The sequence below is a fragment of the Streptomyces sp. NPDC020898 genome (assembly GCF_044333925.1).
In the GTDB taxonomy this organism is placed as follows: domain Bacteria; phylum Actinomycetota; class Actinomycetes; order Streptomycetales; family Streptomycetaceae; genus Streptomyces.
The window spans coordinates 288350-344160 of the sequence record NZ_JBIRRV010000001.1 but is presented as its reverse complement, the minus strand read 5'-3'; the positions used below and the strand labels follow the sequence as shown (position 1 = coordinate 344160).

Annotated in this window: 55 protein-coding genes and 2 riboswitches; of the genes, 36 read left to right on the top strand and 19 right to left on the bottom strand. The window is 70.5% G+C overall.

Annotation, left to right across the window (positions count from 1 at the left end; all coding sequences use genetic code 11):
• The first annotated feature begins 29 nt into the window (after positions 1-29).
• Positions 30-1292: an Ig-like domain-containing protein gene (locus ACH4TV_RS01560; protein WP_398393081.1), complete on the top strand. Its 1263-nt coding sequence runs from the start codon at positions 30-32 to the stop codon at positions 1290-1292.
• An 89-nt stretch (positions 1293-1381) separates the two neighbouring features.
• Here ACH4TV_RS01560 and ACH4TV_RS01555 read toward each other — a convergent pair whose 3' ends face one another.
• Entirely contained in the window at positions 1382-1783 is a 402-nt protein-coding gene (locus ACH4TV_RS01555; protein WP_398393079.1) for a hypothetical protein, read from the bottom strand.
• Between the two features lie 223 nt (positions 1784-2006).
• On the opposite strand from ACH4TV_RS01555, the gene ACH4TV_RS01550 reads away from it, so the two are divergent.
• The 6 genes from ACH4TV_RS01550 (at position 2007) to ACH4TV_RS01525 (ending at position 9183) form a co-directional block, all read left to right on the top strand.
• A complete protein-coding gene (locus ACH4TV_RS01550; protein ID WP_189151079.1) occupies positions 2007-2627 on the top strand; it encodes a heme-copper oxidase subunit III in 621 nt (206 codons plus the stop codon).
• Between the two features lie 83 nt (positions 2628-2710).
• Positions 2711-3523: a c-type cytochrome gene (locus ACH4TV_RS01545; RefSeq protein WP_398393077.1), complete on the top strand. Its 813-nt coding sequence runs from the start codon at positions 2711-2713 to the stop codon at positions 3521-3523.
• The gene (locus ACH4TV_RS01540; protein WP_398393075.1) at positions 3520-4593 is read left to right on the top strand and encodes a Rieske 2Fe-2S domain-containing protein; all 1074 of its coding nucleotides are present in this window, start codon (positions 3520-3522) and stop codon (positions 4591-4593) included. Before ACH4TV_RS01545 ends, ACH4TV_RS01540 begins: the two co-directional genes overlap by 4 nt.
• Positions 4590-6230 carry a cytochrome bc complex cytochrome b subunit gene (locus ACH4TV_RS01535; protein WP_398393073.1) on the top strand — a complete coding sequence of 547 codons (1641 nt, stop codon included), beginning with the start codon at positions 4590-4592 and terminating at the stop codon, positions 6228-6230. Before ACH4TV_RS01540 ends, ACH4TV_RS01535 begins: the two co-directional genes overlap by 4 nt.
• A gap of 142 nt (positions 6231-6372) precedes the next feature.
• Positions 6373-7440, top strand: a complete 1068-nt coding sequence (gene trpD / locus ACH4TV_RS01530; protein ID WP_398393071.1) for an anthranilate phosphoribosyltransferase — start codon at positions 6373-6375, stop codon at positions 7438-7440.
• Positions 7441-7517: 77 nt separating this feature from the next.
• Positions 7518-7635: riboswitch (SAM riboswitch) on the top strand.
• Between the two features lie 171 nt (positions 7636-7806).
• On the top strand, positions 7807-9183 hold the full coding sequence (locus tag ACH4TV_RS01525) for an aminotransferase class V-fold PLP-dependent enzyme (RefSeq protein WP_398393070.1): 1377 nt from the start codon (positions 7807-7809) through the stop codon (positions 9181-9183).
• A gap of 192 nt (positions 9184-9375) precedes the next feature.
• Here ACH4TV_RS01525 and ACH4TV_RS01520 read toward each other — a convergent pair whose 3' ends face one another.
• Positions 9376-9657 carry an Lrp/AsnC family transcriptional regulator gene (locus ACH4TV_RS01520; protein WP_398393068.1) on the bottom strand — a complete coding sequence of 94 codons (282 nt, stop codon included), beginning with the start codon at positions 9655-9657 and terminating at the stop codon, positions 9376-9378.
• A complete protein-coding gene (locus tag ACH4TV_RS01515) occupies positions 9654-10397 on the bottom strand; it encodes a rhomboid family intramembrane serine protease (protein WP_398393066.1) in 744 nt (247 codons plus the stop codon). The genes ACH4TV_RS01520 and ACH4TV_RS01515 overlap by 4 nt, the downstream gene beginning before the upstream one ends.
• Before the next feature lie 159 nt (positions 10398-10556).
• On the opposite strand from ACH4TV_RS01515, the gene ACH4TV_RS01510 reads away from it, so the two are divergent.
• From ACH4TV_RS01510 to ACH4TV_RS01490, 5 genes are all read left to right on the top strand, one after another.
• Positions 10557-10796, top strand: a complete 240-nt coding sequence (locus tag ACH4TV_RS01510; protein WP_398393064.1) for a hypothetical protein — start codon at positions 10557-10559, stop codon at positions 10794-10796.
• Positions 10797-10835: 39 nt separating this feature from the next.
• Positions 10836-12185 (top strand): NYN domain-containing protein, encoded by a 1350-nt coding sequence (locus ACH4TV_RS01505; protein WP_398393062.1) that lies wholly within the window; start codon positions 10836-10838, stop codon positions 12183-12185.
• Positions 12186-12408: 223 nt separating this feature from the next.
• The gene (locus tag ACH4TV_RS01500; protein ID WP_398393060.1) at positions 12409-13446 is read left to right on the top strand and encodes an NlpC/P60 family protein; all 1038 of its coding nucleotides are present in this window, start codon (positions 12409-12411) and stop codon (positions 13444-13446) included.
• Between the two features lie 219 nt (positions 13447-13665).
• Complete coding sequence (locus ACH4TV_RS01495) at positions 13666-14685, top strand: NlpC/P60 family protein (protein WP_398393058.1); 1020 nt, start codon at positions 13666-13668, stop codon at positions 14683-14685.
• Between the two features lie 33 nt (positions 14686-14718).
• On the top strand, positions 14719-15933 hold the full coding sequence (locus ACH4TV_RS01490) for a hypothetical protein (protein WP_398393056.1): 1215 nt from the start codon (positions 14719-14721) through the stop codon (positions 15931-15933).
• Here ACH4TV_RS01490 and ACH4TV_RS01485 read toward each other — a convergent pair.
• The gene (locus ACH4TV_RS01485; RefSeq protein WP_398395303.1) at positions 15890-17161 is read right to left on the bottom strand and encodes a glycosyltransferase 87 family protein; all 1272 of its coding nucleotides are present in this window, start codon (positions 17159-17161) and stop codon (positions 15890-15892) included. The genes ACH4TV_RS01490 and ACH4TV_RS01485 overlap by 44 nt on opposite strands.
• Before the next feature lie 216 nt (positions 17162-17377).
• Between ACH4TV_RS01485 and ACH4TV_RS01480 the strand changes: the two genes are divergently transcribed.
• Both ACH4TV_RS01480 and ACH4TV_RS01475 read left to right on the top strand, forming a co-directional pair.
• Entirely contained in the window at positions 17378-18520 is a 1143-nt protein-coding gene (locus ACH4TV_RS01480; RefSeq protein ID WP_398393054.1) for a glycosyltransferase family 4 protein, read from the top strand.
• 161 nt (positions 18521-18681) lie between these two features.
• Positions 18682-20268 carry a GMC oxidoreductase gene (locus ACH4TV_RS01475; protein WP_398395301.1) on the top strand — a complete coding sequence of 529 codons (1587 nt, stop codon included), beginning with the start codon at positions 18682-18684 and terminating at the stop codon, positions 20266-20268.
• 29 nt (positions 20269-20297) lie between these two features.
• Here ACH4TV_RS01475 and ACH4TV_RS01470 read toward each other — a convergent pair whose 3' ends face one another.
• Entirely contained in the window at positions 20298-22094 is a 1797-nt protein-coding gene (locus ACH4TV_RS01470; RefSeq protein ID WP_398393052.1) for an AMP-dependent synthetase/ligase, read from the bottom strand.
• A 360-nt stretch (positions 22095-22454) separates the two neighbouring features.
• Between ACH4TV_RS01470 and ACH4TV_RS01465 the strand changes: the two genes are divergently transcribed.
• The 6 genes from ACH4TV_RS01465 to ACH4TV_RS01440 all read left to right on the top strand — a co-directional run bounded on the left by ACH4TV_RS01465 (position 22455) and on the right by ACH4TV_RS01440 (position 27869).
• On the top strand, positions 22455-23210 hold the full coding sequence (locus ACH4TV_RS01465) for a metallophosphoesterase (RefSeq protein ID WP_398395299.1): 756 nt from the start codon (positions 22455-22457) through the stop codon (positions 23208-23210).
• Positions 23211-23326: 116 nt separating this feature from the next.
• Positions 23327-23767, top strand: a complete 441-nt coding sequence (locus ACH4TV_RS01460; RefSeq protein WP_398393050.1) for an SRPBCC family protein — start codon at positions 23327-23329, stop codon at positions 23765-23767.
• Between the two features lie 277 nt (positions 23768-24044).
• Entirely contained in the window at positions 24045-25238 is a 1194-nt protein-coding gene (locus tag ACH4TV_RS01455) for an ArsA family ATPase (protein ID WP_398393048.1), read from the top strand.
• Between the two features lie 57 nt (positions 25239-25295).
• Positions 25296-25799, top strand: coding sequence for a DUF5304 domain-containing protein (locus tag ACH4TV_RS01450; protein ID WP_398393046.1), 504 nt, complete (start codon positions 25296-25298; stop codon positions 25797-25799).
• A 137-nt stretch (positions 25800-25936) separates the two neighbouring features.
• On the top strand, positions 25937-26890 hold the full coding sequence (locus tag ACH4TV_RS01445; RefSeq protein WP_398393044.1) for an ROK family glucokinase: 954 nt from the start codon (positions 25937-25939) through the stop codon (positions 26888-26890).
• Between the two features lie 223 nt (positions 26891-27113).
• Positions 27114-27869, top strand: coding sequence for an endonuclease/exonuclease/phosphatase family protein (locus tag ACH4TV_RS01440; RefSeq protein ID WP_398393042.1), 756 nt, complete (start codon positions 27114-27116; stop codon positions 27867-27869).
• A 36-nt stretch (positions 27870-27905) separates the two neighbouring features.
• Here ACH4TV_RS01440 and ACH4TV_RS01435 read toward each other — a convergent pair whose 3' ends face one another.
• Both ACH4TV_RS01435 and ACH4TV_RS01430 read right to left on the bottom strand, forming a co-directional pair.
• Positions 27906-28502 carry a hypothetical protein gene (locus tag ACH4TV_RS01435; protein ID WP_398393040.1) on the bottom strand — a complete coding sequence of 199 codons (597 nt, stop codon included), beginning with the start codon at positions 28500-28502 and terminating at the stop codon, positions 27906-27908.
• A complete protein-coding gene (locus ACH4TV_RS01430) occupies positions 28495-29343 on the bottom strand; it encodes an alpha/beta hydrolase (RefSeq protein ID WP_398395297.1) in 849 nt (282 codons plus the stop codon). The genes ACH4TV_RS01435 and ACH4TV_RS01430 overlap by 8 nt, the downstream gene beginning before the upstream one ends.
• 190 nt (positions 29344-29533) lie before the next feature.
• On the opposite strand from ACH4TV_RS01430, the gene ACH4TV_RS01425 reads away from it, so the two are divergent.
• From ACH4TV_RS01425 to ACH4TV_RS01410, 4 genes are all read left to right on the top strand, one after another.
• Complete coding sequence (locus ACH4TV_RS01425; protein ID WP_398393038.1) at positions 29534-30274, top strand: lysophospholipid acyltransferase family protein; 741 nt, start codon at positions 29534-29536, stop codon at positions 30272-30274.
• 38 nt (positions 30275-30312) lie between these two features.
• Positions 30313-31587, top strand: a complete 1275-nt coding sequence (macS, locus tag ACH4TV_RS01420) for a MacS family sensor histidine kinase (RefSeq protein ID WP_398393036.1) — start codon at positions 30313-30315, stop codon at positions 31585-31587.
• Positions 31588-31667: 80 nt separating this feature from the next.
• On the top strand, positions 31668-32315 hold the full coding sequence (locus tag ACH4TV_RS01415) for a response regulator (protein WP_398395295.1): 648 nt from the start codon (positions 31668-31670) through the stop codon (positions 32313-32315).
• Positions 32316-32449: 134 nt separating this feature from the next.
• On the top strand, positions 32450-33478 hold the full coding sequence (locus ACH4TV_RS01410) for a 6-phosphofructokinase (RefSeq protein WP_398393034.1): 1029 nt from the start codon (positions 32450-32452) through the stop codon (positions 33476-33478).
• Positions 33479-33524: 46 nt separating this feature from the next.
• On the opposite strand, the gene ACH4TV_RS01405 is transcribed toward ACH4TV_RS01410, so the two are convergent.
• Together ACH4TV_RS01405 and ACH4TV_RS01400 are read right to left on the bottom strand one after the other, a co-directional pair.
• On the bottom strand, positions 33525-35390 hold the full coding sequence (locus ACH4TV_RS01405) for an anthranilate synthase family protein (protein WP_398393032.1): 1866 nt from the start codon (positions 35388-35390) through the stop codon (positions 33525-33527).
• 101 nt (positions 35391-35491) lie between these two features.
• On the bottom strand, positions 35492-35554 hold the full coding sequence (locus ACH4TV_RS01400; protein ID WP_152776879.1) for a trp operon leader peptide: 63 nt from the start codon (positions 35552-35554) through the stop codon (positions 35492-35494).
• Positions 35555-35702: 148 nt separating this feature from the next.
• Here ACH4TV_RS01400 and ACH4TV_RS01395 point away from each other — a divergent pair, with 148 nt between their 5' ends.
• Both ACH4TV_RS01395 and ACH4TV_RS01390 read left to right on the top strand, forming a co-directional pair.
• A complete protein-coding gene (locus ACH4TV_RS01395; protein WP_398393030.1) occupies positions 35703-37055 on the top strand; it encodes a class II 3-deoxy-7-phosphoheptulonate synthase in 1353 nt (450 codons plus the stop codon).
• Positions 37056-37229: 174 nt separating this feature from the next.
• Positions 37230-37466, top strand: a complete 237-nt coding sequence (locus ACH4TV_RS01390) for a bacterioferritin-associated ferredoxin (RefSeq protein ID WP_398393028.1) — start codon at positions 37230-37232, stop codon at positions 37464-37466.
• Here the strand turns inward: ACH4TV_RS01390 and bfr are convergent.
• Complete coding sequence (gene bfr, locus ACH4TV_RS01385; protein WP_398393026.1) at positions 37463-37942, bottom strand: bacterioferritin; 480 nt, start codon at positions 37940-37942, stop codon at positions 37463-37465. The two genes, ACH4TV_RS01390 and bfr, sit on opposite strands and share 4 nt — an antisense overlap.
• Positions 37943-38127: 185 nt before the next feature.
• On the opposite strand from bfr, the gene ACH4TV_RS01380 reads away from it, so the two are divergent.
• On the top strand, positions 38128-38775 hold the full coding sequence (locus tag ACH4TV_RS01380) for a sulfite oxidase-like oxidoreductase (RefSeq protein ID WP_398393024.1): 648 nt from the start codon (positions 38128-38130) through the stop codon (positions 38773-38775).
• Positions 38776-38785: 10 nt separating this feature from the next.
• Here the strand turns inward: ACH4TV_RS01380 and ACH4TV_RS01375 are convergent, their stop codons facing one another.
• The 6 genes from ACH4TV_RS01375 to thiO form a co-directional block, all read right to left on the bottom strand.
• A complete protein-coding gene (locus ACH4TV_RS01375; protein ID WP_398393022.1) occupies positions 38786-39271 on the bottom strand; it encodes a DUF4396 domain-containing protein in 486 nt (161 codons plus the stop codon).
• A gap of 76 nt (positions 39272-39347) precedes the next feature.
• On the bottom strand, positions 39348-40217 hold the full coding sequence (locus tag ACH4TV_RS01370) for a deoxyribonuclease IV (RefSeq protein WP_398393020.1): 870 nt from the start codon (positions 40215-40217) through the stop codon (positions 39348-39350).
• 90 nt (positions 40218-40307) lie between these two features.
• On the bottom strand, positions 40308-42281 hold the full coding sequence (gene pknB / locus ACH4TV_RS01365) for a Stk1 family PASTA domain-containing Ser/Thr kinase (protein ID WP_398393018.1): 1974 nt from the start codon (positions 42279-42281) through the stop codon (positions 40308-40310).
• A gap of 209 nt (positions 42282-42490) precedes the next feature.
• Entirely contained in the window at positions 42491-43285 is a 795-nt protein-coding gene (locus tag ACH4TV_RS01360) for a thiazole synthase (RefSeq protein ID WP_398393017.1), read from the bottom strand.
• A 3-nt stretch (positions 43286-43288) separates the two neighbouring features.
• Positions 43289-43489, bottom strand: a complete 201-nt coding sequence (thiS, locus tag ACH4TV_RS01355) for a sulfur carrier protein ThiS (protein ID WP_398395293.1) — start codon at positions 43487-43489, stop codon at positions 43289-43291.
• 8 nt (positions 43490-43497) lie between these two features.
• Complete coding sequence (gene thiO / locus ACH4TV_RS01350; protein ID WP_398393015.1) at positions 43498-44679, bottom strand: glycine oxidase ThiO; 1182 nt, start codon at positions 44677-44679, stop codon at positions 43498-43500.
• Positions 44677-44787: riboswitch (TPP riboswitch) on the bottom strand. It overlaps the preceding gene by 3 nt.
• Before the next feature lie 51 nt (positions 44788-44838).
• Between thiO and ACH4TV_RS01345 the strand changes: the two genes are divergently transcribed.
• The 6 genes from ACH4TV_RS01345 (at position 44839) to ACH4TV_RS01320 (ending at position 49871) form a co-directional block, all read left to right on the top strand.
• Entirely contained in the window at positions 44839-45183 is a 345-nt protein-coding gene (locus ACH4TV_RS01345; protein ID WP_398393013.1) for a hypothetical protein, read from the top strand.
• Between the two features lie 53 nt (positions 45184-45236).
• On the top strand, positions 45237-46475 hold the full coding sequence (locus ACH4TV_RS01340; RefSeq protein WP_398393011.1) for an NAD(P)/FAD-dependent oxidoreductase: 1239 nt from the start codon (positions 45237-45239) through the stop codon (positions 46473-46475).
• Between the two features lie 86 nt (positions 46476-46561).
• A complete protein-coding gene (locus tag ACH4TV_RS01335) occupies positions 46562-46933 on the top strand; it encodes an Rv2175c family DNA-binding protein (RefSeq protein WP_398393009.1) in 372 nt (123 codons plus the stop codon).
• 102 nt (positions 46934-47035) lie between these two features.
• Complete coding sequence (thiE, locus tag ACH4TV_RS01330; RefSeq protein WP_398393007.1) at positions 47036-47725, top strand: thiamine phosphate synthase; 690 nt, start codon at positions 47036-47038, stop codon at positions 47723-47725.
• An 89-nt stretch (positions 47726-47814) separates the two neighbouring features.
• Complete coding sequence (metF, locus tag ACH4TV_RS01325; protein WP_398393005.1) at positions 47815-48738, top strand: methylenetetrahydrofolate reductase [NAD(P)H]; 924 nt, start codon at positions 47815-47817, stop codon at positions 48736-48738.
• A gap of 56 nt (positions 48739-48794) precedes the next feature.
• Positions 48795-49871 carry a hypothetical protein gene (locus ACH4TV_RS01320; protein WP_398393003.1) on the top strand — a complete coding sequence of 359 codons (1077 nt, stop codon included), beginning with the start codon at positions 48795-48797 and terminating at the stop codon, positions 49869-49871.
• 56 nt (positions 49872-49927) lie between these two features.
• Here the strand turns inward: ACH4TV_RS01320 and ACH4TV_RS01315 are convergent, their stop codons facing one another.
• The 3 genes from ACH4TV_RS01315 to ACH4TV_RS01305 form a co-directional block, all read right to left on the bottom strand.
• Positions 49928-51436, bottom strand: coding sequence for a phytoene desaturase family protein (locus tag ACH4TV_RS01315; RefSeq protein ID WP_398393001.1), 1509 nt, complete (start codon positions 51434-51436; stop codon positions 49928-49930).
• An 82-nt stretch (positions 51437-51518) separates the two neighbouring features.
• Entirely contained in the window at positions 51519-52073 is a 555-nt protein-coding gene (locus ACH4TV_RS01310) for a DUF4126 domain-containing protein (RefSeq protein WP_398392999.1), read from the bottom strand.
• 483 nt (positions 52074-52556) lie between these two features.
• Positions 52557-53186, bottom strand: a complete 630-nt coding sequence (locus tag ACH4TV_RS01305) for a TetR/AcrR family transcriptional regulator (protein WP_398392997.1) — start codon at positions 53184-53186, stop codon at positions 52557-52559.
• A 172-nt stretch (positions 53187-53358) separates the two neighbouring features.
• On the opposite strand from ACH4TV_RS01305, the gene ACH4TV_RS01300 reads away from it, so the two are divergent.
• The 3 genes from ACH4TV_RS01300 to ACH4TV_RS01290 all read left to right on the top strand — a co-directional run bounded on the left by ACH4TV_RS01300 (position 53359) and on the right by ACH4TV_RS01290 (position 55582).
• The gene (locus ACH4TV_RS01300; RefSeq protein WP_398392995.1) at positions 53359-53934 is read left to right on the top strand and encodes an SAV_6107 family HEPN domain-containing protein; all 576 of its coding nucleotides are present in this window, start codon (positions 53359-53361) and stop codon (positions 53932-53934) included.
• A 134-nt stretch (positions 53935-54068) separates the two neighbouring features.
• Positions 54069-54896, top strand: coding sequence for a methyltransferase (locus ACH4TV_RS01295; protein WP_398392993.1), 828 nt, complete (start codon positions 54069-54071; stop codon positions 54894-54896).
• A gap of 275 nt (positions 54897-55171) precedes the next feature.
• Entirely contained in the window at positions 55172-55582 is a 411-nt protein-coding gene (locus ACH4TV_RS01290; protein ID WP_398392991.1) for a DUF3040 domain-containing protein, read from the top strand.
• Positions 55583-55811: the final 229 nt, after the last annotated feature.

Below are 55811 nucleotides of genomic sequence, written 5' to 3'. Positions count from 1 at the left end.
AGGACGACGCGCGTTCATAGCGTGAGGCCATGAGGCACTCACCGCGTAACCGCACGGTCGTCAGCTGCACCCTCCTGGTGGCCGCCCTGGGCGCGTCCGCCACCGCCTGCGGCTCCGACGGCCACCCCCTCTCGGCGAAGCCGTACGACGCCGCTGAGCAGATCTCCTTCAGCGGCTCTGTCGGCGACGGGAAGAAGGCCGACCCGGACAAGCCCCTGGAGGTCACCTCCGAGGACTCGGACGGCCGCATCACGGACGTCACGGCCGTCGACGCGGCCGGACGCTACGTGGCCGGCGAACTCTCCGCCGACGGCAGCCGCTGGCACAGCACCTCACCCCTGGCCGCAGGCGCCCACTACACGGTCCGGGTGAGCACGGAGGACGAGGACGGCGCCCCCGGCCGCGAGACCCGCACCTTCGACACCAGCAGGCCGACCACCAAGAAGCGCCTGAACGTCACCTTCGGCCCGAAGACGGGCACCTACGGCGTGGGCCAGCCGGTGACGGCCGAACTCAGCGAACCCGTACGGGGAAAGGCACAGCGCGCGATAGTCGAGCGCGCCCTCAAGGTGGACTCGGCCCCCACCGTCGAGGGCGCGTGGCACTGGGTGGACGACAAGGAACTCCACTACCGCCCCAAGGAGTACTGGCCCACCCGGGCCACGATCCAGGTGCGCAGCAACCTGCCCGGCATCAAGGTCGGCGACCGCCTCTGGGGCGGCACGGCCAAGCCCCTGAAGTTCACGACGGGCGACCGCGTCATAGCCGTCACGGACGCGTCGTCCCACGTGATGACCGTCTACAAGAACGACAAGGTGATCAACACCATCCCGGTCACCACGGGCAAGGCCGGCTTCGAGACCCGCAACGGCGTCAAGGTCGTCCTCGGCAAGGAGTACTTCGTACGGATGCGCGGCACCAGCATCGGCATAGCCGAGGGCAGCGCCGAGTCGTACGACCTGCCCGTCTACTACGCCACCCGGGTCACCTGGAGCGGCGAGTACGTGCACGCCGCCCCCTGGTCCGTGGGCTCCCAGGGCTCCGCCAACGTCAGCCACGGCTGCACCGGAATGAGCACCGGCAACGCCGAGTGGTTCTTCGACAACGTCCGCGAGGGCGACGTCGTCAAGGTCGTCAACTCCTACGGCGACACCATGGAGACCTTCGGCAACGGCTTCGGCGACTGGAACCTGGACTGGACCAAGTGGCAGGGCGGCAGCGCCCTCACCACTATTTCTCCGGACGGCTCAAGCCCGGCCGACCGGGTGCGCCTGACTCCGGAGAGCGTGTGAACGAGGGGCGCGCCAATAGGGGCGCGGGGAACTGCGCGACAAGCCACAGCGCACCCGCACCCGCCTGACGAACCGCAGCCCCAACCCCGCTAGGCGCTCAAAGCCCTCTTCGACCGCAACAGAGAAGCCAACGCCGACGCGAACTCCACCGGATCCACCGGCAAGGTCACCGCCCCGTCCGCCCGACTCCACGTCGCCAGCCACGCGTCCTGCGGCCGCCCGATCAGCAACAGCACCGGCGGACACTCGAACACCTCGTCCTTGATCTGCCGGCACATCCCCATGCCCCCCATGGGCACGGCCTCGCCGTCCAGGACACAGACATCGATCCCGCCCTTGTCCAGCTCCTTCAGGACAGCGGCGGGAGTGGCGCACTCCAGGAACTCGACGATGGGAACGTCGGGAGCGGGCCTGCGCCCGGTCGCCAACCGCACCTGCTCGCGGGTGTTGGAGTCGTCGCTGTAGACCAGCACCGTGGCGGTCGGCTGCATTGTGCCCTCCGAGACATCAGCGTCGTACGGACAGACGGACCAGGTCCGTTGGGCCGGATGCTACTCCCTCGGACACTCCGTCTGAACACCTCGTCAACACCGGCTGGATCACGGCCGGAACACCGTTTCGACGGCCGTCCGATGGGCCATACGGGCTGGACACACCCCACCAACACTCCGAACGGCACCCCCCGGGGTGAGGGCGGGATAAGCGACCGACATAATGTCGGTCGTGGCGACAGCAACGACAGTAGAAACCGGGCACGCGCACCCGTCGGTCAACCGGCCGAACCTCACCAGCGTCGGAACCATCATCTGGCTGAGTTCCGAGCTGATGTTCTTCGCGGCCCTCTTCGCGATGTACTTCACCCTGCGATCGGTGACCGGTCCGGATCACTGGAAGGAAATGGCGTCAAGCCTGAACTTCCCGTTCTCCGCGGCGAACACCACGATCCTGGTGCTCTCATCCCTCACCTGCCAGCTCGGCGTGTTCGCCGCCGAGCGCGGTGACGTGAAGAAGCTCCGGATGTGGTTCATCGTCACCTTTGTCATGGGTGCGATCTTCATCGGCGGTCAGGTCTTCGAGTACACCGAGCTGGTCAAGCACGAGGGCCTCTCGCTCTCGTCCGACCCGTACGGCTCGGTGTTCTACCTGACCACCGGCTTCCACGGGCTGCACGTGACGGGCGGTCTCATCGCCTTCCTGTTCGTCCTCGGCAGGACGTACGCGGCGCGAAGGTTCACTCATGAGCAGGCGACCGCCGCGATCGTCGTGTCCTACTACTGGCACTTCGTCGACGTCGTCTGGATCGGGCTCTTCGCCACGATCTACATGATCAAGTAGCCGGGCCTGCCCGATCCTCACATCGGGTCCGCCCGATACCTCCAGAAGACTCGACGCTGAAGATCCTGACACCGGGGTAATCCGTGAAAAAGCTCTCCGCACGACGACGCCATCCGCTGGCGGCGGTCGTCGTCCTACTCATCGCGCTGGCGGCCGTCGGGGGGCTGTACGCCACACTCGCACCCGCGAGCAAGGCAGAGGCCGATGAAACCGCCCAGTCCCTCACGATCACGGAGGGGCAGCGGCTGTACTCCGTGGGCTGCGCCAGCTGCCACGGCACCGGCGGTCAGGGCACCTCCGACGGTCCGAGCCTCGTGGGCGTGGGCGCCGCGGCCGTCGACTTCCAGGTGGCGACCGGCCGGATGCCGGCCGCGACCTCCCAGGGCGCGCAGATCCCGAAGAAGAAGAACATCTACTCGCAGGCCGAGATCGACCAGCTCGCGGCGTTCATCGCGTCGCTGGGCGCCGGTCCGTCCGTGCCGACCGAGGAGCAGTACGGCCCCGACGGTGCGGACATCGCCAAGGGTGGCGAGCTCTTCCGCACCAACTGCGCCCAGTGCCACAACTTCACCGGCAAGGGCGGTGCGCTCACGCACGGCAAGTTCGCCCCGGACCTTGAGGGTGTCGACCCGAAGCACATCTACGAGGCCATGCAGACCGGCCCGCAGAACATGCCGTCCTTCCCCGACACGACGCTGTCGGAGAAGAACAAGAAGGACATCATCGCGTACCTCGACGCGGTCAACAGTGAGGACACCGTAGAGCCCGGCGGCCTCGGTCTGGGCGGTCTCGGACCGGTCAGCGAGGGGCTGTTCAGCTGGGTCTTCGGCCTCGGTGCGCTGATCGCGGTCGCCGTTTGGGTCGCCGCTCGGACCGCAAAGGCCAAGAAGTCATGAGTAGCCAAGACATTCCAGAAGAGAACCTGCCCGCTGCGCAGGGTGCGGCTCACCACGAGCACACGCACGGGGCCGTGGACGTCGCGGACGAGAAGCACCCGTTCGCGGACCCGGGACTGCCGCCCCACGAGCACCGCGTCCAGGACATCGACGAGCAGGCCGCCAAGCGGTCCGAGCGTGCGGTCGCCTTCATGTTCACGCTGTCGATGCTGGCCACCGTCGCCTTCATCGTCTCGTACGTGGCGATCCCGCACGACAGGGCCGTCTACGTCTTCCCGCTCGGGCACCTCAACGCGCTGAACTTCGCGCTGGGCATGAGCCTCGGGGTGGCGCTCTTCGCGATCGGCGCGGGTGCGGTCCACTGGGCCCGCACCCTGATGTCCGACGAGGAGATGATCGCCGAGCGGCACGAGATCGCGGCCCCGCCCGAGGTCAAGGCGCAGGTTCTGGCCGACTTCAAGCAGGGTGCCAAGGAGTCCGCGCTCGGTCGGCGCAAGCTGATCCGCAACACGATGTTCGGTGCGCTGGCCCTGTTCCCGCTCTCCGGCGTCATGCTGCTGCGCGACCTCGGTCCGCTGCCGGGCACCAGCCTCCGCCACACGATGTGGCGCAAGGGCCTGCTGCTCGTCAACATGAACACGAACGAGCCGCTGCGTCCCTCGGACGTCGTGGTCGGTTCGCTCACCTTCGCCAAGCCCGAGGGCCTGGAGGAGGCGGACCACGAGTTCCAGACCGAGATCGCCAAGGCCGCCCTGATGATCGTCCGTATCCAGCCGGACAACATCAAGGACAAGCGCGAACTCGAGTGGTCCCACGAGGGCATCGTGGCGTACTCGAAGATCTGCACCCACGTCGGTTGCCCGATCTCCCTGTACGAGCAGCAGACGCACCACGTGCTCTGCCCCTGCCACCAGTCCACCTTCGACCTCTCCGACGGCGCCCGGGTGATCTTCGGCCCCGCCGGTCACGCCCTGCCGCAGCTGCGCATCGGCGTGAACGACGAGGGCTACCTTGAGGCGCTCGGCGACTTCTCCGAGCCCGTCGGTCCTGCCTTCTGGGAGCGCGGATGAGTACTACGGCAAACACAGACGCGCGTTCGTCGCGCGAGAAGGCACCCGCCGGTGAGCGTGTCGCCGACTGGGCCGACGGCCGGCTGGGGATCTACTCCCTGGCCAAGGCCAACATGCGCAAGATCTTCCCCGACCACTGGTCGTTCATGCTCGGCGAAGTCTGCATGTACAGCTTCATCATCATCATCCTCACGGGTGTGTATCTGACGCTGTTCTTCCACCCGTCGATGAACGAGGTGGTGTACCACGGCAGCTACGTCCCGCTGCAGGGTCAGCTGATGTCCGAGGCGTTCAACTCGACCATGCACATCTCCTTCGATGTGCGCGGTGGTCTGCTGATCCGGCAGATCCACCACTGGGCGGCGCTGATCTTCCTCGCCGGCATGTTCGTGCACATGATGCGTGTGTTCTTCACGGGCGCTTTCCGTAAGCCGCGTGAGGTCAACTGGGTGTTCGGATTCCTGCTGTTCGTCCTGGGCATGTTCACCGGGTTCACCGGCTACTCGCTCCCGGACGACCTGCTCTCCGGCACCGGTGTGCGCTTCATGGAGGGCGCGGTCCTGTCCGTGCCGGTCGTGGGCACGTACCTGTCGTTCTTCCTGTTCGGCGGAGAGTTCCCGGGCGGCGACTTCGTGGCCCGGTTCTACTCGGTCCACGTACTGCTGCTGCCGGGCATCATGCTCGGCCTGATGGTGGCGCACCTGATCCTGGTCTTCTACCACAAGCACACGCAGTTCGCGGGCCCCGGAAAGACGAACAACAACGTCGTCGGCATGCCGCTGCTGCCGGTCTACATGGCCAAGGCCGGAGGCTTCTTCTTCCTGGTCTTCGGTGTCATCGCGGCCATCTCGGCCATCGCCTCGATCAACCCGATCTGGACGATGGGCCCCTACCGCCCGGACCAGGTGTCCACCGGCGCCCAGCCCGACTGGTACATGGGCTTCTCCGAGGGTCTGATCCGTGTCATGCCGGGCTGGGAGATCAACGCCTGGGGTCACACGCTCGTCCTGGGTGTGTTCATCCCGCTGATCATCTTCCCGCTGGTCCTGGTCGCGATCGCGGTCTACCCGTTCATCGAGTCCTGGGTCACCGGCGACAAGCGCGAGCACCACATCCTGGACCGCCCGCGCAACGTGCCGACGCGTACGGCCTTCGGTGTCGCGTGGATCACCTGGTACATGGTGCTGCTGATCGGTGGTGGGAACGACCTCTGGGCCACCCACTTCCACCTGTCGATCAACGCGATCACCTGGTTCGTACGGATCGCGTTCTTCGTCGCCCCGGTCATCGCGTTCGTCGTCACCAAGCGGATCTGTCTCGGCCTCCAGCGCCGCGACAAGGACAAGGTGCTGCACGGCCGCGAGTCGGGCATCATCAAGCGCCTGCCGCACGGTGAGTTCATCGAGGTGCACGAGCCGCTCAGCCAGGAGGCCCTGCACACCCTCACGGCGCACGAGCAGTACGTGCCTGCCGCGATCGGTGCGACGGTCGACGAGAACGGTGTCGAGCGCAAGGTGAAGGGCCCGGAGAAGCTGCGGGCCAAGCTCAGCAAGTCGTACTACGGCGAGGACAGCCAGATCGCCAAGCCCACCGCCGAGGAGTACAAGGAGATCACGAGCGGCCACGGCCACCACTGATCCCTGCGCTCGCCACGCGCGGTAGAAGGGCCCCGTCCGAAGACCGGACGGGGCCCTTCGCCGTACCCCCGGGCTGGATAGGGTGTTCCCATTCCCACTAGGAGTCCCGCGAGTCTCGCCGGGACTGATGCAGGAGCGGCTTATGAGCAGCGCTGTGAACCCCGCCGGAGGCGACACCGCGGCGGTCCGTTCCTGGCCCCGCGTGCTGAACGGCCTGCTCGACGGCCATGACCTGAGCGCGGCCGACACCGCCTGGGCGATGAACCTGATCATGCGCGGCGAGGCGACCGACGCACAGATCGCCGGGTTCGTGGTGGCGCTGCGGGCCAAGGGCGAGACCGTCGAGGAGATCTCCGGGTTCGTCCAGGCGATGTACGAACACGCGAACGTGATCGAGGTGCCGGGGCCGACCGTCGACATCGTCGGCACCGGCGGCGACGGCGCCAACACCGTGAACATCTCCACCATGTCGGCGATCGTCATCGCCGGCACCGGTGCCAAGGTCGTCAAGCACGGCAACCGGGCGGCCTCCTCGGCCTCCGGGGCGTCGGACGTGCTGGGGCAGCTCGGCGTCAATCTGGAGTTGACGCCGAAGCGGGTGGCCGAGGTCGCGGAGGAGGCCGGGATCACCTTCTGCTTCGCGGCCAAGTTCCATCCGGCGATGCGCCATGTGGGCGCCGCGCGCGGCCAGTTGGGCATCCGGACGGTCTTCAACATCCTGGGCCCGCTGACCAACCCGGCCAAGGTCAAGGCGCAGGCGGTCGGGGTCGCCGACCCCCGGATGGCGCCCATCGTCGCCGGGGTGTTCGCCGAGCGCGGCAACTCCTCCCTGGTGTTCCGGGGCGACGACGGCCTCGACGAACTGACGGTCACCGCCACGTCCCGGGTGTGGGTCGTGCGGGACGGCAAGGTGACGGAGGAGGCCTTCGACCCGCGCGACGTCGGCATCGAGCTGGTCCCCGTGGAGGCGCTGCGCGGCGGTGACGCCTCGCACAACGCGGCGGTCGCCCGGCGGCTGCTGGACGGCGAGACAGGGCCCGTACGGGACGCCGTGCTGCTCAACTCGGCGGCGGCGCTGGTGGCGCTGGACCCGGGGCCGGGTTCGCTGGCCGAGCAGATCGGCGCCGGCATGGAGAAGGCCGCGGAGTCCGTCGACTCCGGGGCGGCGAAGAAGACGCTGGAGCGGTGGGCGGCGGCCAGCAACGCGTAGCGGTTTCCTGTGGTGGGCGTTCCGCGATCCGGACACGGGTTGCGGGGCGTCGATCACTTCCCGTACGTTCTGTACCAGGTCATGAGTGACAGTCATGAGGCCCCGGCCGACTGTCCGGCAACCCTCCGTCCGTGGCGGGGTGCCCCGGGATGAAGACCAGGCCGTAGGCAGCAAGGCTTACGGCAAGCGCGGGCCCCTCTCGACACCAGGGGTCCTGGTCGTTCGAGGGAGCCTTCCGTGAGCAAGCGAATGCGATAGGGCGTAGAGCCCCGCTTCCGCGCACCCATTTCACCTTTTCCTGTGCTGAGCCGCGTCCTTCGCGTCCGCTCGCGCAGTGATTCCTCTTGTCTCTCACGGGAGTTCGCCATGTCTGTCTCCACTGTTGCCGCCGACCAGGCTGTTTGTGCCCCCTTGTCCGTTCTGGGGCGTGATGTCACCGTGCCGCTCGTCACGGGTGGCGAGGTCACCTACGCGGCGCTCGACTACGCGGCCAGCGCACCGGCGCTCCAGCGGGTCTGGGATGACGTGGCGGCGTACGCGCCCTACTACGGCAGCGTCCACCGCGGTGCCGGCTACCTCTCCCAGTTGTCGACGGACCTCTTCGAGAACGCCCGCAGGACGGTCACGGAGTTCCTGGACTGCCGCGCCGACGACCAGCTGGTCTTCACCCGGTCCACCACCGACTCGCTGAACCTGCTCGCCGCCGCGCTCCCCGCCGGCTGCCAGGTCTTCGTCTTCGAGACCGAGCACCACGCCTCGCTGCTGCCCTGGCAGGACGCGCAGGTCACCTACCTCGACGCCCCGCGCACCCCGCAGCAGGCCGTGGCCACCCTGGAGGAGGCCCTCGCCGCCCGTTCCGCATCCGTTCAGGAGGGCCAGGGCCCGGCCCTCGTCTGCGTCACCGGTGCCTCGAACGTCACCGGTGAGCTGTGGCCGGTACGGGAGCTGGCCGCCGTCGCCCACGCGCACGGCGCCCGGATCGTCCTGGACGCCGCCCAGCTCGCCCCGCACCACCCGGTCTCCGTCCAGGACCTGGACGTCGACTGGGTCGCCTTCTCCGGCCACAAGCTGTACGCGCCCTTCGGCTCCGGTGTCCTCGCCGGCCGCGCCGACTGGCTGCGCGCGGCCGACCCCTACCTCGCGGGTGGCGGCGCCAGCCGCAAGGTCACGCGGCGCACGGACGGGGGCGTGGACGTGGAGTGGCACGACAGTGCCGCCCGGCACGAAGCAGGGTCGCCGAACGTCATCGGTGCCTACTCGATCGCCGCGGCCTGCAAGGCCCTCACGGAGGCCGGCTTCGAGTCGCTGGTGGCTCGGGAGCAGCACCTGATCGACACCGTGCGGGCGGGGCTGGCCGAGGTGCCCGAGGTCAGGGTTCTCTCGCTGTTCGGCGACGACGCTCCGCGCGTCGGCGTGATCTCGTTCGTCGTCGAGGGGTGGAACAGCTCGCACTTCGCGGCGGCGCTCTCCGCGGAGTACGGGATCGGGGTGCGGGACGGGCTGTTCTGCGCCCACCCGCTTCTGCGCACGCTGCTGGGCACGGATCCGCAGACGCAGGGGGAGTGCGGTGCGCCCGAGGCCGCCCCTGGGGAGAAGTCCCTCAACGCCATCCGGGTGAGCTTCGGGGCGGGCACCCCCGACGAGCACGTCGAGCGGTTCGTGGGTGCGGTGAAGGAGCTTGTGCGGGACGGCGCTCGGTGGCAGTACCGGACCGAGGACGGGCGGTGCGTGCCGGCGGTTTGATCGCCCCCGCCGCCCTTACCCGTCCCATCCCTGGGGGCTGCGCCCCCAGACCCCCGCTGTCGGCCCTGAACGGGCCTTGTCCTCAAACGCCGGACGGGCTGAGATGCCGGGGCCTGGGCTGAAGGTGCGGCGGGGCGGGCGGGAAAGAAGCTTGAGCGGCTCGTCCGCACACGCCGGCCCGGGTCGGGAACGTCAGCTGTCCAGGCCGATCGCGAACGCTGCTTCCAGGTCGTGCTGGGAGTACGTCCGGAACGCCACGTGGGTGTCTGTCGCCTCCACGCCGGGGATCTTGCTGATGCTGCCGGGGATGATCTCCGCCAGGTCCTCGTGGGCCTTGGCGCGGACCATCGCGATCAGGTCGTACGTGCCGGTGACGGAGAAGACCTCGCTCACGCTGTCCAGGGCGGCGATCGACTCCGCGATCTCCGGAATCCGGTCCACGCTGGTCTTGATGAGCACGATCGCGGTGATCACGGCTGGTTCTCTCCCTCGGTGGCCGTCGCTGGGGCGGACCTCACTCTAGTGGTACGCCGATGTCGCACCCACGCGTAGACGAAGCCGAGGCCGAAGCCGATCACGTGGGCCAGATACGCCACCCCGGGGCCGGATGATGCCCTCCCGGCCGCCACCCACTGCAACGCCGCCCAGAACGGCAGGGTCAGCCAGGCGGGGAAGCGCAGCGGGAGGAAGAAGAGGAACGGGAAGAGGCTTGTGACGCGGGCGCCGGGGAACAGGTACAGGAACGCGCCCAGGATCGCCGAGATCGCACCGGACGCCCCCACCAGCGTCTGCTGCGAGCCGGCGTAGGCGGCGGCGTACCCCAGCAGGGCGAGGTAGCCGCAGCCCAGGTAGAAAAGGGCGAACTCCAGGTGGCCGAGGCGTTCCTCGGTCATCGCGCCGAAGACGTAGAGGAAGAGCATGTTGCCCAGCAGGTGGACCCAGCTGCCGTGCACGAAGAGGGCCGTGGCCGGGGTGAGCGCGGCTCGCGGGGCGCCGGTGAACAGGTCGGCGGGGACCACGCCCCAGCGGCGGAAGTAGGCGCGCTGGGCGGCGAGCAGGGCGTCCCCGGTGCCGTACCCGGGGTTGAGGCCCGAGGCCGGGCCGATGACGAACAGCAGGCAGCAGACGGCGATCAGGCCGTATGTCACCGGCGCCGACTGGGCGCGGACCGATCTGTGGACCGCCGTACGCCACTTTCCGAACTCGCCGATCATGGATACAGAGCATGACGTAACGGGACCGAACAGCACAGAGCGCCTCGCCGCTGTGGGTGGACGGGCGGTGGGTACCCGCCAGGCCTTAGGGTTACGAGCCACACGCTCCAGGGAAACTGGCGCATCACGGACACTAGAAGGAAAGGCAACACAACCACGATGACGGTTCCCCTGCCGACCGAGACGACCCGGTGGCGCTGCGCCCTCTGCGGCAACCTCACGCGGTTCGATGTGACCCGCTCCTCCAAGGTGGTGGAGTACGTGCACCTCGATCTGGCCGGTGACCCGAAGGTGGAGGAGCGCGAGGTGGTCAGTGAGACCATCGACTCCGTGCGCTGCCGCTGGTGCAACGCCGTGGATCAGGTGGAACTCGTGGACAGGCCGGGCGCCGGCTCCTGACGGGAGCGGGCCCCGCACAGGAATGGGCTGGGGTGAGGGATGGTGGAGACCACAGGCGGAGGGCCGGGCGACGGCGCCGCCGAGGTGCTCGACCGCCCGCTGCCCGACGGCGTGCGCAGGCGCGTCGTGCAGATCGTCTCTGACGGGTTCGGTGGACTGACCGTCGCCGAACTGCCCGCCCAGCTGCGGCAGTACGCGCGGTTCGCGCCCAATCGGCGGGCCAAGTTCGCCGGCAACGCCATGGCCGCCGCGCTGGAGACCGACACGCTGTTCCGGCAGCGTATCGGCGAGCGGCTGAGGGAGGCGCAGGCGGAGCTGGCAGGTGCCCTCGACGCCGGTTCGCCGCCGCCGGCGGCCGATCCGCTGGACGTGGCCGCCGCTGCCTATGTGCTGCGGCCCACCGGCTGGGTCAAGCTCGTCACCGCGGCCGGCGAGGAGGCCCAGCGGGCCGACGCCGAGCGCGCCGACGAGGAGAGCCGGGCGGAACTGGAGCGGCTGCGCGAGGAACTGTCCGCGGCCCGCGACCACACCCGTACCGAGACCGAGCGGCTGCGTACGGAGCTGGAGTCGGCCAAGAAGGAAGCCGAATCGCTTCACCGCAAGCTGCGCGCCGCCCACAGCGACGTCAAGCGCGGCGAGGCGGCCCTGCGCAAGGTGCACGCCGAGATGGACACCGTGCGGACCGAGGGGCACACACAGGTCTCCGCGGCCGAGAGCGAGGCACGGCGGCTCAAGGGGCGGCTGAGCGAGGTCGAGGCCGCCCTGGAGGCCAGCAGACGCGCCGCCCGGGAGGGGCGCAGCGTCGAGGACATGCGCGTACGGCTGCTGCTGGACACCGTGCTCGACGCGGCGCAGGGGCTTCGGCGCGAGCTGGCGCTGCCGCCGGTGTCGGTGCGGCCCGCCGAGACCGTGGACGCGGTCGAACCGGGACGGATGACGCCGAAGGACATCGCCGCCCGGGCGCTGTCCGAGAACGATCCGGCGATTCTCGACCAGTTGCTCGCGCTGCCGCAGGCGCATCTGGTCGTCGACGGCTACAACGTGACCAAGACCGGCTATCCGCAGATGCCGTTGGAGAAGCAGCGGCTCAGGCTGCTGGGGCAGCTGTCGCAGCTCGCCGCGCAGTCCGGCGCCGAGGTGACGTGTGTCTTCGACGGGGCCGAGCTGGCCGCTCCGGTGCTGCTGGCGCCGCCGCGCGGGGTCCGGGTGCTGTTCTCCAAGGCTGGTGTCACCGCCGACGAGTTGATCCGTCAACTGGTGCGCGCGGAGCCGCCCGGGCGGCCGGTCATCGTGGTGTCGACGGACCGCGAGGTGGCCGACGGGATCGCCAAGGCGGGTGCGCGTCCGGTGGCTTCGGTGGTGCTGCTGAAGCGGTTCTCGCGCGGCTGACAACATACGCACCGAATGACCGAATTGACGCAAGTGTCACGCAACGTAGTGTCAAACGGGCGTTACCGGACGTGAGTTGTGTGAAAAAAATGCACGTGTGACAAACATTTTTCATGCGAGGATTTGAAGTGATCACAAGAAGGTCACTAGGGTCGTGCCTCGAACCTCCGCTCGGGTGATCGCTCAATGGGAGCGACGGCGGGAGAAGAAGGAGTTCGCCTCCGTGGCGTCCCATCGTCGACCGAAGCAGCCGAGCCGCACCCGCGTGACCGTGCTCACCACCGCCGCCGCAGCCGCCGTGGCCCTCAGCGCCAACGCAGCCAACGCCGCGCCGAGTGAGAAGCCGAGCATGGACGAGGTCAAGGCGAAGGTCGACAAGCTCTACGAGCAGACCGAGCAGGCCAGCGAGAAGCTCAACGGGGCCGAGGAGAAGCAGGACCGGCTGGAGAAGGAGATCTCCACCCTCCAGGACAACGTCGCCCGCGGCCAGGCAGACCTCAACGAGCTGCGCGACAGCCTCGGACTCGCCGCCGCCGCCCAGTACCGCACCGGCAGCATCGACCCCTCCGTGCAGCTCTTCCTCTCCGCCGACCCGGACGACTACCTCGACAAGGCGTCCACGATGGACCAGTTGAGCAGTCAGCAGGTCGAGACGCTCAAGAAGGTCTCGGAGAAGCAGCGTGCGCTCGCCCAGCAGCGCTCCGAGGCCACGGAGAAGCTCGAGGACCTCGCGGACACCCGCAGCGAGCTGGCCAAGAAGAAGAAGGAAGTCCAGAGCAAGCTCGCCGAGGCGCGCAAGCTCCTCAACTCGATGACGGCCGCGCAGAAGGCGGCCATCGCCGCCGAGGACGCCCGCGCCAGCCGGGCCAGTGCGCGCGCCGCCCTCGACGACGGTGGCGGGGCGGCCGTCACGGGCCGCGCCGGGTCCGCGTACGCCGCCGCGCAGAGCGTGATCGGCTCGCCGTACGTCTACGGCGCCGACGGTGCCAGCACCTTCGACTGCTCGGGGCTCACCTCATGGGCGTACGCCCAGGTCGGTGTGCACATCCCCCGGACCTCGCAGGAACAGGCCAACGCCGGTACGCGCATCTACTCGCAGAGCGATCTCCAGGTCGGTGACCTGGTGATCTTCTACAGCGACCAGCACCACGTCGGCTTCTACGCCGGCAACGGCCAGGTCCTGCACGCGCCGCGCACCGGCACGGTCGTGCGGTACGAGTCGATCGACAACATGCCGTTCCAGTTCGGCGTACGGATCTGATCGTCGTACTCCTTCCGGGTCTCCTCAAGATCAGGACACGTTGACGCCCGAACGGGCGAATCGTGACTCCCTCTGCTGACCCCACGCCCCGCCGGTGACCTGCGTCATAGGCGGGGCGTCACTGTGTGTGGCCGCCGAGGTCTTTGGCTCGCGTGTAATCGCGGGGCTACTGTCTGCCGCGTTCGTCTGCGTCTGCCAGTGGAAGGAGCGCGGCTTCTCGTGGGGTTCCATCGCCGTCTTGCAGCGTCCGGGTTCGACCGCGGCGCGAGCGCCGCGCTCTGCGTACTGTCCGCCGCCGCCGCGGCCCTCGGCGGCGCCGTGCCGTCGGCGACCGCCGCGCCGCACGACGACACCCGGGCCGAGGTGGACCGGCTCTACGAGGAGGCCGAGAAGGCCACCGAGTCCTACAACCGGGCCGACGAGCGCGCCGACGCGCTGCGCGAGCAGGTGACCACCGCGCAGGACCGGATCGCCCGGCAGCAGCAGCACATCAACACCATGCGGGAGGCGCTCGGTTCGCTCGCGGGCGCCCAGTACCGGGCCGGCGGCATGGACCCCTCGCTCGCGCTGCTGTTCTCCGACGACCCGGACGAGTACCTGGAGAAGGCCGCCGCGCTGGACCGGATCACCGCCCACCAGGCCGGTGAGCTCAAGGACCTCCAGTCGGCCATGCGCGAACTCGCCCAGGAGCGCACGGAGGCGACCGACAAGCTCACCCGGCTCGACCAGAGCCGCAAGGCGGTCGCCGAGCACAAGCGGACCGTCGAGCGGAAGCTGGCGAAGGCACGGGCGCTGCTCAACGCCCTGCCGTCCGCCGACCGCGCCGCCTACGACCGCTCCTCCCGGTCTGGCCGCACCGACCTGCCCGACCTCGGCGACGCCGCCGCGCCGAACGCCCGTGCGGCAGCCGCCGTCGCCGCGGCCCGGGGAGCGCTGGGCAGCCCGTACGTCTGGGGCTCCAGCGGGCCCTCCGGCTTCGACTGTTCGGGCCTGATGCAGTGGTCGTACGCGCAGGCCGGGGTCTCCCTGCCGCGCACCTCGCAGGCCCAGCGGTACGCCGGGCAGCAGGTTCCGCTGGCCCAGGCCCAGCCCGGTGACCTGGTCACCTATCGGTCCGATGCCAGTCACGTCGGGATGTACGTGGGCAACGGCCAGGTGATCCACGCCCCCTATCCGGGCGCGCCGGTGCGGTACGACCCGGTGGGCATGATGCCGGTGTCGTCGGTCACCAGGGTCTGACCGTCCAGACAATCGGCCCGTACGATCGTCGGCGTGGCTGGTCGAAGGCGTGCTTGGCGGGTGGGGCGGGTCCGGGTCGTGGCGCTCTGGCTGCTGCCCGTCACGCTCGGCTCCCTCGTTGCGTGCGGCGGCGGCCGGCCGGAGACCGACACCGCCTCCGCCGACGTACGCCAGCTGCTCGACCGGCGGGCCGCGGCAGTTCTCGCCGGGGACGAGCCGGCGTACGCGCTCACCGGTGCGCGGGCGGAGTTCACGAGGCTGCGCGCGCTCCCGCTCGCGGCCTGGTCGTACCGGCTGACCGCCCTGCGCCGTACCGGCGGCGACGGGGCCACCGCAGACGTGGAGCTGAGTTACCGCGTCGAGGGCATCGACAAGGCCCCTGTGAAAGCCGGTCGCACCCTCCGCCTGACCGAGCGGGACGACGGGAAGTGGTACGTCGACGCCGACAAGCCCGCGCGCAGGACCGGCCAGCAGCTGTGGGACCAGGGGACCGTGCAGGCCGTACGCGGGGCGCACAGCCTCGTTCTCGGGGTCGGGCAGCCGACGGAGTCCCTGCGCCGGTACGCGGGCCTCGCCGACCGGGCCGTGCCGGCGGTGACCCAGGCCTGGGGTGGGACGTGGACCAAGCGGGTCGTGGTCCTCGTACCGAAGTCGCTGGACGGGATGGCGGGGCTGCTCGGGTCGCCGGCCTCCGCGTACCGGGGGATCGCGGCGGTCACGACCGGGGAGACGGGCGGCTCGGCGAAGGCGCCGGCGGACCGGATCATCGTCAACCCCGAGGCGTACGCCGTCCTCGGGAACTTCGGCAAGCAGGTCGTGCTCACCCACGAGACCACTCATGTGGCGACCCGTACGGCCACCTCGGCGGCCACGCCCCTGTGGCTGTCCGAGGGGTACGCGGACTGGGTCGGCTACCGGTCGACGGGGCGTACGGCGGTCGAGGCGGCGTCCGAACTGGCCCGTGCCGTGGCCTCGGGCGACGTGCCCGACGCGCTCCCGGAGGACGCCGACTTCGGCTTCGACGGGGACGCGGGGAAGCTGGCCCGGGCGTACGAGGGCGGCTGGCTGGCGTGCCGGCTGATCGCGGACCGCTGGGGCGAGGTGCGGCTCGGCGAGTTCTACCGGGCTGTGGGCGCGCACGGGACGCGGGCGGGGGCGGTCGAGGGCGCGATGGCGGGCGTGCTGGGGACGACGCCGGGGGAGTTCACCGTGTTGTGGCGGGACTATCTCCGGGCTCAACTCGGCTGAGGGGCATGGGGGCCGAGGAGGAACCCAGGGGCTCCTTCGCGGTCTCCTTCGCGCCGGCCGACCGGTCGGTGATCGGCGGGAGCGGGGCCCGGCGCGGTGGGACCGTCGTGCGCCACAGCTCCAGGGCGGCCGTCACAGCGGCGATGACCAGGAGGCCGTTGCGGATGAACAGGAGGGTCATGCCGTAGGCGTCGCTGGCGACCACGTGTCCGAAGCCGATAGGGAACTCCAGGACCGTCACCAGGCAGGCGATCACGACCAGGGCGGCCGGCAGGGTCATGCCGGTGGCGCGGAAGCACAGGCAGACGGCGGCCAGGCCGACCAGCCACACCATGTACTGCGGGCTGATCACCCGGCTGGTCACCGTGAACAGCAGCACCGCCACGAAGGCCGCGTCCGCGAGCGTGTGCGGAAGGAAGCGGGTGGCGCACAGCCGCCACATCAGCAGCCAGCCGAAGACGACGGCGGTCAGCAGCAGCGCCACCGTGCTCACCGTGTCCACGTACGGGCCCAGGAACTCGATGGAGCCGTAGTTCAGCGCGACCTGGCCCTCCCAGCCGTAGTGCCGGGCGACATGGAAGACGAGGGCACCCACCGACTCCACCTCGGTGCCCCGGTCGCCCTGGAAGGTCAGGAAGGCGAAGGCACCGGGCATGGCCAGCGCGAACACCGCCGCCACCGCGGCCGCCGTGACGGCCGCGGAGGCCCACGCCCGCCGCCGTACGGCCCCCACCAGCAGCAGGGCCGGCCACACCTTCAGCAGCGCCCCGAAGGCCGCCAGGGCACCCATGAGGCGCGGATGCCGGGCGCCCGCGAGCAGCGCGGCCACCGCCACGGCGGTCACCATCACGTCGTACCGGGCGTACACGGTCGGGCCCAGCAGCGGTACGCCCACCACCCACACCCAGGCGCCGCGCAGGGTCCGGCCGGGGCGCACGCCCGTGTAGAGCAGAAGGGCCAGGACGACCAGGTCGGCGAGGCAGGCCAGGACGAAGAACGCCGTCGCGTAGTCGAGGAAGGGCAGGACGGCCGGGGAGAGGATCGCGAGGGCGGCGGCCGGCGGGTACTGCCAGGTGACGTCGTCCAGCGGGAAGGTGCCGTCGCGCAGCACCTCGTACCAGCCGTGATAGATCGCCGAGACGTCGCTCGTGACGTCCGGGCCGGGGAACACGAACACCTTGAGGACGAACAGCATCAGGAACAGCCGGGTCAGGCCCCAGGTTCCCATCAGTGCCACGGGGAGCCGCAGTCGCTCCCTGCTCGTGATGTCCAACTGAACCCCTGTTCGTGCTGCCGCGCAGCCGTGCCGGTCCGCGACCGAGGACCTGTCAACCGATGAGCGGCCATGATCTCCCGATCGGCTGTGCGAATGTTATCAACCGGGCCGGTACACCTGTGAGGGTTCCGGGCGGGTGTGGGAAGCGGTTCGGTAAGGTCTGCGGCGATGCACAAGACCCTGATCGTGACGAACGACTTCCCGCCGAGGCCGGGCGGTATCCAGGCGTTCCTGCACAACATGGCGTTGCGGCTCGACCCCGCGCAGGTCGTCGTCTACGCGTCCACCTGGAAGCAGGGCCACGAGGGTGCCCGGGCCACGGCCGCCTTCGACGCCGAGCAGCCCTTCACCGTCGTACGGGACCGTACGACGATGCTGCTGCCGACGCCCGCGGTCACCGGGCGGGCCGTCGCTCTGCTGCGTGAACACGGCTGTACGTCGGTGTGGTTCGGGGCGGCGGCGCCGCTCGGGCTGATGGCGCCGGCCCTGCGGAAGGCGGGCGCCGAGCGGCTGGTGGCGACGACCCACGGGCACGAGGCCGGGTGGGCGCAGCTGCCCGCGGCGCGCCAACTGCTGCGCAGGATCGGCGAGTCGACGGACACGATCACCTACCTCGGCGAGTACACGCGGTCGCGGATCGCCGCCGCGCTGACCCCCCAGGCGGCCCGGCGGATGGCCCAGCTCCCGCCCGGGGTCGACGAGAAGACCTTCCATCCGGGGTCGGGGGGTGACGCGGTCCGCGCCCGGCTCGGGCTCACCGACCGGCCCGTCGTCGTGTGTGTCTCGCGGCTCGTCCCGCGCAAGGGACAGGACACGCTGATCCTGGCGATGCCCCGCATTCTCGCCGTCGAGCCGGAGACGGTGCTGCTGATCGTCGGCGGCGGGCCCTACGCGCGGGAGCTGCGCAAGCTCGCGCACGAGACCGGCGTCGCCGACTCGGTCCGCTTCACGGGGCCGGTGCCCTGGGCCGAACTGCCCGCCCACTACGGCGCCGGTGACGTCTTCGCGATGCCGTGCCGGACGCGCCGGGGCGGCCTCGATGTCGAGGGGCTCGGGATCGTGTACCTGGAGGCGTCCGCGACCGGGCTGCCGGTGGTCGCCGGTGACTCCGGGGGCGCGCCGGACGCCGTCCTGGACGGTGAGACCGGCTGGGTGGTGCGCGGTCGCTCCGTGGAGGAGGCCGCCGACCGGATCACCGTCCTGCTCGGCGACGCCGAACTGCGCGCCCGGATGGGGGAGCGGGGGCGGGCCTGGGTCGAGGAGAAGTGGCGCTGGGACCTGCTGGCGGAGGAGCTGAAGGCGCTGCTGTGACGCAGGTGCCGAGAGCGGCGAGAGTGCCCAACAGGTAGGCAGGCATAGGTACGCACCTACTAGGCGGAAGCCGAATTTCCGCCGATGCTGCGCTCATGACAGAAAAGGTGATACACCGTCAGCTGATGCAGCATCAGCTGACGAGACGTCAAATACTGGGCATGGCCGCCTTCCAGACGGCCGCCGCCCTCGGATTCACCCGCGTCGGCCTCCAGTCCGCCCAGGCGGTCGAACCCGCCGCCGTCGAATCCGCCCCCGCGATCGTCATCGGTTCCGGATACGGCGGCGCGGTCGCCGCCCTCCGCCTCGGCCAGGCCGGCATCCGCACCCTCGTCATCGAGATGGGCCGCCTCTGGAACACGGCGGGCCCCGACGGCAAGATCTTCTGCTCCACCGCCGCCCCCGACAAGCGCTCCATGTGGTTCAAGAACCGCACCGAGGCGCCCCTCGCCAGCTTCCTGTGGCTGGACGTCGTCAACAAGGACATCACCCCGTATCCCGGCGCCCTGGACCGCGTGCACTACGACAACATGTCCGTGTTTCTCGGGCGCGGGGTCGGCGGCGGCTCGCTGGTCAACGGCAGCATGGCCGTCACCCCGCTCCAGTCGTACTTCGCCGAGCAGTTCCCCGGCGTCAACGCCGCGGAGATGTACGGCACTTACTTCCCGCGGGCGCGCGCGATGCTCGGCGTCAACAGCGTCGACCCCGCCTGGTTCGAGTCCACGGAGTGGTACCGCTTCTCCCGGATCTCCCGCAAGCACGCCCAGAACACCGGCCTGCGGACCACCTTCGTACCGAGCGTCTACGACTTCACCTACATGCAGCGAGAGGCGGCCGGCACGGCGACCAAGTCGGCGCTCGGGCAGGAGGTCATCTACGGCAACAACCACGGCAAGAAGAGCCTCGACAAGACGTACCTCGCCTCGGCGCTCGGCACCGGAAACGTCACCATCACCACCATGGAGCGCGTCAGGGCGATCACCCGGGCCGCCGACGGGACGTACGTCCTGACCGCCGACCGGATCGACGACACCGGCGCGGTTGTCCAGACCAAGCAGTACGGGTGCACCTATCTGTTCCTCGGCGGCGGCAGCGTCGGGACCACCGAACTCCTCGTGCGGGCCCGGGAGACGGGCGCACTGCCCGCGCTCGACGCCACCGTGGGGGCCGGGTGGGGGACCAACGGCAACGTGATGCTCGGGCGCGCCAACCACCTGTGGGACACGGTCGGGGCGAATCAGTCGACGATGCCGGTGATGGGCATCGACGACTGGGCCAACGCCGACAACCCCGTCTTCGCCGAGATCGCCCCGCTGCCGACGGGGCTGGAGCACTGGGTGAGCCTCTATCTGGCGATCACCAAGAACCCGCAGCGGGCCTCGTTCACCTACGACGCGGCGACCGACTCGGCGCGGCTCGGCTGGAGCGCGGCCCAGAGCGCGGTGTCCGTCGCCATGGCGAAGAAGCTGTTCGACCGGATCAACGCGGCCAACTCCACCATGTACCGGTACGACCTGTTCGGCTCCGGCAACAAGATCTTCGCCGACGACTTCACCTACCACCCGCTGGGCGGCTGCGTGTTGGGGAAGGCGACCGACAACTACGGGCGCGTGAAGGGGTATTCCAAGCTGTACATCACCGACGGCTCTCTGGTGCCCGGCTCGATCGGGGTGAACCCGTTCGTGACGATCACCGCACTCGCGGAACGGACGATGGCGCGGGTCCTCGCCGAGGACACCGCGCCATGACTCCGTAACTCCGGTACTGAGAACCGGTACTAACTCTGGTAGATCGCCTCGATCTCGTCCGCGTAGTCCTTCGCCACCACATTGCGCTTGAGCTTCAGGGACGGCGTCAGGTGGCCCGACTCCTCGGTGAACTGGGAGGCCAGAATGCGGAACTTCCGCACCGATTCCGCCTTCGACACCGCGGCGTTGCCGTCGTCGACCGCGCCCTGGATCGCCGCGAGCAGATCCGGGTCCTGGGCGAGCGACGCCGCGGTGGACCCGGCCGGCTTGCCGTGCTCGTCGGCCCAACGGCCCAGGAACTCCTCGTCGACGGTGACCAGCGCGCCCACGAACGGCCGCCCGTCGCCCACCACCATGCACTCCCCGACCAGCGCGTGCGCGCGGATACGGTCCTCGATCACGGCCGGGGCGACGTTCTTGCCGCCCGCGGTGACGATGATCTCCTTCTTGCGGCCGGTGATACGGAGGTAGCCGTCCTCGTCGAGGGTGCCGATGTCGCCGGTGTGGAACCAGCCGTCGGCCAGCGCCTCCTCGGTCGCGTCGGGGTTGTTCCAGTACTCCTTGAACAGGTGCTCGCCGTGCAGCAGCACCTCGCCGTCGTCGGCGATGCGCACCACCGAACCGGGCAGCGGCTGCCCGACCGTGCCGATCTTCTGCCGGTCCCAGGGGTTGAACGTGGTGGCGGCACAGGTCTCGGTGAGGCCGTAGCCCTCCAGCACCGTGAAGCCGATCCCGCGGAAGAAGTGCCCGAGCCGCTCACCGAGCGGGGCGCCGCCGGAGATGGCGTACTCGCCCTTGCCGCCGAGGACGTTGCGCAGCTTGCTGTAGACGACCCGGTCGAAGACCTTGTGTTTGATCTTCAGGCCGACCGACGGACCGGACGGCTCGTCCAGCGCGCGGCTGTACGCGATCGCCGTGTCCGCCGCCTTGTCGAAGATCTTGCCCTTGCCGTCCGCCTGCGCCTTGGCGCGCGCCGAGTTGTAGACCTTCTCGAAGACGCGCGGCACACCGAGGATCAACGTCGGCCGGAAGGAGGCCAGTTCGTCGGTGAGGTTCTTGATGTCCGGGACGGTGCCCAGCTTGATCGGCGCCATCATCGGCGCGACCTGCACAAGGCGCCCGAAGACATGTGCGAGCGGGAGGAAGAGGAGGACGGAACACTCGCCGGTCCGGAACAGCGGCCGCAGCCGCTCGACGATGTTCCCGCACTCGGCGAAGAAGCTGCGGTGCGTGAGCACACAGCCCTTGGGCCGGCCCGTGGTACCGCTCGTGTACACGATGGTCGCCGGGTCGTCGGCCTTCGCCTGCGAGCTGCGCTCCTCGACGGTGGCGTCGGTGACGTCCTTGCCGGCCCGGCCCAGCTCCTCCACCGCGCCGGCCTCGATCTGCCAGACGTGCCGGAGCTCGGGCAGCCGGTCGCGCACCGACTCGACGGCGGCGGTGTGCCCGTCCAGCTCCACGACGATCGCGGTGGCCCCCGAGTCACTGAGGATCCACTGCACCTGCTCGGCGGAGCTGGTCTCGTACACCGGTACGGTCACCGCGCCCGCGCACCAGATCGCGAAGTCGAGCAGGGTCCACTCGTACCGCGTACGGGACATCAGGGCGACCCGGTCGCCCGGCGCGACACCGGAGGCGATGAGGCCCTTCGCGGCGGCGTGCACCTCGGCGAGGAAGGTCGTGGCCGTCACGTCCTGCCAGGCGCCGTCCACCTTGCGGGCGATGACGGCGACGTCCGGATGCTGCGCGGCGTTTCGGCGGACGATGTCGGTCAGATTTCCGTCCGCGGGGACCTCGTACAAAGCCGGAAGGCTGAACTCGCGCAAGACTGCTGCTCCTCATAGGGCGCCGGCGCCACGACGTTGTGCGATGCGACGGTGCGGTCCATGGCTCGGGCAAGTACTCACGGATCTCCTAGTTGAAATCCTGAGTACGACTGGACTGCCCGGACGTTACCCGTCGGTATGGCCACTATGACAGGGGGGTCCGGTGAGATGTTCGCCGCGTCACACGGGTTGGGGTCTTTTGCGCACAGTAGTCCACTGTTTTCTTCACTGGCCAGTAACCGTCACCGGCCCCCCTGTCCTGTTCACCCATGCCGCACACGCCTACCCTTGATCGCCATGGCACCCACACTGCGGGGCGAATCGCGGGGAAACCCCCAGGAGAAGTCAACGCGCGTTCACGTGGTCAGCGACGTGCACGGCAACGCGCGTGACCTGGCCAGGGCCGGAGAGGGCGCGGACGCGCTGATCTGCCTGGGCGACCTGGTCCTCTTCCTCGACTACGCCGACCACTCGCGCGGCATCTTCCCCGACCTCTTCGGCACCGAGAACGCCCACCGCATCGTGGCGCTGCGCACGGCCCGCCGGTTCGAGGAGGCGCGCGAGTTCGGGGCCCGGCTGTGGGCGGGCATCGGCATGGACCGGGCGACGGCCATCGAGAAGGCGGTGCGCAAGCAGTACGCCGAACTGTTCGCCGCGTTCCCGACACCGACGTACGCCACCTACGGCAACGTCGACATACCGACACTCTGGCCCGAGTACGCCGGCCCGGGCACCCATGTCCTGGACGGACAGCGGGCGGAGATAGGGGGCCGGGTCTTCGGCTTCGTCGGCGGGGGGTTGAGGACACCCATGCGTACGCCGTACGAGATCAGCGACGAGGAGTACGCGGCGAAGATCGAGGCCGTCGGCGAGGTCGACGTCCTGTGCACGCACATCCCGCCGGAAGTCCCGGAACTGGTGTACGACACGGTCGCGCGCCGCTTCGAACGCGGCAGCCGTGCACTGCTGGACGCGATCCGCCGGACGCGCCCCCGGTACGCCCTGTTCGGTCATGTCCACCAGCCGCTGGCCCGGCGGATGCGGATCGGTGGCACGGAGTGCGTGAACGTGGGGCACTTCGCGGGCAACGGGACGCCGTGGGCGCTCGAATGGTGAGGCCATGAGGCCGGGTCCTGGTGGCAACGGCCTGCCCGGCGCGGGGTAGCCTTCACGCTGCACACACGTGCGCACTCACCCTCCCTCACCGGACCGCACCTGGAGGAGCCACGGCGATGGCGGAATTCACCAGTTCGAGCATCACGATCGAGGCGGCACCGACCGAGGTGATGGCGGTCATCTCCGACTTCGCCCGTTACCCGGACTGGACCGGCGAGGTGAAGGAGGCGGAGGTCCTCGCGACCGACGCCCAGGGCCGCGCCGAGCAGGTCCGCCTGGTCATGGACGCGGGCGCGATCAAGGACGACCAGACCCTCGGCTACACCTGGACCGGCGACCACGAGGTCTCCTGGACCCTGGTCAAGTCGCAGATGCTGCGTGCGCTGGACGGCTCGTACATCCTGAAGCCGGCGGGCGACGGCGCGACCGAGGTGACGTACCAGCTGACGGTGGACGTCAAGATCCCGATGCTGGGCATGATCAAGCGCAAGGCGGAGAAGGTCATCATCGACCGAGCGCTGGCGGGCTTGAAGAAGAGGGTGGAGGAACCCAAGTAGTTCTCCCTCGGAACCTGAAACGCCGGACGGGCTGAAGCACTTCAGCCCGTCCGGCGTTCTTCGAGGACGGGCGCGTTCGGCCCAAGCTTCTTTCCCACCCGCCCCCGCCGCTTCTTCAGCCCAGGCCCAGGCACCCCAGCCCCGTCGGCGTTTGAGGACAAGGCCCGTTCAGGGCCGTAAGGGGGGTCTGGGGGCGCAGCCCCCAGGAAGGGATGGGCCGGGTAGGGGCGGCGGGGGCGAAATCGATCCGACGTTCGCACCGGTACCGTTCACACCCATGCGCACCATCCTCCTCACCGGCCCAGGCGGCTCGGGCCGCACCACCCTCGCCGCGGCCACCGCACTGGCCGCGGCGCGCGACGGCACCTCCACCCTCGTCCTCAGCACCGACCGCACCGACACCCTCGGCGCGGCCCTCGGCACCCCCACCGGCCCCGACCCCGTACACGTACCGGGCGCCCCCCACCTCACCGCCTGGCGCCCCGACGCCACCGAGCGCTTCCGCGCCGACCTCACCGCCTTCCAGGACCGCGCGGCCAACGTCTTCGACTTCCTCGGTGCCTCCCGTCTCGACCCCGAGGAACTCACCCCCCTGCCCGGCGCCGAGGAACTCGCCCTCCTGCGGGGCCTGCGCGACGCCGCGCTCTCCGAGGCGTACGACCTCCTGGTCGTCGACCTCCCGCCCACCGCGCAGGCGCTCGCCCTCCTCGCGCTCCCCGACGAACTCCGCCGCTATCTGCGCCGCCTCCTCCCGGCCGAACGCCAGGCCGCCCGCGCCCTGCGCCCCGTACTCGGCCGCCTCGCCGGCGTCCCGATGCCCGCGGAGTGGCTGTACGAGGCCGCCGCCCGCTGGGACGTCGAGCTGGCCGCCGTCGCCGCGGTCGTCGAGGACCAGAACACCGTCGTACGCCTGGTCGCCGAACCCGGTCCGGCCGGTACCGACGCCGTACGCACCGCCGCCATCGGACTCGCTCTGCGCGGCCTGCGCGCGGACGCGCTGATCGCCAACCGTGTCCTGCCGGAACCCTCCATCGACCCCTGGCTCGCCTCCGTCACCGCCCAGCAGCGCAAGGCCCTGGACGAATGGCACGAGTGGACGGAGTCGCAGGCGACGTACACCCTGCACCAGGTCCCGCACCTCGGACACGACCCGCGCGGCACCGACGACCTCGCCGCCCTGCGCGCCCCCGCCGTCAACCGGAGCCCCGCCACCGTCGAGTGGCCCGTCACCGACCATCTCGCCGACGACGGCGTGCTCCTCTGGCACATCCCGCTGCCCGGCGCGATACGCGACGAGCTCGACCTGATCCGGCGCGGCGACGAACTCGTCCTCACCGTGGGGCCGTTCCGCCGTATCGTCCCGCTGCCCTCGGCGCTGCGCCGCTGCACGGTGGCCGGCGCCGCCCTGCGCGACGGCGAGCTGAGGGTCCGTTTCGCGCCGGACCCGGATCTGTGGCCGCAGACCCGATGAAGCAGGTACGTCCATTCGGGTACCGTCGGAGAGACGAACCGTAGTCAGGAGTCCGCCATGAGCGAAGAGCGCTCCACGTCCGACGCCGCTCAGGGGGACGCGGCCGCCGAGGCCCCGTTCGAGGCGCCCACACCCGACGCCGACGCGTGGGCGAAGGCCTGCGCCGAGGACCTCGACGCGGAGAAGGCCCGCCGCCGGGCACAGTACGGCCCGCCGCCCGGCTCGGCCGCCGAGGAACTGCGCAAGCTCGTCGACGCCGTCTCGGACAAGCTGTCGTCCCTCCAGTCGCCGCTGCTCGGCGCGGTCACCCAGGGCGCCGCCCAGCAGGTGGTGCAGCAGGTCGTCCAGCAGGCCAAGGCCGCCGTCGAACCGGTGATCGAACGCAATCCGGACGTCTTCGACCACCTGGCAGCCGCGGGCAACGAACTGCTCGCCGCCTACCGCTCGGCCGTCGAGAACCAGGAACGCCGCTGGGCCACCAGGGAGACCGACCGGGGCAAGGACCGGGGCGAGGACCGGGGCGAGGGCACCGGCTCGGGCGAGCGTATCGACCTGGACTGACAGCGCCCTGAGTCCATGCCCGAGGCCCCCCGGCGGGTGCCCGCCGGGCCGGTTTCACCCTGCGGACGACGGGAATCCCGCGACAGGGGCTCGGGTACGGTTGGCCGTAGCGGGGCTCCACCGAAACTGAGGGATTCATGGGACTCACCATCGGCGTCGATATCGGCGGCACGAAGATCGCGGCCGGCGTGGTCGACGAGGAAGGCAGCATCCTCTCGACCCACAAGGTGCCGACCCCGGGCACCGCCGAGGGCATCGTGGACGCCATCGCCGCCGCCGTCGAGGGCGCCCGCGCCGGGCACGAGATCGTGGGTGTCGGCATCGGCGCGGCCGGATACGTGGACCGTCAGCGTTCCACGGTCTACTTCGCGCCCAACATCGACTGGCGCCAGGAACCGCTGAAGGACAAGGTCGAGGGACGCGTGGGCCTGCCGGTCGTCGTCGAGAACGACGCGAACGCGGCGGCGTGGGGCGAGTACAAGTTCGGCGCCGGCAAGGGCCACCGCAACGTCATCTGCATCACCCTGGGCACCGGCCTCGGCGGCGGCATCATCATCGGCAACAAGCTGCGCCGCGGGCACTTCGGCGTGGCCGCCGAGTTCGGGCACATCCGGATGGTCCCTGACGGGCTCCAGTGCGGCTGCGGCAGCCAGGGCTGCTGGGAGCAGTACGCGTCGGGGCGTGCCCTGGTCCGGTACGCGAAACAGCGCGCCAACGCGACCCCCGAGAACGCCGAGGTGCTCCTCTCCCTCGGTGACGGCACCCCCGACGGCATCGAGGGCAAGCACATCTCGATGGCCGCGAGACAGGGCGACGCGGTCGCCGTCGACTCGTACCGTGAACTGGCCCGCTGGGCCGGCGCCGGCCTCGCCGACCTGGCCTCCCTCTTCGACCCCTCCGCCTTCATCGTCGGCGGCGGCCTCTCGGACGAGGGCGAACTGGTCCTCGACCCCATCCGCAAGTCCTACAAACGCTGGCTCGTAGGCGGCAACTGGCGCCCCGTCGCCGACGTCATCGCCGCCCAACTGGGCAACAAGGCAGGCATGGTGGGCGCAGCAGACCTGGCCAGGGAACCCGACCCCATCATGTGAACCACTCGCTGACTGCAACAAGCCCGCCGTACCTCGGAAAGAGGAACGGCGGGTTTTTCAACACCGGTGGGGGCAGTGAACGTAGGGGCGCGGGGCTGTATCTATCTGCGGCTCCGCCGCGGGGCGCGACAAGCTACAGACGGCCGTCACCGCGGCCAACAACCGCACTCCCCACGGCGAGTTCCCGGCCAACCCCTCACCCCGCCTCCGTAGATTGACCAACATGGCGACAAACCCCCCGCTCCCCAACCCCCGCACAGACCCCGACGGTTCCGCCGTCATCAGAGTCCTCAGCTACAACATCCGCTCCATGCGCGACGACACCGACGCCCTCGCCCGCATCATCACCGCCTGCGCCCCCGACCTCGTCCTCATCCAGGAAGCCCCCCGCTTCTTCCGCTGGCGCAAGAAGCTCGCCCGCCTGGCAGCCGCCTCCGGCCAGGTACTCCTCTCCGGCGGCGCCCCCGCCGCCGGCCCCGCGCTCCTCTGTTCCCTCCGCGCGACAGTCGAACGCACCGAGGACGTCCTGCTCCCGCTCAGCCCCGGCCACCACCGCCGCGGCTTCTCCACGGCAGTGGTCCGCTTCGGGGGCGCCCGGCTCGGCGTACTGAGCTGTCACCTCAGCCTCCAGAAGGACGAGCGGTACGAGCAGTCGGGCCTGCTCCTCGACCGGCTCGCCGCGCTGGACGTACCGCACGCGGTCGCGGGCGGCGACCTCAACGAACGCCCGGCCGGCCGCACCTTCCGGCGCCTGGGCACCGGCCTCCAGGACTGCTGGGCCACCGCACCCTGGGGCACGGAGTTCACGTCGACGCCCGCCGACCCGCACCAGCGGATCGACGCGATCTTCGCCACGAAGGGCATCGAAGTCCTGGGCTGCGGGGTCCCGTTGGGGCACCCGGGGGTGACAGAGCCGGATCTCAGGGCAGCGACGGACCACCTGCCCGTGCTGGCGGCACTGCGTGTACCGGCAGCCTGAGTCCGGTCCGTCGAGCGGAGCGCCGGACAGGGGCCGTCAGACCACCGCGCCCCGCCCCGGATCCTCCTCGTCCTCGTCCCCGGCCTTCATCCGCATCACCAGCGTGGCGAACCCGCCGAGGAACCCGCCGATGCCCAGCGTCGTCAGCCACCAGGTCATGTCCCAGCCCAGCAGTACGGCGAGCAGCAGCAGAAGCGGGCCGCCGAGCACCCCCAGCCAGGCGAACCGTGAGGTCGTGTCGGCGGCGGGCAGCGGAGGCGGCTCGGGCGGTACGAAGTGGCCCTCGTCGCCATCGTCGAAGTCGTCCTCCGACGCGTCCGGCGCCGTGTAGTCGCGCGGACCCCCGACGCCCGGGGCGAAGGCGACGGAGCTGCCCAGCGCCTTCGGGGGCTGCCCGTCGCCCTTGGCCACCTTGTCGGCGTTGCCCTTGGGATCGGGGTCGCCGGAGTCACCGTCGTCGTCGTTCGTCTCCGCTTCGAGCAGCGCCAGGTCCTCGACGGACTTGAACGGCTTCGCGCCGGGCGGGTCCGGCGGCTCGTCGCCGTACGCGTCCACGATCGCGGCCCACGCGGCCGCCTCGTCGAAGGGCACGCCCTTCTCCTCCGGCTCCTGGTCGGAGTCGTGCTCAGCCACCCGTGGCCGTCCCTTCCTGCTGCCCCACTTGGTCTCCCTGCCGGCTCTGGCGCGGCACCCGTGCCTCGCCCGAATCCTTCGACTCCTTGCCGGCCGCGGGTGCGAGCCGGAGGACGAACGCGTGGCTCTCCTCGAAGATCCGGTCCGCATCATGGTCCAACGTCGCGACGTGGTAGCTCTGTTCCAGCACGGTCTCCGTCACGTCCGTGGACGACACCCGGCTCAGTATCCGGGCCGAGTCGGCAGGCGGCACCACATGGTCCACTCGGCTGTGCAACAGCAGCATCGGCTGGGTGACCTGCGGCAGTTCGCCGTCGAGCAGCCGGTAGAACGTGCGCATGGAGTGTGTCGCGTGCAGCGGAACCCGGTCGTAACCGACCTCTGCGACGCCCTCCTTCTTGATGTCACTGACGATGCCGGGGACCGAGGGCACCAGATGCCGGAGCACCGGAAGGGCGTACGCGGCAAGGCCCGGCACCTTGTTCGCCGGGTTGACGACGACGATGCCGCTGATCCGGTCGCCGTGCTGGGAGGCGAGGCGCAGGGCCAGTGCGCCGCCCATCGAGAGGCCGAAGACGAACACCTGGGTGCAGCGGGCCAGCAGGGCGCGCAACTCGCGGTCGACCTCCGCGTACCAGTCCTGCCAGCCGGTGAGCTGCATGTCCTCCCAGCGCGTGCCGTGCCCGGGCAGCAGCGGCAGCGAGACGGTCAGTCCGCGCTCGGCGAGGTACTCCGCCCAGGGGCGCAGTGACTGAGGGGAACCGGTGAAACCGTGACAGAGGAGAACTCCGACCTCCCCGCCCTCGTGGCGGTACGGCTCGGCTCCAGGAAGGACCGGCACCATCGGTCTCCTGTTCATGGGGTGGGTGACTGGGGCGGGTGATCACGCAAGGCAGGCCCCGAGGCTCCGAGGCGTACTTCACCGTACGCGACCGTACTGACACCGACCAGGGCCGTCGGGCTCTTTGACAGTGCCCCGGGTTAAGGTCTGATCGACAGAAACGGGAGGCATTCGGTTGTTGTACGGCGCGATGAAGGTTTCCGTCGGGGGACCGCTGAAGCTTGCCTTCAGGCCCTGGGTGGAAGGCCTGGAGAACGTTCCGGCCGACGGCCCGGCGATCCTGGCGAGCAACCATCTGTCCTTCTCCGACTCGTTCTTCCTCCCCGCGGTCCTCGACCGCAAGGTCACCTTCATCGCCAAGGCCGAGTACTTCACGACGCCCGGCCTCAAGGGCCGGATGACCGCCGCCTTCTTCAAGGGCGTCGGCCAGCTCCCGGTGGACCGCTCCGGGGGGCGCGGCGCGGGCGAGGCCGCGATCAGGAGCGGTGTGGAGGTCCTTGAGCGCGGTGAGCTGTTCGGCATCTATCCCGAGGGCACGCGCTCGCCCGACGGCCGCCTCTACCGGGGCAAGCCCGGCGGCCTGGCGCGCGTGGCACTCGCCACCGGGGCGCCGGTGATCCCGGTCGCAATGATCGACACCGAGAAGATCCAGCCGCCGGGCAAGGTGATGCCCAAGCTGATGCGCCCGGGCATCCGCATCGGCAGGCCGCTCGACTTCAGCAGGTACCACGGCATGGAAAACGACCGCTTCGTGCTCCGCGCCGTGACCGACGAGGTCATGTACGAAATCATGAAGCTCTCCGGCCAGGAGTACGTCGACATCTACGCGTCGGCCGCCAAGCGCCAGATCGCCGACGCGGCGAAGGCGGAGAAACAGGCCGAGAAGCAGGCACAGAAGGCGCTGGAGAAGAAACGGTCGGGCACCAAGTAGCAGTACCCGGGGGCGGGTTCGGGGGATGGGCGGGGGACATGGCCGTACGTGAGAGAGCTGGACGTCCGAAGATCATGCGGATGTCGGTCGAGCAGCCGCTGTGGCGTGCGCTGGCCGGCTACCGGGTGCTCACGATGCTGTACGCGGTGGGGTTCTTCGCCACCGCCTACGACGGGTTCCAGCGTCCCTGGCTCGCTGTCGCCTACTACTGCGTCCTGTTCGTCTGGACCCTGGCGACCCTGCCCTGGGTCGCGAACGCGGTCAGCTGTACCAAGCGCTTCCTCGCAGCCGACCTCACGGTCGCCCTCACCGGCATCCTCATCACGCCCCTCGCCGACACCCACGAACGCATCCAGTCGGGCGGCCCGACCCTGCCGTCGATATGGACCGCGGGCTCGGTGCTGGCCTTCGCGATCAAGGGCGGCTGGCGCTGGGCGGCCTTCGCCTCGACGCTGGTCGCCGCGGCGAACCTGATCGAGCGGGGCGCCCCGGCCCGCGACACCATCCACAACGTGATCCTGGTGTGGGTCGCCTCCATCGCCATCGGGTACGTCGTCGAGGTCGCCCGCGCCTCCGAGCGCACCCTCGCCCGCGCCCTGGAGATCGAGGCCGCGACCCGCGAACGGGAGCGTCTCGCCCGGGACATCCACGACAGCGTCCTCCAGGTGCTGGCGATGGTGCAGCGACGCGGCGCCGTGCTCGGCGGCGAGGCGGGGGAACTGGGCCGGATGGCCGGCGAGCAGGAGGTCGCCCTGCGCGCCCTGGTCTCCGGCGGCCTCGTTCCGGAGTCCCGGGCGCCGGGGTACGCGGAGTACGGCGCATCAGGGGCGCCGGGCACCGCCGTACGCACGGCGGGGGAGTCCGGGGCGGCGGACTCGCCGGACCCGGTGGACCTGCGCACCCTGCTCGTCCCGTACGCCACCTCGACGATCACCCTCTCCGACCCCGGCGCCCCCGTGCAGCTCGCCCGGGCCGCCGCGAAGGAGCTGGCCGCGGCGGTCGGCGCCGCCCTGGACAACGTACGCAAGCATGCCGGGGACGGGGCGCGGGCCTGGATCCTCGTCGAGGACGAGCCGGACTCCGTGGTCGTGACCGTGCGCGACGACGGGCCGGGCATCCCGGAGGGGCGGCTCGCGCAGGCCGAGGGCGAGGGACGGCTCGGCGTGGCCCAGTCGATCCGCGGCCGGCTGCGCGACCTCGGCGGCGGCGCCGAGCTGATCTCGGTGCCGGGGCAGGGCACGGAGGTCGAACTGACGGTACCGAAGGTCCTGAAGGACATCAGGCCGGCACGGGGGAAGGCGGAGAAGCGATGACGAACACCGGCAACGAGAGCGGGACTGTGAACGCGAACGGGGAAGTACCCCAGGGCCAGGACCAGGGCCCGCTACGGGTCATGGTCGTCGACGACCACCCCATGTGGCGTGACGCGGTCGCCCGCGACCTGGCCGAGGCCGGGTTCGACGTGGTCGCCACCGCGAGCGACGGCGAGCAGGCCGTGCGCCGCGCCCGGGCCGTCGCGCCGGACGTCCTCGTGCTCGACCTGAACCTGCCCGCCAAACCCGGCGTCCAGGTCTGCAAGGAGCTGGTCGGCTCCCACCCCGCCCTGCGCGTCCTGGTCCTCTCGGCGAGCGGGGAGCACGCCGACGTACTGGAAGCGGTGAAGTCGGGCGCGACCGGCTATCTGCTCAAGTCCGCCTCCACGGAGGAACTCGTGGACGCGGTGCGCCGTACGGCGGTCGGCGACCCCGTGTTCACCCCGGGGCTGGCCGGTCTGGTCCTCGGCGAGTACCGCCGCCTCGCCTCCGAACCGGTCCCGGCCACGGGCACCGACGAACCCAAGGCGCCGCAGCTCACCGACCGCGAGACGGAGGTGCTGCGCCTGGTGGCCAAGGGCCTCAGCTACAAGCAGATCGCCGAACGCCTGGTCATCTCTCACCGCACGGTCCAGAACCACGTCCAGAACACCCTCGGCAAGCTGCAACTGCACAACCGGGTGGAACTGGTGCGGTACGCGATCCAGCGCGGCCTGGACGACGAGTAGGCGGCGCAGCCCGCGCCCCGCGGAGATCAACTACCGCACAATTCACCGGAATTGACCTTCCTGCCCATCCCGAAGTGACCTGCATCACGACTAGCGTGACCTTCAGCAGGTATCCGCGGCGAAGGGACTTTTCCATGCGCGTCGGAGTACTGACCGGAGGCGGCGACTGCCCCGGGCTCAACGCCGTCATCCGGGCCATCGTCCGCAAGGGCGTACAGGAGTACGGCTATGACTTCGTCGGCTTCCGGGACGGCTGGCGCGGTCCACTGGAGGGCGCCAGCATGCGCCTCGACATCCCCGCCGTACGGGGCATCCTGCCCCGCGGTGGGACCATCCTCGGCTCCTCGCGCACCAATCCGTTCAAGGAGGAGAACGGCATCGGCCGCATCCGGGAGAACCTCGCCGAGCAGGAGGTCGACGCGCTCATCGCGATCGGCGGCGAGGACACCCTCGGGGTCGCGGCCCGCCTCACCGACGAGTACGGGGTGCCCGTCGTCGGCGTACCGAAGACGATCGACAACGACCTGTCCGCCACCGACTACACCTTCGGCTTCGACACCGCGGTCGGCATCGCGACGGAGGCGATCGACCGGCTGCACACCACCGCCGAGTCGCACATGCGGGTCCTCGTCTGCGAGGTGATGGGCCGGCACGCGGGCTGGATCGCGATCCACTCCGGGCTCGCCGGCGGTGCCAACGTCATCCTCATCCCCGAACAGCGCTTCGACGTCGACCAGGTCTGCGCCTGGGTGACCTCGCGGTTCAAAGCCTCGTACGCCCCGATCGTGGTCGTCTCCGAGGGGGCGATGCCGAAGGACGGCGACATGGTCCTCAAGGACGAGTCCCTCGACTCCTTCGGGCACGTCCGCCTCTCCGGCGTCGGCGAATGGCTGGCCAAGGAGATCGAGAAACGGACGGGGAACGAGGCGCGCACCACGGTGCTGGGCCACATCCAGCGCGGCGGCACGCCCAGCGCCTTCGACCGCTGGCTCGCCACCCGCTTCGGCCTGCACGCCATCGACGCGGTCCGCGATGGCGACTTCGGCAAGATGGTCGCCCTGCGCGGCACGGACATCGTCCGCGTCCCGATCGCGGAGGCCACCGCGAAGCTCAAGACGGTCGACCCGAAGCTGTACGAGGAGGTCGGCGTCTTCTTCGGCTGACCGCCCGCCGGGGCGCCCGGGCACCGGCCCGAGCGCCCCGCGCACATCACCTCAGGTCACCCGAGGGTGCCCGCAGCCGCCCCATCAACTCCCGTACGACAGCCGCCCCGTTGAGCGTCAGCACCGACTCCGGGTGGAACTGCACACCCGCGAACCCGGGCCCCCGCAGCGCATGCACCTCCCCGCTCGCGCTCCGGCTGACCTCCACCCCATGGGCCGCGAGCTCTCCGAACGCCTCCTCGTCACCGCGCGCCACGAAGCTGTTGTAGAAGCCGACGGTCTCCGGCCGCCCGAACAGTTCGATCTCCGTCTGCGCGCCCTGGAACGGCACTTCCTTCCGTACGATCTCCAGCCCCAACTCGGCCGCGATCAGCTCGTGCCCGAGACAGACACCGAGAACGCCGTGCCGGTGGTCGCGGAGAACCTCGGCGGTCAGCTCACGCAGGAACCGCATCTTCGGGTCGGTCAGGTCGCCCGGATCACCGGGGCCGGGCCCGAGAACCAACGGCCCCTCATGCCGTACGACGGCATCCCGCAACCCCGGTTCGTCGTAGCGCCGCACGGTCACATCGAGGCCCGAGGACCGCAGGACGTGCGCGAGCATCGCGGTGAAGGTGTCCTCGGCGTCGACGACCAGCGCGTGCCCGGCGAGTTCCTCCGTCCGTTCCTGCATCCGGAGCCAGAACGGCGCCAGCGAGGCCCGCCGCCCGTCCAGCGCCGCCCGCACCCGCGGATCGTCCGCGAGCTTCGGCCGTACGTCAGCCGACCGGGGCCGCCCCGGTACGACGCCCAGCGCCGCCAGCACCCCCGCCGCCTTCGCATGCGTCTCGGCGACCTCGCCCGCCGGGTCCGAGCCCCGGACGAGCGTGGCGCCCACCGGCACCCGCAGCCGTCCGTCCGGCGCGATGTCGGCGGTCCGGATGAGGATCGGCGAGTCGAGGGTCTGGGCCCCGCTCGCATCCCGCCCGACCAGCGCCAACGCCCCGGCGTAGTAGCCGCGCCCGCCGACCTCGTGCCGCTCGATGACCCGGCACGCGTTCTGTACGGGAGACCCGGTGACGGTCGCGGCGAACATGGTCTCCTTCAGCACCTCGCGCACATCCAGGGAGGACCGGCCCCGCAACTCGTACTCGGTGTGCGCGAGATGGGCCATCTCCTTCAGCCTGGGCCCGACCACGACCCCGCCCATGTCGCCGACGGTGCACATCATCTTGAGCTCCTCGTCGACGACCATCGACAGTTCCTCGATCTCCTTGCCGTCGGCGAGGAAGGAGAGCAGGTGCTCGGGGGTCGGCCCCTCGGCCGGATAGCGGTACGTCCCGCTGATCGGGTTCATGACCACGGTCCCGCCGGACATCCGTACGTGCACCTCAGGACTCGCCCCGACCAGCGTCCGCTCCCCGGTGTGCACGACGAACGTCCAGTACGCGCCCCGCTCCCCGACCAGCAGCCGCCGGAACAGGGCGAGGGCGTCGGCACGTCCGAACCCCGGGATCTCACCCTCGTACGTCCGCCGGATGACGAAGTTGGCCCCCTCGCCCCGCCCGATCTCCTCCCGCAGCACCCGCCCGACGATGTCGGCGTACTCCTCGTCCCCGACGTCGAAACCACCGCCCACCACCCGCACGTCATGCGACGGCAGCTGGGCCAGCGCCTGCTCCAGCGGGATCTCGTACGTCTCCTCGGGCGTGAGCACCGCGAGCGGGGTGCCGTCGTCGCGGACGTCGAAGCCGCGCTCGCGGATCTGGCGGAAGGGGATCAGGGCGAGGCCCTCGTCGGGGATGTCGGCGAGCCGGTCGTACGTGGTCACCGGGCCGAGCAGCAGTTCGACCATGTCGTGATCGTGGCCGGGAGTGCGGCGGCGGAGCAGGGCGAACGGGCGGGTGTCGTGCAGGAGCCGGTCGAGTCGCATGATTCCTCCAGTGATGGGGAGGAACGGCCCGGCGCGGAAGTCCGCGGAAACACCGAAGGCCGCCCCTCGGGCGGCCTTCGCGAAGTCTTGCGTACGCGCAGTCAGTGGGCCGCCGGGTGAGCGGTCCACCACCAGTTCTGGTTCTGGGTCGGGTGCGCGAACATGCGACGGACCATACACCACAGGACACGGGCGGCTCCTGAACCGGCACGCGGTCCGGTGGTTCCGTTCACCGGACCCGTACGAGCGAACCGCGTCTCACTTGATGAGCAGGCGGATGGACGCCCGACATGACCCCGTAATGTTGGCGCCGTGACCGTGAACGCTAAGACCAGCGCCAGCGCTGGCAACACCTGGCGAGACCTGCCCGCGGCGCAGCAGCCCGAGTACCCCGATGCCGAGGCTCTGCGCGATGTGATCGCGGAGCTCGAGTCGTATCCGCCGCTCGTCTTCGCGGGCGAGTGCGACCAGCTGCGCGCCCGGATGGCTGCCGTCGCCAAGGGAGACGCGTTCCTGCTCCAGGGCGGCGACTGCGCGGAGTCCTTCGACGCTGTCGGCGCCGAGCACATCCGGGCCAAGCTGAAGACCCTCCTCCAGATGGGCGCCGTACTCACGTACGCCGCGTCCGTGCCGGTCGTGAAGGTCGGCCGGATCGCCGGCCAGTACTCCAAGCCGCGCTCCAAGGGCACCGAGACCCGCGACGGCGTGACCCTGCCGACGTACCGAGGTGACTCGGTCAACGGCTTCGACTTCAACGAGAAGGCCCGGATCCCGGACCCCGAGCGACTGAAGCGGATGTACAACGCGTCCGCCTCCACGCTCAACCTGGTCCGCGCCTTCACCACCGGCGGTTACGCCGACCTGCGCCAGGTGCACGCCTGGAACCAGGACTTCGTGAAGTCGTCCCCGTCCGGACAGCGGTACGAGCAGCTGGCGCGCGAGATCGACAACGCGCTGAACTTCATGCGCGCCTGCGGGACGGACCCGGCCGAGTTCCAGACGGTCGAGTTCTACTCCTCGCACGAGGCGCTGCTGCTCGACTACGAGTCGGCGCTGACCCGCGTCGACTCCCGCACCGGACGGCTGTACGACGTCTCCGCGCACATGGTGTGGATCGGTGAGCGCACCCGGCAGCTGGACGGCGCGCACATCGAGTTCGCCTCCCAGATCCGCAATCCGATCGGCATCAAGCTCGGCCCGACGACGACGGCCGAGGAGGCGCTGCAGTACATCGAGCGCCTCGACCCGGACCGCGAGCCGGGCCGGCTGACCTTCATCGTCCGTATGGGCGCCGACAAGGTCCGCGACAAGCTGCCCGAGCTGGTCGAGAAGGTCACGGCGTCGGGTGCGACGGTCGCCTGGATCACCGACCCGATGCACGGCAACACGTACGAGGCGGCCTCCGGTCACAAGACCCGCCGCTTCGACGACGTGCTCGACGAGGTCAAGGGCTTCTTCGAGGTCCACAAGGAGCTGGGCACGCACCCCGGCGGTATCCATGTGGAGCTGACGGGCGACGACGTCACGGAGTGCGTGGGCGGCGGCGACGAGATCTTCGTCGACGACCTGCACCAGCGCTACGAGACGGCCTGCGACCCCCGTCTGAACCGCAGCCAGTCGCTCGACCTGGCGTTCCTCGTGGCGGAGATGTACCGGGACCAGTAGCAGATCACCAGCAGTTCCGCCTATTACAGGTGGGTGCAGTAGGGCGCGGATCACATACGATCCGCGCCCCACACCACTTTTATGGCATCTGTGAGCCGGGTAAGGTTAGGTTAGCCTCACCGACCCAGCGGACCTTGGTCTCGGTACGGCACGACCCTTGGATCCCGTCGGGAGGTGACCCGCGTGTACGTCTGCAACTGCTTCGGAGTGACCGAGTCGCAGGTGAAGAAGCACGCGGCCGACGGCGCCTGCACCCCCCGGCAGATCGCGTCGGCCTGCAAGGCGGGCACGGACTGCGGTTCGTGTGTGCGGCGTATCCAGGCACTGCTGGGCAGGGGCGCCTTCCCGACCCGTGGGCTCGTGGACGAGAGCCAGCCGGTCCTGGCCGAACAGCTGGACGAGGCCGCCTAGCTCTCCGGCTGCTCGATGAGCTGCGCGATGTAGAGCGCCTCGCCGAGCTTCTCCACCAGTTCCAGCTGGGTGTCCAGGTAGTCGATGTGGTGTTCCTCGTCCTTGAGGATGGCCTCGAAGATGTTCGCGGACGTGATGTCGCCCTTGGCGCGCATCACCTCGATACCGCGCTTGAGGCGGTCGATGGCCTCGACCTCGACCTGCCGGTCCGCCTGGAACATCTCCGTGAGGGTCTGTCCCACCCGCACATGGAAGAGCCGCTGGTAGTTCGGGAGACCGTCCAGGAACAGGATCCGGTCGGTGAGCACCTCCGCGTGCTTCATCTCGTCGATCGACTCGTGCATCGTGTACTTCGCGAGCTTCGTCCAACCGAAGTTCTCCTGCATCTTCGCGTGCAGGAAGTACTGGTTGATCGCCGTGAGTTCGCCGGTCAGCTGCTCGTTGAGGAATTCGATGACCTCGGGGTCGCCCTGCATCGCAGAGGCTCCTTCCAAGCGGGGGGTCTGGGGAGGTTGCCGCCGAATGATTGCACCGCCATCGAAGATCGTCCAGTAAGTGCGTACTTAGTAAGTAAGGGCATGCTTAGTTCAATTTGCCCGTCTTGCGAGGATCTGGGCAGGCCTGGTCATGCGCACGGTCGCCGGTCTGTCAGGATGGAGTCATGGGTCAGCCGGTGGAACGTGGATCGGGAGAGCGTGATTCAGGGGGTGCGGCGCAGCCCGAACTGCCACCGGGACAGCGACTGCAGCGCGGCTGGCCGGTCACCCATTACGGACCCGTACCCAAGTTCCGTCCCGAGCGCTGGGAGTTCAGGGTCTTCGGCGCCACCGCCGACGGCGAGAAGCGCTGCTGGAACCACGCGGAGTTCACGGCCCTGCCGTACACCTCCGTCGTGGCCGACCTGCACTGCGTCACGAAGTTCAGCATGCTCGGTGCCGAGTGGGGCGGAATTCCGGCGCGCACGATCCTCGCGGCCGCGCCGCCGGCGCCCGAGGTGACCCACGTGATGGTCTGGGCGGAATACGGCTTCAGTTCGAATCTCCGGCTGGCCGATTTCGCGTCCGACGGGACGATCTTCGCCACCCACAAGGACGGTGAACTCCTCACCGCGGAACACGGCTTCCCGCTCCGGCTGGTGGTGCCCCACCTGTACGCCTGGAAGGGCCCCAAGTGGGTGCGTGGCATCGAGTACATGACCGCCGACCGCCGCGGCTTCTGGGAGGAGCGCGGCTATCACAACGTCGGCGACCCGTGGCGCGAGCAGCGCTACTCGTACCAGGAGGAGCCCGGGGACGGCCCCGAGCTCTGACTCCTGCATCTCAGTGGTGGTACTGGTGCACCACCGCGTGGCCCTTGCCCCGGCCGATCATCCACTTGTTGACCGGCGTGGTGATCACGAAGGCCGCGGCGAGCGCGATGGCCAGCACCCACCAGAAGCTCGCGTCCGCGAGTTCGGCGTCCATCGCTCCTGGCCAGAAGAGGATCACACCGTTGTCGATCAGCTCCATCACGGCGATGGAGAGGGTGTCCGCGGCGAGTGCGACCCGGATCGCGGCCTTCAGGCCGACGCCCGCCTTCAGGACGCCGCGCAGTGTGAGCGCGTACCCGAAGAAGAAGGCCAGCGTGATCGCCAGGATCAGCGTCGGTACGTCGCCCCAGCCGAGCGCGGTGCCGATCACCATGCCGAGCACCTCCCCGATGGCACATCCGGTGAGGCAGTGGAGGGTGGCCTGGACGGCGATGGCCCAGGTGGCGCCCGGTGTGTGCTGGTGTGCTTGCTGATGTGCGTGTGTCTCGTGGTCCATGGGTACCCCCGGTGTCACGGTTTCCTGCACTCGTGAGCAATATACCCCCCAGGGGTATTCCCGCCACCTGTGACCCCTACCCGTCCCGGAGTTTTTTCAGCCGTTCCACGTCCGCGGCGTGCCCCTCCTTGCCGCCGGGTGTCTCGATGATCAGCGGTACGCCCTCGGTCGCGGGATGTGTCATCAGCGCGCGGAAAGGGTCCTCGCCGATGTGACCCGCGCCGATGTTCGCGTGCCGGTCCTTGTGTGCGCCGACCACGTCCTTGGAGTCGTTGGCATGGATCAGTTTCAGCCGTCCCTCGCCGACCGTGTCCACGAGCAAGTCGAGGGTCTGGTGCATACCGCTGGGCCCGGTCAGATCGTGCCCGGCGGCGAAGATGTGGCAGGTGTCGAGACAGACGCCGAGCTTCGGATGGGCGTCGAGCGCCTCGAAGTACGGCCCGAAGTCCCAGGTGCGCGAGCAGAGCGAGGAACCCTGCCCGGCGGTCGACTCCAGGAGCAGAAACGGGTCGTCGTCGTGCGTGAGCTCGTCGAGCAGCGGCAGCAGATGCTCCCGTACCTGCCCGAGGGCCACGGACCGCTCCCGCCCGCCGGTCGCGCTCCCGGTGTGCACCACCACGCCCAGCGCGCCGATCTCGCGCCCGCGCCGCAGCGAGTGCCGCAGCGACTCGACCGACCGCTCGACCGTCGCCTCGGTGTGCGAGCCGAAGTTGATCAGGTACGGGGCATGGACGTACGCCGGGATCGACGCGTCGGCGCAGGCCGCGCGGAACTCCTCGTCCTGGCGGGGATTACCGACGGGCGTCGCCCAGCCGCGCGGGTTGGCGACGAAGACCTGCACGGTCTCGGCCAGGAGATCGCGGGCGTAGGACAGGCCGACGGAGTGGAGACCGCCGGCCACGGGAACATGGCCGCCGACGGGGTTGCGGAGCTGCTTGCTGGTCACCCTTTCAGGGTGTCACGCGGCGGCCCGGCCCCCGTCGGCGGATGCCGATGGCTGCTGACGTCTGTTGGTGCCTGCTGACGTCTGGCGGGGTCAGCGGATCGTGATGGTGATGGTCGACCCCTTGGCGGCCGTCGCGCCGCCGTCCACGGACTGGCTCTTCACGGTGTCCCCGAAGAGCCCGAGCAACCCACGGTCCTCGTCGACCTTGAACCCGGCCGCCTCCAGAGCCGCCTTCGCGTCGGCGACGCTGTCGCCCACCACATCCGGGACCTCGATCATCTCCGGGCCCTGGGAGACCGTCAGCGTGACCGTGTCGCCCTGCTCGGCCTGGCTGCCGCTCGCCGGTGACTGGACGGCGACCAGCCCCTGCTCGAACTCGGCCGAGGTGACGGTCTTGGTGGCGACCTCGACCTTCAGCCCTGCCTCCTCCAGCTCGGCCTGGGCGTCGGCGACGCTCGCGCCGGTGACGTCGGCGACCTCCACCGGGCTGCCCTTGCTGACGACGAGGGCGACCGCGGAACCCGCGCGCCGCTCGGTGCCGGCGTCCGGTTCCGTGCTGATCACGGCACCGCGGGCCACCTCCTCGCTGAACTCCCGGGTGACCATCCCCGGCTCCAGCCCGTTCCGCTTCAGCAGCGCCCTGGCCTTGTCGAGGCGGTAACCGCTCAACTGGGGCACCGGTACGGTCTCCGGACCCCTGGAGATGGTGAGCGTCACGGAGTCGTTGTCCCGAATGCGCTCACCGACCTTCGGGTCGGTGCTGATGACCGTGCCGCGCTCCACCGTGTCGCTGTAGGCCTTCTTGACGGTGCCGACGTCGAGCCCGGCCTTCTCCAGCCGGGCCGTGGCCTGTGCCTCGGTCTGCGACAGCACCGCCGGGACCTGCGTGAACTGCCCGGAGTTGATGTACCAGACACCGGCGCCCACACCGAGGACGAGCAGCACCGCGACGAGAACGGCGAGCGGCGCACGCCGGTTCCGGTTCCGCGGGGCGCGCCGGGAGGGCGCGAGGGGTTCAGCGGCGGCGACCGTCCCCAGCCGACTGGTCCGGTTGACCTGGTTGATCTGGTCGAACCGCCGCTCGCCGACCGGGGGTTCGTCCTCGTTGACGGGCAGGGGCCGCGGCACGGACAGCGCGCGCGGGATGACACTCGTCAGGTCCTCGGCGTTGTCGTGCCCCGAGGTGACGGCCTGCGGCGGTACGGCGTCCAACTGCTCGGCGTCGAGCGAGCCGCGCGTCTCCAGCACCTGCGAGAGCAGCGCCACGGCGTCGTACGGGCGGATGTCGGCGTTGCGCGCGGTGGCCGAGGCGACCAGCGCGTCCAGCTCGAAGGCGAGCCCCGGTACGAGGGCCGAGGGCGGCGGCACATCCTCGTGCAGGTGCTTGTAGAGCACCAGCGCGGGGGAGTCGCCGTAGTGCGGCTGGTCGCCGGTCAGCATCTCGTAGAGGACGATTCCGCACGCGTACACGTCGACCCGGGGGTCGGCGGTGCCGCTCTCGATCTGCTCGGGCGCGAGGTAGGAGACGGTGCCGAGGACGGCCCCGGTGGTGCTGGTGACCGTGTTCACGGCCCGCACGAGTCCGAAGTCGGCGACCTTGACCCGCCCGTCGTCCCCTATCAACACGTTCTCGGGCTTCATGTCGCGGTGCACGAACCCGGCCCGGTGCGCGGCACCGAGCGCGGCGAGCACCGGCTCCAGGATGTCCAGCGCGGCCCTCGGCTGCAGCGCGCCGCGCTCGCGCAGCACGTCACGCAGGGTGCACCCGGCGATGTACTCCATGGCGAGATAGACGTACGACCCGTCGGCGCCCTGGTCGAAGACCTGCACGACGTTGGGGTGCGCGAGCCGGGCCACGGACTTGGCTTCCCGGATGAACCGCTCGACGAAGGCCACGTCGGCCGCGAGCGACGGATGCATCACCTTGAGGGCGAGCACACGGTCGAGGCGGGTGTCCACGGCCCGGTAGACCGTGGCCATCCCGCCGACCGCGATCCGCGCGTCCACGCGATAGCGGCCGTCGAGCACCTGCCCGACGAGAGGGTCCTGAAGGGTCGTATCCACGCAGGTGAGTGTACGAGCCGCCGCTGACAAGGCCGCGGTTTCGGCCAGGAAAGCAGCGGTACTGAAGCCGACCTGTGACGCACGTCGCACGAGCGGGAAGCCGGCAGCCGCCGATGGCGGGGAAGCCCCACAGGAGAGCTTCACCTGTAAACGGACTGGTAACGGGTGGTGCGTGGGTGGGAGACAGAGGGCAGGGAGACGCAGGGTGCCTAGAAAGCAGGACGTTCGGGATCCAGCCGAGCGAGCCCGGCAACAGGGGACGACGCCTCAGCGAAGTGACGCCGGGGAATCCGACCCGCCCGGTAGGCCAACCGCCCCGCCTCCACCCCGCGCCGCATCCCCTCCGCCATCAACACAGGCTCCTGTGCCCGGGTGACAGCCGACGCCAGCATCACCCCCGCACACCCCAACTCCATGGCCAACGTCACATCCGACGCCGTCCCCGCCCCCGCGTCCAGAATCACCGGCACACGCGCGTGCTCCACGATCAGCTGGAAGTTGTGCGGGTTGCGGATCCCCAGCCCCGACCCGATCGGAGACCCGAGCGGCATGATCGCGGCGCACCCCACGTCCTCCAGCTTGCGAGCCAGCACAGGGTCGTCATTGGTGTACGGCAACACCGTGAACCCGTCCTCCACCAGCACCTCCGCCGCGTCCAGCAACTCGATCGGATCGGGCAGCAGCGTCCGCTCGTCGGCGATGACCTCCAGCTTCACCACGTCCGTACCGAGCGCCTCCCGGGCCAGCCGGGCCGTCAGCACGGCCTCCCCGGCGGTGAAACACCCGGCGGTGTTGGGCAGCACCCGGATGCCGAGCCGCTCCAGCACCGACAGCACGGACCCGTGCACCGAAGGATCGACGCGCCGCATCGCGACGGTCGTCAACTCCGTGCCGGAGGCCACCAGCGCCCGCTCCAGTACGTCGAGGCTGGGCGCACCCCCCGTACCCATGATCAACCGGGACGTGAAGGACGTACCGCCGAGGACAAAGGGATCGTCGGCCATGGTTCAGCCTCCTTGGACGGCGGTGAGGACCTCGACGCGGTCTCCCTCGGAGAGGCGGGTCGACGACCACTGCGCGCGCGGGACGACGGTTTCGTTGAGTGCGGCGGCCACACCGGAGGGCGCCGCGGTGAGGGACCGCACGAGCAGACCGAGAGCCGTACCCGGGACGATCTCCCGCGGCCGGCCGTTGACCAGGATGTTCACGTGACCGTTCATGCGAGCTGCTCCGTGAGTACGGCGTCGGTGCGGTCGTTCGCGCCGAACCGCCGGGGGGTGAAGGCCCGGGCCTCGTCCGGCAGTTCACCGGTGACCAGGGCATGCGCCAGGACGTCGCCGGTGACCGGCGTCAGCAGCACACCGTTGCGGTAGTGCCCGGTCGCCAGCAGCAGCCCCGGCAGTTCCGTGGGGCCGAGCAGCGGAGCGTTGTCGGGGGACCCGGGGCGCAGTCCGGCCCGCGTCTCCGTCAACGGCAACTCGGTGATCCCCGGGACGAGTTCGTGGGCGTCGCGCAGCAACTCGTACACGCCCCCCGCCGTGACCGTCGTGTCCCAGCCCAGCTCCTCGCTGGTCGCCCCGACGACCAGCTCACCGTTCTCGCGCGGCACCAGATAGACCTGGCTGCCGCGCACCACGGCCCGCACCGTCCGGCTCAGGAACGGCGCGTACCGCTTCGGCACGGTGAGCCGCAGCACCTGCCCCTTCACGGGCCGTACGGGCGGCAGTACGGCCTCAGGGACCCCTGCGAGCCGCCCGCTGAGGCTGCCGCCGGCCAGCACGATCGAACCGGCCGCCAGTTCGTCACCGTCCGAGACCGTGACCGACACGGCCCGCCCCCGCCGTACGTTGAGCCGCTCCGCCCAGGCCGGGCGCAGCACCACCCCGGCCCGTTCGCAGGCGGTGAGCAGCGCCCCGGCCAGCCGCCGCGGATCGATCTGGTGGTCGCCGTCCACCCGCAGCCCCCCGCGCACGCCCGGCGCGAGCATCGGCTCCAGGCGCCGGCATTCGCGCCCCGAGAGCCACTCCGATGTCAGGCCCGACCGGTGCTGCAGGGCGTGCAGTTCGCGCAGCAGGGCGCGGTCGTCGGCGTCGAGCGCGACGGCGAGCGTGCCGCAGCGGCGGTAGCCGAGGTCGTGACCGGTCAGCTCGGTGAGTTCGGCGACGAAGTCCGGATAGCGGCGGGCCGACTCCAGGTTCAGCCCCAGCAGGGTCTGCTCACCGTGGTGCAGCTCTGTGACGGCGGCCAGCATTCCGGCCGCCACCTGTGCGGCCCCGCCGCCCGGCGCGGGATCCACGACGGTCGTGGTGAACCCGCGCTGTGCGGCCCGCCAGGCCGTCACGAGCCCGATGACTCCGCCCCCGACGACCAGGACGTCTGAGGTGTGCGTACACGACATGGGCGTCCAGCCCCTCCCTTCGCCGGCATGACCCGGATCAGGTTCGTACGGTCGGAGGCCGCCAGCCTCCCTCTCAGCCCGGTGCGCCGGACTCCCGCGAGTGCTTACGCTGGTCAGCCTAGCTCGCAGAGCAACGCCCATGTAAGGGAGCCTTCGCCCGTGCCCCGTTCGCTCGACGGTCTCGTCCTCGCCCCGGTCGCGGACCAGGCCCCAGGCCAGGTGGGCACCCGCACCCGGTTCACGTACCACGAGAAGGACGGCGAGATCTGGGCCGAGTACACGGGCGGGGACGTCGTACGCGGGCATCTCGTCGGTACGCGGGAAGGTGACCGTCTCGATTTCCGGTACGTGCAGCTGAAGCACGACGGGACGACGTCCTCGGGCCACTGCGTGTCGCAGGTGCTCGAACTGCCGGACGGGCGGGTGCGGTTGGCGGAGACCTGGGAGTGGGAGTCGCAGCCGGGCAGCGGGACGAGCGTGGTGGAACAAGTGGGTGTGCAGTAGGTCACCGACCGCGCCCACTGACTGACAATTTGTCAGTTGTCTATGGTGATCGGGTGAGCGAGCAGACGCGGGAGACGCGGGACCGAGACGTGTCGCAGCCGCGGCGGGCAGTCGTCGTGGGTGCGGGCATGGCCGGGGTACAGACCGCGGTGGCCCTGCGGGAGCAGGGCTTCTCCGGCAGCGTGACGCTGATCGGAGCCGAACCCCATCAGCCGTACGACCGGCCGCCGCTGTCCAAGGCCGTCCTGCTCGGCACGGCGGAGGGCTCCGCCTTCGACATCGACTTCGAGGCCCTCGACATCGAACTGCTGCTCGGGCGTGAGGTGTTGGGTGTCCGCCCCGGCGAGCACGAGCTGGACACCGCGGACGGGCCCGTCCCGTACGACGCCCTGGTCCTCGCGACCGGCGCCGAACCGATCCGGCTGCCGGGCACCGAAGGCGTACCCGGTGTGCATCTGCTGCGCACCCTCGACGACGCCGAACGGCTGCGGCCCGTACTCGCGCGCCAGCACGACATCGTGGTCGTCGGGGCCGGCTGGATCGGCGCGGAGTTCGCCACGGCCGCGCGCGAGGCCGGCTGCGCGGTCACCGTGGTCGAGGCCGCCGACCGGCCGCTCGTGGGCGCCCTGCCCGCCGAGGTGGCCGCGCCGATGGCCGCCTGGTACGCCGACAGCGGCGCCTCGCTGCGCACCCGCGCGCGCGTGATGCGCGTCGAGCCCGGCGCGGTGGTGCTCGACGACGGCTCGCGGCTGCCCGCGGGCGCCGTCGTCGTCGGCATCGGGGCCCGCCCCGCCACGTCCTGGCTGACGAACTCGGGGATCGCCCTGGGTACCCACCGGGAGATCGTCGCCGACGACCACCTGCGCACCTCCGCGGCGGACGTGTACGCGGTCGGCGACTGTGCCTCCTTCCCTTCGGGAAGGTACGGCCGGCGCCTTCTGGTCCACCACTGGGACAACGCGCTCCAGGGGCCCCGTACGGTCGCCGCGAACATCATCGGAGAGGCCCCGGCGGCCTACGACCCGGTCCCGTACTTCTGGTCGGAGCAGTTCGGCCGCTTCGTCCAGTACGTCGGCGACCACGGGTCCGCCGACGCCACCCTGTGGCGCGGCGATCCGTCCGGCCCCGCCTGGACGGTCTGCTGGCTGCGGGAGGGCCGTCTGGTCGCCCTGCTGGCCGTGGGCAGGCCCCGGGACCTGGCCCAGGGCCGCCGTCTGATCGAGGCGGGCACCCTGATGGACCCCGCGATCCTGGCGGATCCGTCCCGGCCCCTGAAGGCGGCCACGGCCTAGCGCGACCGGGGTCGGGCGGCACGGCGACGGCGCAGGTGGCAGGGGCCCGGCTTCCGACTGTCAGTGCGGGATGGCAGGCTTGTGCCGTGACCCAGATTGACGCAAAGATCGACGCTCTCGTACCTGCCTGGCTGACCCTCCCCGACATCGCGGAAATGCTCGATATCGAGGTGACCCGCGTTCGGCAGCTGGTCAGGGAGGGCCAGGTGATCGCCGTACGCCGTGGTGAGAACCGCGCACTGCACGTCCCCGCCGCTTTCATCGACGCGGCCGAGCAGAAGGTCGTCAAGGGCCTCACCGGCACCCTGACGCTCCTGAGGGACGACGGTTTCTCCGACGAGGAGATGCTCGAGTGGCTCTTCACTCCCGACCCGAGCCTGCCCGGCACGCCCGCGCAGGCCCTCAGTGAGAATCGCGGCACGGAGGTGAAGCGCCGCGCCCAGGCGCTCGCCGTCTGAATCTGAACAGCCGCTCGGTGTGCGGACCACGCGGTCCGCGCGCCGCCACACAGGGGCGCGCCCGGGGAGAACACCCCGGGGCGCGCCCAGGGGGACACACGTATGCCCGAGACGACCGACATCGTGCTGCCCGGGGCGACCGCCGAGGCGGGCAGCGCCCGTGCCCGGCTCGCCGACGCCCGGGTCTATCTCTGCACGGACGCCCGCAGGCGCCAGGGCGACCTTGCCGAGTTCCTGGACGCCGTCCTGGCCGGCGGGGTCGACATCGTGCAACTGCGGGACAAAGGCATGGAGGCCGCCGAGGAACTGGACCACCTCCAGGTCTTCGCCGACGCCTGTGCCCGGCACGGCAGGCTCCTCGCGGTCAACGACCGCGCGGACGTCGCCCACGCGGCCGGTGCCGACGTACTGCACCTCGGTCAGGGCGACCTCCCCGTCCCGGCGGCCCGCGCGATCCTGGGCCCGGACGTGCTCGTCGGCCGTTCCACGCATGCCGGGCCTGAGGCCGCGGCGGCGGCCGTCCAGGAGGGGGCCGACTACTTCTGCACGGGCCCCTGCTGGCCGACCCCCACCAAGCCCGGCCGCCACGCGCCGGGTCTCGACCTGGTCCGGTACACGGCAGGGCTCGCCACCGAGCGCCCCTGGTTCGCCATCGGCGGCATCGACCTGGACAACCTGGACGAGGTGCTGACGGCGGGCGCCCGCCGGGTCGTCGTCGTACGGGCGATCACGGAGGCGGACGACCCGGGCGCGGCGGCGACGGAGTTCGCCAGGCGGCTACGGTCCATGTAGGTGTCCGAGGGATGGACAACAAGTCGACAATCCGGGCAAATTTCCACCATCCGGTTGGGGGACCGCCGCCCCCTGACTAACCTGCGGGTATGGCCCTCGGAACCGCGTCCACCAGGACTGACCGTGCACGCACTGTGCGTGACATGCTCGCGTCCGGCAAGACCACGTACTCCTTCGAGTTCTCGGCCCCGAAGACCCCCAAGGGTGAGCGGAACCTGTGGAACGCGCTCAGAAGGGTCGAGGCGGTCGCGCCGGACTTCGTCTCCGTGACGTACGGCGCCGGCGGTTCGACGCGCGCGGGCACGGTCAAGGAGACCCAGCAGATCGTCTCCGACACCACGCTCACCCCGGTCGCCCACCTCACCGCGGTCAACCACTCCATCGCCGAACTGCGCAACATCATCGGCCAGTACGCCGACGCGGGCATCCGCAACATCCTGGCCGTGCGCGGCGACCCGCCCGGCGATCCGATGGGCGACTGGGTACCGCACCCGAGCGGCCTGACGTACGCCGCCGAACTCGTCCGTCTCATCAAGGAGTCGGGCGACTTCTGCGTAGGCGTCGCGGCCTTCCCCGAGACGCACCCGCGCTCGCCCGACGAGGACACGGACGTCGCGCACTTCGTCGACAAGTGCCGCGCCGGCGCCGACTACGCGATCACGCAGATGTTCTTCCACCCGGAGTCGTATCTGCGGCTGCGTGACGCGGTCGTGGCGGCGGGCTGTCCGACCCCGGTCATCCCCGAGGTGATGCCCGTGACCAGCGTGCGGATGCTGGAACGGTTGCCGCAGCTCAGCAACGCGGCCATCCCCTCCGCTCTGAAAGAGCGGATCCTCACAGCCAAAGACGACGCGGCGGCTGTACGCTCCATTGGCATCGAGTTCGCCACGGAGTTCTGCGCGCGACTGCTGGCCGAGGGAATCCCCGGACTGCACTTCATTACGCTGAACAACTCCACGGCATCGCTGGAAATCTACGAGAACCTGGGTCTGCACCACCCACAGCGGGCCTAGACCGGCCGCACGGGCGTACGACACACTGCGTAGCGGCCACTGGGAGAGGGGCGTACATGGGCTGGACGGTCCTCTACATCGCGTTCGGCGTCGTCGCGCTGTGGCTGCTCGGCGAGGTGCTGTTGCAGTACAAGGCGCGGCTGCGCTGGCGGCTGCTCGCCTTCGTCGGCTTCCTCGGCGTGGTCCTCGGCGTGCTCATCCCGAATGTGGTGGTCATCGCCCTGGGCGCCGCCGCCTTCGCGGTCGGCCAGACCTACGTCACGCTGTCGTTCCGCAGCGGCTTCTCGGCGGGCTGGGCGGTCGCGGGCGGCTCGGGCTTCCTCGCGGGCCTGGGCAAGAACAAGCGCCGCGGCGAGGCGGAGCACAAGGACCCGAGCCTGGAGGTCTCCGATCTGGAGGCGGCCGAGGGCGCGTTCGGACCGGGCGGCGGCCCCGACGCGGGCTTCGGCAACAGCCCCGCCGACGGCATCGGGAACGACGTCTACGGCAACGCCGCCGGAACGTACCGGCAAGGCGACGACTTCGACCGCGACTACGACCGCGACGACGTCTTCACCCCCGCCCGCTCCGTCCAGTCCCCGTCGGCCGAGAGCACGGCGGTCTACGAACCGCAGCCCCTCCCCGACGACACCGGCTCGTACGGCATATACAGCGATGCCGCGTACGCGGCGGCGGCCGGCCAGGACCCGTCCTACGCGGCCGCGGGCCAGGACCAGTCGTACGCGGCGGCTGCCCAGAGCACCGACCAGAACTACGGGTACGACGGCTACACCGGCTACGACCAGCAGCAGTACGGCTACGACGCCTCCGGCCAGCAGCAGTACGCCGCCTACTCCGACCCGTACATCGGGCAGGGCTACGGCAACACCTCGTACGACGCCGGCTACGACCAGCAGCAGTACGGGCAGCAGGGCTACAGCCAGGACCAGTACGGCGGCAACGGCGGCTATGCCGAGACCCCGGCGAACGGTGTCTGGGTCCCACAGCAGCGCAACACCGACGACCCGCTGTTCGGCGGCGAACTCCCGCCGGAGCAGCCGTATCCCTACCAGGACAACGGCAACGGCGGTCAGGACAACGGCAACGGGCAGGCGCACGGGAACGGGTACGACGACCAGCAGTACCGCTTCTAGTACCGCGTCCACCGCTTCACCCCCGTACACCCTGTCCGGGGCCGGGAGTCAGGGGTTCACTGCGAGCCCCGGAAGCCCGGCCCCTCCACGATCAGCCCGGCGACCAGCGCGCCCGACATGCCCGCGTGCGGGAGCCCGCCCCCGGGATGCGACCAGCCGCCCACGCGGTACAGCCCCGGCAGCCGGGTGCTGTTGGCGGGATGCAGCCAGTAGCCGTCCTGGCCCGCGAGCGAGGGCGCCGGTACGCCACCGCAGAAGGCGCCCGTCGCGTCCTCGACATGGCCGGGCGTCCGTGTCTCCCGCCACAGGACCCGCTCGCGCAGCCCGGGGACCGCTGCCCCGGCGGCGGCCACCATCAGTTCCGCGAGCCGCCCCGCCGAGCCGTCCGCCGCCCAGTTGCCCTTGGGCGGAGCCACCGCCGTCAGGACCACCGACTCGTGCTCCTCGTCGGGCCGCAGCGCGGGATCGTCCGGCCGCAGCACGGTCACCGTGGGCCGCACCGGGCCGCTTCCCTCGCCGCTCACCCAGTCCAACTCGGCCTCGCGGTCCGGCGCGTGCACGACCGTGCGGTGCGCGGCACCCGCCTCACGGGCGCCGCGCAGGGCCAGCAGTACCGTGAACCGGCCCGGCGACGGCGTCGAGACGTCGGGCCATACGTCACCGTCCGCGTCGAGAGCGTGCTCCGTCAGCCCCTTCAGCCGTCCGGGAGCCACGCCCGCAACGACATGGTCCGCCTCCGCGACGGTCCCCGCGGCCAGCTCCACCCCCGCCGCCCGGCCGTCCTTCTCGACGATGCGCGTGACCTCGGCGCCGAAGACGAACTCGACCTTCCGGGCCACGCACCGCTCGTACACCGCTCGCGCCAACTCCCGGATGCCGCCCCGGACATACCAGGTGCCGAAGGCGTGCTCCATGTACGGCAGCACGGCCGCGCTCGCCGGAACGTCCCGGGGGTCGAGGCCGTACGCCAGGACGTGGCTCTCCAGGAGGGCGGCCAGCCGCGGGTCGCGCAGCTCCCAGGCGGCGACCTCGGCGAGGGTGCCGGCCCGGCGGGTGCGCAGCAGGCGCTTGTGGGGGACCGCCGGGTAGGGCTCGCGCTCGGCCAGCACCTGCCAGTCGGTCCACAGGGGTTCCTCCAGGAGCGGCCTGCGGGTGCGGTCCCAGGCCTCGCGGGCCCTGACGAGGAAGTCACCCCAGCGGTCACCCGCTCCGGCCCCCAGAGCCGCCTCCAGGGCCTGGACGACGCCCGCGCGGGACGCGTTCGGCAGGGAGACCGCCGTGCCGTCCGGGAAGACGTGCCGCGAGGACGGGTCGACCTGGACCAGCTCGACGCACTCCTCCAGGGGCTGCTTGCCGGTCTTGACGAACAGGTCGCGATAGACCGCGGGCAGCGGGAGCAGCCCGGGGCCCGTGTCGAACGAGAAGCCGTCGCGCTCGAAGCGGCGCACCGCTCCGCCGTACGTCTCCCCACGCTCGTACACCGCCACCCGGTGGCCCGCGACGGCCAGCCGGGCAGCGGCCGCCATCGCGCCCATGCCGGCGCCGATCACCGCAATCCGTGCCATGCCAGGGACTTTATCGGCCCTCACTGACATGCTGGCCACGGGCCTGTGGCCAGGGAGTTTGCGCCACTTTGGGTGGACCGGCTCAGCCCGGCGGCCACCCGGCCCGGGCCGCGAGCCGTTTCTCCTCGCGACGCTGGGCCCGGCGCCGCAGGAACCGTCTGATCCGGGAGACCAGGAAGTACAGCAGGACCAGCCCGGCGAGCAGCAGCGCACCCGCGATGACCGCCGCCGCCTCCGGGTGGAACATCGCGAACGTCACGATGCCGCCGACCCCGAGATCCTCGGCGAAGCTCACGATCACGTTGCTGAACGGCTCCGGCGAGGTGTTGACCGCCATCCGCGTCCCGGCCTTGACCGCGTGGCTGGCCAGCGCCGTTGAACCGCCGATCGCGCCCGCCGCCAGATCGGACAGCGAACCGCTCTGGCCGGCCAGCAGCGCCCCGACCACGGCCCCGGAGACCGGCCGGATCACGGTGTGCACCGCGTCCCACACCGAGTCCACGTACAGGATCTTGTCGGCGACCGCCTCGCACAGGAACAGCACGCCCGCCGTGACGAGGACCTCGGGTCGCTGAAGCGACTCGGGAACCTCGTCCGTCAGCCCGGTCGCGCCGAAGACGCCGAGGAGCAGCACCACCGCGTACGCGTTGATGCCGCTGGCCCAGCCGCTCGTGCTGTGTCTTCTGGGGGAACAACCCCCAGACCCCCGGCCAAAGGGAGTACGGACACGGACGCGATCGTCACCAGTCGGCAACGGTACGTCCTGGGTGTGAGTGCGCAGTGCTGAGTACACGTACCTAGGGGGAGAGATGAGTACGCGCACGGATGGGCTGCGACCTGCGGGAACGAGAGAGTGGAGACACGGAAAGGGGCACGGCTTCGGTACCGCCGACACGGGGCGGCGGAACGGGTGCCGGTGCCCTGGACCGCTCCTTCCGCCGATCCGTCGGCGGGAGCGAGACACCGGGGGACCCGGGGGAACGACCGCACGGGGGACCAACGGGGGAAAACGGGGGAACGGGGAAAACGGGGGAGCAGAAGGGAAGCGCCGGTTCGAGGTGGCCCGCGGGGGACGCGGCCACATCGAACCGGCGCTTTCTGTCTGTCCTGAGGCGCTCGCTCAGCGGTTGCCGCCCACCCGTCCCTGAAGCAGCCGGGACAGTGCCGAGTGGACGTCGTCCAGGGAGCGTTCCGGCTGGAAGGACTGCCAGTCCAGGGCGGCCACCAGGACCATGCCGACCAGGGCCGCAGCCGTCAGCGGGACGTCGATCTCGTCGCTGAGCTCGCCGTTCGCCACGCCCTCGCGCAGGACGTCCTCGACGACCGCCACCGCCTGCTGTCTGACGACCAGCAGGGTGGGCTGCCAGGCCCGGTTGGTGCGCCACAGCTCCGCCACGTACAGCTGGGTGAAGGCCGGATAGCGGCTGATGAAGAGGAGCCCGGCCCGGATCATCGCGTCCAGGGCGCCGACCTTGGTGCCGCCGTCCCGGGTGGTCCGCTCCGCCGCCTCCCGCAGGGAGGCGGCGAGGAGTTCCACGCCATGCCGCAGCAGCTCCTCGAAGAGGACCGACTTGCTGGCGAAGTTGTAGTAGACCGTGCCCTTCGCGACCCCGGCCCGCTCGGCGATCTCGTCCACCGTGGTGGCGGAGAAGCCCTGTTCCGCGATGAGCGTGACGGCTGCCTCGTAGAGCTTCTGCCGGGTGGCCTCGCGGCGCGTGCTGCCGCCCGACGGGGTGCTGCTGCGTTCCATGGTCCTGATTCTCACAGGAACACCGGGCACTCACTGACGAGACGTCACACCCGAACCTTCGATCGAACCAAAAGACCAGGTCAGAACGGATTGTCAGTGGCATACCGCACGATGGGCACATACGGCACCTCCCGTCGGGGCGTGCCGTCACACAGACGACAGGAGGTTCGTCATGGCCAGCTCGAACGCAGCCGCCGCCCGTCGGCGCCGCGCCCCCGGCCCTGCCCCCTCACCGACCGGCCCCGCGGGCGACGTGCACCCCGTGCTCCGCCGGGCCACGGCCCCGCCCGCCGCCCTCGACCTGCTCGCCCAGGCCTGCGCCGGACTCGACGAGGCGGCCGCCCTGGAAACCGCGAACGAGCGGTACGCCACCGCCCACCTCGCCGCCCTGCGCACAGCCGCCGCCGTCCTCGCCGCCCGGGGCCGTCCCGAACCCACCTCCAGGCGCCGGGCGCGCATCCGCAGCGCCTGGGAGGTGCTCCCCGAGATAGCGCCCGAACTCGCCGAGTGGAGCGTGCTGTTCGCCTCCGGCGCCCGTCGCCGTGCCCGCGCCGAGGCGGGCATCCAGGGCGCGGCCAGCAACCGTGACGCCGACGACCTGATACGCGACGTGGCGATGTTCCTGCGCCTCGTCGAGCGGATGCTGGTCCTCCAGCCGGTGCTGCCCCAGCCGCGCCGGGACCCGGAAACGCCCCCGGTGCCGGGCCGGGCACCGGATGGGGAGCGGGACGTCCCGGACGCGGGCTGAGACGGATGACCGGGTATGTCACCGGAGGCAATAAGGTGGGGAAGCCGCAGCCTTTCCGCAGCCCACCGGGGCCGGGAAGGCATCCCGTTCGCTCCGCCGTGCAACAGGCGGTGCCCGCCGAGGAGTCAACAGCCGTGTCGGACCCGATGCGCCCGCCCGCCTCCCGCCGTCACCCTCACACGACGTCGCTGCGCGCCGACCCCTCCCGCCCCCGTGCCTCTCTCCGTACCGCCGTGGTCTGGGAGGTCCTTCAGGACGCCCTGGAGCGCCGGGTCAAGGCCACGGGGCGAGAGTCGCTGGACGTCCTCGACACCGGCGGCGGCAGCGGCAACTTCGCGGTGCCCGTCGCCCGGCTGGGCCACCGCGTCACCGTCGTCGACCCGAGCCCCAACGCGCTGTTCGCGCTGGAGCGCCGGGCCGCCGAGGCCGGCGTCGCCGACCGTGTCCAGGGCGTCCAGGGCGACGCCCACGGTCTCTTCGACGTGGTCGAGCGCGGCGGCTACGACGCGGTGCTCTGCCACGGCGTCCTGGAGTACGTGGACGACCCCGCCGAGGGTGTCCGCAACGTGGTGGCCGCGCTGCGCTCCGAGGGCGTCCTCAGCCTGCTCGCCGCCGGACTGGGCGGCGCCGTGCTCGCGCGGGCCCTCGCCGGGCACTTCAAGGAGGCCAAGCGGGCGCTCGATGACCCGAACGGCCGCTGGGGCGAGGGTGACCCTGTGCCGCACCGTTTCACCGCCGAACAGCTCACCGCGCTGGTCGAGGGCGCGGGGCTGCGGGTGGGGGCCGTGCACGGCGTGCGGATCTTCGCCGACCTGGTGCCGGGCGTCCTCGTGGACACCGAGCCCGGCGCGATGGACGCGCTGCTCAAGCTGGAGGCAGCGGCGGCCGAACAGGCCGCGTTCCACTCCGTGGCCACGCAGCTTCATGTGCTCGGCGAGACGCCGGGTGCCGCCGAGGTCTGAGCCGCCTCCAGTGGCGGAGCGCTGATCAGGGGCTCGGCCGCAGATGGAGTACGCCACAGGCCCCCCGTCCGGGCGTGCGGAGCCGTATGATCGAGGGAGACCGCCCGGCATGACGGACCGGTTGCTGGGGAATGAACGCCTCAGTGAACCGGACGGCCATGGCGGATTCCGGTTGCCAATTGGCGTAGAGGGGCGGGTTTCACGGGGGCGATTCCCTGCCTATCCTGAAGGGGACCCCCGGTCGCCCCGGCGACTGCACGAATGAGGAGGACTCCGTGCCGCTCTCGGAGCACGAGCAGCGAATGCTCGAGCAGATGGAGCGAGCGCTGTACGCCGAAGATCCCAAGTTCGCGACAGCGCTTGAAGGAAGCGGGCTGCGCACGTACACCCGGCGACGGGTCTACCAGGCGGTCGCGGGCTTCCTCGTAGGTATCGCGCTCCTCATGGCCGGAATGGTCGCACAGCAGATTTGGGTCAGCGTGGTGGGGTTCCTCGTCATGCTGGGCTGTGCGGTGCTGGCTGTGACCGGCTGGCGCAAGGCTCCCAAGCCGGGTGAACAGCCCGCCGCGGGTGCCGCCCCGGGAGCTCCGCCCGCCGGCCGACAAGGCAGGCAGCGGCGCTCAGTGATGGACCGCATCGAGGAGCGCTGGCAGCGCCGCCGCGACGAACAGCAGGGCGGCCAGTAGCCCGTCGGGCAACTGTTCCCTGCTGGTGACCGCGAGACGTGAACGAGGGGCGTCCACCCCACAGGTGGCCGCCCCCTGACGTATGCCCGGGCTTCGACCTGTACCGGCCCTGGAAATGGTGGTGGGGCGCCCCCCCCCGCGGGGGGGGGGGGCCCCCCCCACCCCCCCCCGGGGGCGGCCCCCCCCCCCCCCAAACCACCGGGGGGGGGGGGCAAGACACACACAAAAA

Excerpts from the sequence above, each read along its gene's own strand:
- ACH4TV_RS01410 (WP_398393034.1), top strand. The coding sequence starts at position 32,450 with ATGCGCGTCGGAGTACTGACCGGAGGCGGCGACTGCCCCGGGCTCAAC.
- ACH4TV_RS01315 (WP_398393001.1), bottom strand. The coding sequence starts at position 51,436 with ATGGCACGGATTGCGGTGATCGGCGCCGGCATGGGCGCGATGGCGGCC.
- trpD (WP_398393071.1), top strand. The coding sequence starts at position 6,373 with ATGAGCAGCGCTGTGAACCCCGCCGGAGGCGACACCGCGGCGGTCCGT.
- ACH4TV_RS01405 (WP_398393032.1), bottom strand. The coding sequence starts at position 35,390 with ATGCGACTCGACCGGCTCCTGCACGACACCCGCCCGTTCGCCCTGCTC.
- ACH4TV_RS01525 (WP_398393070.1), top strand. The coding sequence starts at position 7,807 with ATGTCTGTCTCCACTGTTGCCGCCGACCAGGCTGTTTGTGCCCCCTTG.
- ACH4TV_RS01535 (WP_398393073.1), top strand. The coding sequence starts at position 4,590 with ATGAGTACTACGGCAAACACAGACGCGCGTTCGTCGCGCGAGAAGGCA.
- ACH4TV_RS01515 (WP_398393066.1), bottom strand. The coding sequence starts at position 10,397 with ATGATCGGCGAGTTCGGAAAGTGGCGTACGGCGGTCCACAGATCGGTC.
- ACH4TV_RS01300 (WP_398392995.1), top strand. The coding sequence starts at position 53,359 with ATGGCCAGCTCGAACGCAGCCGCCGCCCGTCGGCGCCGCGCCCCCGGC.
- ACH4TV_RS01555 (WP_398393079.1), bottom strand. The coding sequence starts at position 1,783 with ATGCAGCCGACCGCCACGGTGCTGGTCTACAGCGACGACTCCAACACC.
- ACH4TV_RS01455 (WP_398393048.1), top strand. The coding sequence starts at position 24,045 with ATGCGCACCATCCTCCTCACCGGCCCAGGCGGCTCGGGCCGCACCACC.
- thiO (WP_398393015.1), bottom strand. The coding sequence starts at position 44,679 with ATGTCGTGTACGCACACCTCAGACGTCCTGGTCGTCGGGGGCGGAGTC.
- ACH4TV_RS01475 (WP_398395301.1), top strand. The coding sequence starts at position 18,682 with ATGGCCGCCTTCCAGACGGCCGCCGCCCTCGGATTCACCCGCGTCGGC.
- ACH4TV_RS01460 (WP_398393050.1), top strand. The coding sequence starts at position 23,327 with ATGGCGGAATTCACCAGTTCGAGCATCACGATCGAGGCGGCACCGACC.
- ACH4TV_RS01505 (WP_398393062.1), top strand. The coding sequence starts at position 10,836 with ATGGTGGAGACCACAGGCGGAGGGCCGGGCGACGGCGCCGCCGAGGTG.
- ACH4TV_RS01550 (WP_189151079.1), top strand. The coding sequence starts at position 2,007 with ATGTCGGTCGTGGCGACAGCAACGACAGTAGAAACCGGGCACGCGCAC.
- ACH4TV_RS01485 (WP_398395303.1), bottom strand. The coding sequence starts at position 17,161 with ATGGGAACCTGGGGCCTGACCCGGCTGTTCCTGATGCTGTTCGTCCTC.
- ACH4TV_RS01440 (WP_398393042.1), top strand. The coding sequence starts at position 27,114 with ATGGCGACAAACCCCCCGCTCCCCAACCCCCGCACAGACCCCGACGGT.
- ACH4TV_RS01480 (WP_398393054.1), top strand. The coding sequence starts at position 17,378 with ATGCACAAGACCCTGATCGTGACGAACGACTTCCCGCCGAGGCCGGGC.
- ACH4TV_RS01380 (WP_398393024.1), top strand. The coding sequence starts at position 38,128 with ATGGGTCAGCCGGTGGAACGTGGATCGGGAGAGCGTGATTCAGGGGGT.
- ACH4TV_RS01305 (WP_398392997.1), bottom strand. The coding sequence starts at position 53,186 with ATGGAACGCAGCAGCACCCCGTCGGGCGGCAGCACGCGCCGCGAGGCC.
- ACH4TV_RS01510 (WP_398393064.1), top strand. The coding sequence starts at position 10,557 with ATGACGGTTCCCCTGCCGACCGAGACGACCCGGTGGCGCTGCGCCCTC.
- ACH4TV_RS01360 (WP_398393017.1), bottom strand. The coding sequence starts at position 43,285 with ATGGCCGACGATCCCTTTGTCCTCGGCGGTACGTCCTTCACGTCCCGG.
- ACH4TV_RS01320 (WP_398393003.1), top strand. The coding sequence starts at position 48,795 with ATGGGCTGGACGGTCCTCTACATCGCGTTCGGCGTCGTCGCGCTGTGG.
- metF (WP_398393005.1), top strand. The coding sequence starts at position 47,815 with ATGGCCCTCGGAACCGCGTCCACCAGGACTGACCGTGCACGCACTGTG.
- ACH4TV_RS01375 (WP_398393022.1), bottom strand. The coding sequence starts at position 39,271 with ATGGACCACGAGACACACGCACATCAGCAAGCACACCAGCACACACCG.
- ACH4TV_RS01425 (WP_398393038.1), top strand. The coding sequence starts at position 29,534 with ATGAAGGTTTCCGTCGGGGGACCGCTGAAGCTTGCCTTCAGGCCCTGG.
- thiE (WP_398393007.1), top strand. The coding sequence starts at position 47,036 with ATGCCCGAGACGACCGACATCGTGCTGCCCGGGGCGACCGCCGAGGCG.
- ACH4TV_RS01560 (WP_398393081.1), top strand. The coding sequence starts at position 30 with ATGAGGCACTCACCGCGTAACCGCACGGTCGTCAGCTGCACCCTCCTG.
- ACH4TV_RS01540 (WP_398393075.1), top strand. The coding sequence starts at position 3,520 with ATGAGTAGCCAAGACATTCCAGAAGAGAACCTGCCCGCTGCGCAGGGT.
- bfr (WP_398393026.1), bottom strand. The coding sequence starts at position 37,942 with ATGCAGGGCGACCCCGAGGTCATCGAATTCCTCAACGAGCAGCTGACC.
- ACH4TV_RS01415 (WP_398395295.1), top strand. The coding sequence starts at position 31,668 with ATGGTCGTCGACGACCACCCCATGTGGCGTGACGCGGTCGCCCGCGAC.
- macS (WP_398393036.1), top strand. The coding sequence starts at position 30,313 with ATGGCCGTACGTGAGAGAGCTGGACGTCCGAAGATCATGCGGATGTCG.
- ACH4TV_RS01445 (WP_398393044.1), top strand. The coding sequence starts at position 25,937 with ATGGGACTCACCATCGGCGTCGATATCGGCGGCACGAAGATCGCGGCC.
- ACH4TV_RS01450 (WP_398393046.1), top strand. The coding sequence starts at position 25,296 with ATGAGCGAAGAGCGCTCCACGTCCGACGCCGCTCAGGGGGACGCGGCC.